The sequence below is a fragment of the Roseiflexus sp. genome, assembly GCF_057785375.1.
On the sequence record NZ_JBYNRX010000101.1, the window covers coordinates 56,593 to 114,263 of the forward strand.

Here is a 57,671-nt window from a genome sequence, read left to right on the forward strand (position 1 = left end):
GAACTTGTGGTCGGTCAGACGACATGTTCGTGCGTTCGTTGGGCAAGGCGCAGCGGTCAACGAGCATCGGCAGGCGTGTCGTGGACCGCAGCTGGTATGAGCAACCTCGGTCTGTCCGGCGGCTGAAGCTGCGGGCTGCGGTTGCGATGCGCGCCTGTGCGGGCTTGACCGGACGGCGCCGGATTGCGGTCTCAACCACTTAATGCGCGGTCATTCATGAATACTGCCGGGGCGTGCAGCGAGACGCCAGGGCGCTGCGGGCTAAAGCCCTCGCCGAGGACGCAGTTCGACCATGCTCACTGCAGGCGGTTCGACCGTGCGCACCGCACGTGAACGCCCCGCCGGGGCTGCTGATGCCAATGCGCAGTCATACGTCCATGACTGCCAACGCATGTTGTGGATCGTTACGCCTTGCGAACCGAGCGCTCGAATATCTTGTCTGACTGACCGCACGTTAGTATTACAAACTCTGGAGGTCGATTCCCAATTCGCGCAGTTTCACCCAGGCGGCTTCGCGTGCAGCCCTTTCAGCCTCCGCTTCGGTCGGCGCCATGCGTCCGTCAGGAAGCACGAGGCGCAGAAATGCCCCATCAGGCATAAGCCAGCATCCCAGTTCATTGCTCCAGATGCGTCCCTGACTATCAGCGTCGGCTTCGATTGCATCACCCTCAGTGCATCGCCAGACGCGCAGCCGCCCAAGCGCTGCGGGCCAATACGGCGGATCATTTGGATCGTAGGCGATGTATTCCTGCACGCCCAGTGCTGCATACCGTGCCGGTTTCTCCTCGATGTCCGTCTTCCATGTCTCCTCGGAACTGAACTCGAACACCACCTGCGGCGGTGGTCGGTTTGGCTCGTACAACCGCCAACTGCGGAATTCGCGTGCTGCGGGATTGGGAATGGTCACCCCTTTGAACACAGCAATATCCGGCGCCAGCGGATATTCGTAGCGGCGACGGCGCTGATAAAGGTTCAAATTGCTAACAATGAAGCAAGTCGTGTTACGGAACAGATAGGTGAGCACGCTTAACAGATAGTGAATCGGGGTGGATTGGGCTACGCTCTCACCCATCAAATCCTCTTTCGTAGGATGCAGATCGTAGTAATGGACGAATGGTTGTTTCACAGGCGAGCGTACAACCGTCACCAGTGGTTTCTTCACCCTCATCGAGCATCCCCCTGCGCCAGTGCACATCAATCGGGCGTGGCGCGATCACGGCGGCTACGCGGCGCTGAGGGGCGCTTCATCCGCCCGCGGACATAGCCGCCACGAAATGCCAGCGCCACCAGAAACGCCATCAGGATGAGAATGATCAGCGCCTCGCTCCAGCCGATGGTCATGATACCTGCTTTCTGGAGGTTACGAGAACCAGGAACATGTGAGGGAGTAGGGAGTGGGGACGCACTTGCCGCCTTTCACCTTCCTCCTTCGCACTGTTGCACGGTCAGTATGCAACCCTTTGCATGCTCCGCGCATCGCATTCAAGGTGCAACGGTTCCACCTGCAACATTCGCGCCTGCCATCTTCCGCCTTCTCACCTGCCCACCGTCGCCTTCCCACGTAGAACGTTCAACGTGGACCGTTCCATGTTCAACTTTCCCGCCTGAAACCTCGCGCCGTTGTGGCGGCGGCATACTCGTAGAGCCGGGCGCGCAGGTCCACGTTCAACCTTCCCGCCTGAAACCTCGCGCCTCTGGCCTCTCGCCTACGACGGACGCACCGCGTACTGTTCCATCAACTCGATCGACTCAGGTGCGCGCCAACAGGCGACGAAATGCCCGTCGCCGTAGTCCTGAAACGGAGGTTCTTCGACTTTGCAACGGTCAATGGCAATCGGGCAGCGTGTGTGAAAATGGCAACCCGGCAGTGGATTGAGCGGACTCGGCACATCGCCTTCCAGAATGATGCGCTGCCGCTTCCGCTCGACGGTCGGGTCGGGGATGGGAGCGGCGGACAGTAGCGCCTGGGTGTAGGGGTGCATTGGCATGGCGTACAGTTTCTTCCCCTCCGCCAGTTCGACGACCTTCCCCAGATACATCACCGCCACCCGGTCGCTGATGTGCTTCACCACTGCCAGACCGTGCGCAATGAACAGGTAGGTCAACCCCAGGCGATGCTGGAGGTCTTCGAGCAGATTGAGCACCTGCGCCTGGATCGACACATCGAGCGCCGACACCGGCTCGTCGCACACCACGAACTCTGGTTCGACCGCCAGCGCGCGCGCAATGCCAATGCGCTGCCGCTGTCCGCCGGAGAATTCGTGGGGGTAGCGGTTGATAAAGTAGGGGTTGAGACCGACAAGTTCGAGCAGTTCCTGGACACGCTCGCGGATGGCGGCCTTCCCCTGGCGCAGGTTGTGGACTGCGATCGGCTCACCGATGATGTCGCCGACCGTCATGCGCGGGTTGAGCGACGCATACGGGTCCTGAAAGATCATCTGCACCTTGCGCCGCATGCGCCGCAACTCTTCACCCCGGAGACGGGTCAGATCGGTTCCCTGGAAGAGCACTTCGCCGGCGGTTGGCTTGTAGAGTTGGAGAATGGCGCGCCCGGTCGTCGATTTGCCACATCCGCTCTCGCCGACAAGCCCCAGCGTCTCACCGCGCTTGATCGAGAATGTCACCCCATCGACTGCTTTGATGTGACCAACGGTGCGCTTGATCACCGCGCCCTTCATCACCGGAAAATGCATCTTCAGGTTGCGCACCTGAATCAGATCGGTCGAAGCATCACTCATCACTCTCTCCCCTGATGTCATCGCTGGAACTATGCTGGCACTTCGTCGCCGGTGGTGGGAAGCGGCGTTTCGAGGGTGATATCGAACAGGCAGGCCGCCTTGTGTCCGGGCGCAACCTCACGCAACGGCGGCACCTGCTGGTCGCACTTGCCGGGAATGAAATAATCGCAGCGTGGGCTGAACGGGCAGATCTGCGGCAAATTGATCAGGTCCGGCGGCAGACCGCGGATCGGTGTCAGTTTCCGCCCTTCTTCCTCGTCGAGGCGCGGGATCGAGCGCAGCAAACCGATGGTGTACGGCATGCGCGGGCGGGCAAAGATCTCTTCGGTGGGTCCCTCTTCCACAATCCGCCCGGCGTACATCACGATCACCCGATCGGCCATGCCGGCCACAACGCCCAGGTCGTGGGTGATGATGATAACCGCCGTGCCGAGTTCGTGTTGCAAGCGCTGAATGAGTTCCAGGATCTGCGCCTGGATCGTCACATCGAGCGCAGTCGTCGGCTCATCGGCAATCAGCAGTTCCGGGTTGCACGACAACGCCATTGCGATCATCACGCGCTGCCGCATCCCGCCGGAGAATTGGTGCGGATAATCATCGAGGCGGCGCGCGGCGCCGGGGATGCCGACCATCTCCAATAGTTCAATAGCGCGATTGCGCGCTTCCCTGGCGGTCAATTTCATGTGGAGTTCGAGCGACTCGGTGATCTGCCGTCCAATCGTGAGCACCGGATTGAGCGATGTCATTGGATCCTGGAAGATCATCGCAATCCGATTGCCGCGAATATGGCGCATCTCTTCTTCGGTATAGTCGAGTAGGTTCTCACCGTCGAAGATAATCTGCCCACCGACGATCTTTCCCGGCGGGTTAGGAATGAGACGCATAATCGACAGTGAGGTGACGCTCTTTCCCGATCCGCTCTCGCCGACGATGCCGAGAGTCTCGCCGCGATCAACGTGGAAAGAGACGTTGCTAACGGCTCTGACGATGCCATCCTGGGTCTTGAACTGAGTCTCAAGGTTCTTGACGACGAGCAGCGGTTGTGACATGGGCATTCTCCATCAGGGTGAAACTTCGTGGGCGAAATGGCAAGCCGACCAGTGACCAGGCATTTTTTCTTCAAATGCCGGTTCGACTTCGCGGCAGATCTCGCGCGCCATCCAGCAGCGCGGGTGGAAGCGGCATCCCTTCGGCGGATTGATCGGGCTGGGCACATCTCCCTGTAGAATAATCCGCTCGCGCCGGATGTTGGGATTGGGGATCGGGATGGCGGAAATCAACGCTTTGGTATACGGATGGAGCGGACGGCGGAAAAGTTCGGTGCGATCCGCCAGTTCAACCATCTTCCCCAGGTACATCACCCCCACGCGATTACTGATATGCTCGACGACGCTGAGGTTATGCGCGATGAACAGGTAGGTCAGCCCGAATTCCTGTTGCAGATTGCGCAGCAGGTTGAGCACCTGCGACTGGATCGACACATCGAGCGCCGAGACCGGCTCATCGCACACGATCAGTTTGGGGTTCATCACCAGGGCGCGTGCAATGCCGATGCGCTGCCGCTGCCCGCCGGAGAACTCGTGCGGGAAGCGTTCCATGTGGCTCGGATGCATACCGACTTTCGTCAGCACCTCGCGCACGCGCTCGATACGCTCGGCTTTGCTGCCGATGCCGTGGATGGTCAACCCTTCCGCCACGCTCTCGCCAATCGTCATACGCGGATCGAGCGAGGCATACGGGTCTTGAAAGACGATCTGCATATCACGGCGGAGCGCCTTCAACTGACTGCCGGAGGCGGCGAGCACGTCCTTCCCGTCGAAGATCACCTCGCCATCGGTTGCCCGTTCGAGGCGCAGGATAGTGCGCCCGGTCGTGGTTTTGCCACACCCGCTCTCACCGACCAGCCCGAGTGTTTCGCCGCGTTTGAGCGTGAAACTGACGCCGTCGACCGCCTTGACGACCGCGACGGTGCGGCGCAGAACCCCGCCTTTGATCGGAAAATGCTTGACCAGGTTATTGACTTCGAGCAGCGTATCGCTCGACACGCTGCGCTGCATGACACTTGCCATAGAACTGCTTCCGTTCAATCAGGAGGATTGGGCGTCAGGCGCATACAGCCAGCAGCGCACCTGCCGCCCGCCGTTCAGTGTGAACATCGGCGGCGGCTCATCGCAACGCGCAAACCGTTTGGCGCAGCGGTCGGCGAAGCGGCAACCGGTCGGCGGATTGATCAGGCTCGGCACCGTACCGGGAATAGTCGCCAGTTCATCGACGATTTCGCCGAGGACCGGAATCGACGCCAGCAACCCCTGGGTATACGGATGCTTCGGCTCGGCGAAGATGCTGCGCACGTCGGCATACTCGACAATCTGACCCGCGTACATCACCGCGACCGTATCGACCATTTCGGCGACCACTCCCATATCGTGGGTGATCAGGATGATCGACGTATTGATCTTCTCGCGCAATTCGCGCATGAGGTCGAGGATTTGCGCCTGAATCGTCACATCGAGCGCGGTTGTCGGCTCATCGGCAATCAGGAGTTCCGGGTTGCATGCCAGCGCCATGGCAATCATCACGCGCTGCGCCTGCCCGCCCGACAGTTCATGTGGATACTGATTGATGCGTCGTTCCGGGTCGGGCAGACCGACGAGCGAGAAGAGTTCGATGGCGCGTTTGCGCGCCTCACCGCCGCGCAACCCCTGGTGGATCTCGAGCGCCTCGATGATCTGATCGCCGACCTTGAACACCGGATTGAGGCACGTCGTCGGTTGCTGGAAGATCATCGAGACGCGGTTGCCGCGGATATGGCGCATCTCCTCATCGCTGAGCGAGCGAATATTCACGCCATCGAAGATAATCTCACCCTCGACGATCCTTCCCGGCGGGTCCTGGATCAGGCGCATGATCGACAGCGAGGTGACGCTTTTGCCGCAGCCGCTTTCGCCGACGATGCCGAGCGCCTCGCCGCGGCGCACTTTCAGGTCGATGCCATCGACTGCGCGCACCGTGCCAGCCTCAGTGTAAAAATAGGTCTTCAACCCTCGAACTTCGAGGAGCACATCGCCGTTGGCAGCCTTGTCTTGCGGAGCGACTGCCGGCGCTGGAACAGATGAAGTCGTCACGTCGCGTTACATTCTCTTACAGTTTCAATCGCGGATCGAGCGCATCGCGCAACCCGTCGCCAATAAAGTTGAACGCCAGCGAGCAGAGAAAGATCGGCAAGCCAGGGATGAGCGGCATCCACGGGTGATTGAACATATAACTGGTGGCAAAGCCCATCATATTGCCCCAGGTTGGCGTCGGGTCTTGCACGCCGAAGCCGAGGAAACTGATCGCCACCTCGCTTACCAGTGCGCCGTTGAGACCGAGGGTAAACGCCACGATCAGCGGCGGGAACGCATTCGGGAAGACGTGCTTGAGCAGGATCCAGGCATTCGAGCCGCCGAGGGCGCGCGCCGACTCGATATACTGCATTTCGCGCACCTGAAGCACCATACCGCGCATCAGGCGCGCCACGCCAACCCAGCCAAGCGACGAGAGCACCAGGATCAGCAGCGCCACCTGCGTCGCCTCGCGGTTGGGCACCGCCATAATCCAGGCGACCGGACCGATGATCCAGGTCGGCAGCACGATCAGGTCGGCATTCTGGATCATAATCGCGCTCAGGATCAGCAGGATCGGCAGGTCGGGAATCGTCGCCACGAACTCCATAATGCGGCTGATCGTATTATCGACCCAACCGCCGAAGAACCCCGCCAGCAAGCCCAGGATGGTGCCGATGATCGCCACCAGGGTCGTGACCGAAACCGCCACCATGAGCGACACGCGCGCTGCGTAGATCACGCGGGTGAAAAAGTCGCGTCCCAGGTGGTCGGTGCCGAGGATATGGAGTTGCCCCGTCACCGGGTCGGCGCTCATTGGCGGCAGGCGGGTGCGGTTCAGCCCAATGTCGTCGCGTGGGAAGGGCGCAATCCAGGGCGCCAGGATCGACGCTGTGAAGATGATGATCAGAATGGCGAGGCTTGCCATTGCCAGGCGGTGGCGGCGAAACCGGCGAAAGACAACTGCCCACTGCCCTTCGGAGCGCGATTGCAATCGCTCGATAGAGCCGGGCGCCGCCGGTGTCGATGTCGTGGTAGCCATGCGTTACGCTCCTCACGCGAGCCGGATGCGCGGATCGACAATCGTGTACAGAATGTCGGAGATGAGATACCCAATCAGCACCAGAACGGTACTGATGAACAGGATTGCCATCGCCACGGTATAATCGCTGCGTCCCAGCGCATCGACCAGCAACCGCCCCATGCCGGGCCAGTTGAACACCGATTCAGTAATTGCTGCGCCTGCCACCAGCGTCGGCAACACACCCGCAAGCAGGGTCACGAACGGAATCAGCGCATTGCGCAGCGCATGCTTGGTAATCACGGCGCGCTCCCGCACACCCTTGGCGCGTGCCGTGCGCACATAATCCTGCCGCAGCACCTCGAGCATACTGGAGCGGATGAAGCGGCTCCAGGCGGCGATATTGAAGAACGTCAACACGGCGCATGGCATAATAAAGCGCAGCGTGCGATCCAGCGCCGAGCCGGCCTGCACCGTGCCGATCCAGGGAATGTCATAGTTGCGGATGCCCTGTGCGCCGCCCGACGGCAGATATGGCAGCCCGGCGTCTTTTGCCAGCACCGAGAAGATCAGGATCGCCATCACGCCCATAAAGAGCGTCGGCAGCGACGAGCCAACGAAGGTAATGCCGGTCATGGCATAGTCGAAGCGCGAATACTGACGCACTGCCGAATAGATGCCGATCGGCACGCCGATCAGAATCGCCAGCAGCGTCGAAACGCCCATCAACTGGATCGTATAGGGCAGTCGGGTCATTAACAGGTCGCTGATCGGGCGGTCGCGCGCGATCTGCTGCGATAGCCCGAAGTCGCCGAACAGAATGCCGCGGCTGGTGCGACGTTCTGCAAGATCCGCCAGCGTCACGTCGCGCACGCACCCCTCTTCCCGAATTTCAACCGTGCCATCGGGGTAGCGCAGGCGCACCTGACCGGGGATAGCGCACCCCACGACTGTATCGGGCGAGATCAGGTCCACGCCGCTGACCTGGATCGGACCGGCGGGGAAACCAGCCAGCCAGCGGGTAAAGCGAATCGGCAGATAGAGATCAAGTTCATACCGCGCTTTCAAGCGCGCGATATCTTCTTCCGTCACCCGGCGCTGCCCGGTATTCTGCATCTGCTGCAAAAACAACAACGGTCCGCCCGGCGCCAGGTACAACAACGAATAGCCGAGCATCGCCGAAAGAATGGTGACAATCACCATCTGGATTAAACGTCGAACAAGATACGCCGTCATGCCATCGTTCCTGAATGTACATCGTATAGCAATTTAATGATATGACTTCACTACAAAAAGCTAACCACGAAGGTCACAAAGGGACACAAGCTTCATGTGTATTCACCTTCGTGCGCTTCGCGTCCTTTGTGGTTAAGTGCAGTGGACTCATTATATACGAAATGCGCGTGCAGGGTTGTCCCCGCACGCGCATTGTACCGCCAGACCGATTACCGGATAAACAGGTTCATATCCATGTGCTCCCAGGTCGGGCTAGCGTCGGTCTTGGCTTCGATCTTGCCTTCCGCCGCCGCCTTGAGCACCGTCTCCACCTCAGGACCGGCGCCGAGCGTCGCCTTCTCCAGAATGTCGACATCGCCGGTCAACAGCGCCGCCACAGCAGCGTTCGTGTCGGCGTAGAACTGGATGATGACATTCTTGACCTTCGGTGCGCCAAGGACGAAGTTCGGGTTCGCCTCGAACTTCATATTCTGGCCCTTGTTCCATTCCTTCAGAATGTAAGGACCGTAGCCAAGCGGCAGCTCAGCGACTTCCGGCAGCGTCGCCCACTCCTTGGCCGGCACTTCCGCCAGTTTCCGCCCGTCCGACAGCGTCACATGCGACGGGTAGCCGCCGTAGGGAGCGGTAAAGTAGATCGGCCACTGCACGCCGGGCAGGTACTTGATCGTGTAGCTGGTGTCGCTGTTGAACGTCACACCATTGGCATTGTCGTGCGACTCGCAGAAGGTGAGGCTCACGTTGCCCGACTCCGGATCGCACACGATCTTCACTGCAAGCTCCAGGTCCGCCTTCTTCAGCGGTTCGCCGTCCGACCACTTAATGCCCTTGATCAGGTCGTAGGTGACGGTGAGCTGGTTCATCTTGACCGTGCCGCTCTCATACTTGACCGTCTCGCCGTCGGAGTTGATGACCTCAACGCCCGGCTTGAGTTCAACGGCGGCGCCGGTGACATCCCAGACCTTGTCGCCTGCTTTGACTTCGATAACCTCATTCTTCGCCTTGCCGCTCTCGATCGTCGAGAGACCGTCCTGCAGCACCGGCTGGAAGTCGTAGCTATACTGGGTCGTCAGCACGCCCTCGACGAGTTGCGCCGCCTGGCGCTGCACGGCTGCGCTCTCGACCAGAGTGAACATCGAAGCCGGCTCCTGCGTGAAGCCCAGGATAATTGTATCGCCGTTGTCGGTGCGTCCCCACTCATAGGCATTGGCGGTGATGTACTCGGTCGGATCGGGCTTCAAGCCGGTCAGCGCCTTGTTCCAGGCATACGCCTCCAGGCGCTGGAACAGCGGCAGACTGACCATATCCTTGGTGAACTCGACCTGGAACGCCTTGTAGTTCTTGATGCGCTCCTCGCGGTTCAGCGTATTGTTGGCTGCGGTGATAGCCTTGCTGGCGGTCTCATTGCACCAGCCCATGTAGTTCTGCCCGTTCCAGTTATTGTCCGGCAGAGGGATCTGGTCGCAGGCATAGAGCGTGCGGCCGCCCGGATCCGCCTCGCCGACCCACGCGAACGCGCCGAGCTCGAAGTCGCGCCGGCGCAGACCGGAAGCGCCGCCGAACCACCAGGACGCCGGGGCATGCTTGCGGATGATCTGGATGCCGCAGTTGGTCAACAACTGCTTCTCCAGCACCGTTGCCCAGGTAATGCGGAACTGCGCGTTGGTCGTGGTGAATTCGAGCGACAGCGGCACGCCATCCTTGGTGCGCACTGAAGCGCCCTCCGCCAGTTTCCACCCTGCCTCATCGAGAAGCGCCTTGCCCTTCTCGGCGTCGAACGGATAGGTCACAATGCCGTCTGCCTTGCTGGCTGCCGCCCAGTGGGTCTTCGGCAGGTTGGTGTCCATCAGCAGCGCTTCCTGCTGCTCCGGCGTCAGGTAGCTGTACACCGACTGGATCAGTTCCGGTCGGTTGGTGCAGTAGGCAATCGCCTGGCGCACGCGCACATCGCTAAGGATCGGGTGTGGCGTGGTAAACGCACCGCTAGGGGCTGCGGTCGGCGCTTCTGCCACGACCGTCTCGCGCACCACCACAGTCTCGCGGATCGGTTCAGCAGTGACGACGACCGTTTCGCGCACCGGCGCCTGAGCAGCGCCGCCGCCACAGGCTGCCAGAACTGGCACGACGAGCGCGAGCAGCATCGCAAGCGCGATTTTCTTGTCGAGAATCTTCATGGAAAAAATGCTCCTTTCTGTGGTCTTCCACGAACAGCGGAGTCGGGAGTCGGGAATCTGTGAGCAATCTGTCAAAAGCGGTTTAATTCGATAGACCACCTCCTTTACTGGCGACGGATCATTCCCGAAGAGAACGTCGGATCATCGACAGAGACGGTGCGCCTCGAGGCAGGAGCGCAGGTCTGCGGGCATGCTTCTTGCGAAAGCCCCCGCATAAATGGTCACAACTCGCCGCACCTGGAGAACTGCTAAATGTGCGCCATCGCCGCACCTGCCCGGATGCGCCAGAGAGTTTTCCCGGTTCATGAACATAATGATTGCGCGGAATGGTAACACGCTGCTACGTTGATGTCAAGCCAAAAATCGCATGAAACGATTGACAATGCGCTTCAAAGCGCTACAATACAGGGGCAAAGGCATAACGATGTACGCGCTTACCCGCACAACTGCTGCTCTGCCCCTCGTTCTGAACGCTTCACGTCTGTTGGCTGGCGATCAGGCATTGACCGTGCGCCTGATCGGGTTGTTCGACGTGTTGCGTCAGGCGATCGCATTTCACGACGGTCGCATGACGTGGTGGCGACGCGAGCCGATTGCCGTGGCAACCGGCGAACAGTGGTATGCGTCCAACGGTTGGAGCGTTCCCTGGAGCGATGACATTCTGCGCGACGTTATTGAGCGTGGCGCACCGTGCCACAATACTGCGCGCGACGCGATTACCCATTATGGTGCGCCGATTGTCTGGAACGGCCGGTTGTGGGGCGTGCTCGAACTGCGCGGCAGTGATCAGATGATCATCGGCGATGAGGAGCAGGCGCTGATCGATGCACTGGCGCCGCTGCTGGCAGTCGCAATCGCTTCAGATCGCGGGAGCGGCGAAACGCTGGCGCTAACGGCGCGTCAGCAGCGTGTGATCGAGGCATTGCGCGCCGATCTCGAAGCGCCGCTCGACCTGAGCCATCTGCTCCAGTTCTTGCTGCGCTGGGCGCTCGATGCGACCGGCGCCGAAGCCGGCGCTATCGTCCTGGTCGACCGCGAGCGCGGGGAACTGGTGCTTCAGGTCTACGAAGGGTATGGCGGTGACCCGCTCAGCCGCGACGCTTTTGGTGAAGCGCGGCGGCGCTGGAGTTGGGAAATTGGCGTCGCCGGCAAGGTGGCGCGCACTGGTCGCGCCACGCTGCTGCGTGATGTGTCGCGCGACCCGGATTACCGCGCGTTCGCTCCGGAGGTGCGCGCCGAATTGGCTGTGCCGATCGGCGCCGATCCGCCGCTTGCCGTACTCCTCCTCGATAGCCCGCGCTCGGCAGCCTTTGGCGACAGTGAGGTGGCGTTCGTCGATGCACTGTGCGATCTGGCGGTCAATCCGCTGCGTCGCGCGCTCCATTACCAGCAGTTGCTCGAAACCAGCGCGCATCTGGGGCAGGTCTTCGCCAGTATGCCGAATGGACTGGTCTTGATGGACCCGCAGGGGCGTGTGTTGCGCCACAACCCGGCGTGGCTGACCATCTGGGGACTCCCGCCTGACTCAATGCGTGATCCCTTTTATATCCCTCTCGACCTTGTGCCGCTGTTGCTGCCCCGCCTGCGCGATCCGCTGGCGCTGACCGAACTGTGCGCCGAGGGGCAACGTTCGCCGGCGGAGGTTCAGTCGCTGCTGGTGCGGCTGAACAATCCACACCAGGAGTTGATGCTCCTCTCGGCGCCAACGCGCGATAGTTTCGGGTCGCTGACCGGCAGGCTCTGGATTGTCAGCGATGTGACGCGCGAACGCGAGGCGGATCGCCTGAAGAGTGAGTTCCTGTCGATTGTGTCGCACGAGCTGCGCACGCCGCTGACCTCAATCATGGGGTACACCGAACTGCTCCTGGCGCGCGAATTCTCTCCTGACGAACGGAGCGAATTCATCAAAACAGTGTACAATGAGGCGAATCATCTCTATCAGATCGTCGAAGACCTGTTGGGCGTCACGCGCCTGGAAGCCGGAAATGTGCGTCTCGACCGGTGGGCGGTGTCGCTGCGCCAGATCATCAGCGACCTGGTGGCGCATCTCAACAATCAGATTGGCGGCAAACACACGATGCTGATTGACATCCCGCCTCGCCTGCCGCCGATCTACGCCGACCGCGACAAGGTCCGGCAGGTGCTGGTCAATCTGATTACGAATGCGGTGAAATACTCGCCAAACGGCGGCGAAATCCGGCTGACGGTCGTCGAGGGCGCTGATCTTCCGCCCGACCATCCAAAGGGTCAGTTTGTGCGGATTGCGATCAGCGACCAGGGGATCGGGATTGCGCCGGAGGACCTGCCGCGCATCTGGGAGCGTTTCTACCGCGTTGATAACGGCAACACCCGTCGCATCGGCGGCACAGGTCTTGGTCTCTCCATTGCCAAAGCGCTCGTCGAACTGCATGGCGGGCGTATCTGGGCGGAGAGTAAACTCAACAAGGGGAGCACCTTCTTCTTTACCCTTCCAGTGGCGACCGACCTGGTGCGAAGATAGGGGGGTAAGGGTTAGGGGTGAGAAGGTGGTCGTTGCACGTTGAACGTGGGCGCGTCGGTGGCGCGCCCGGCGGTAGGAGCAGGTCTGAGACCTGCTCCTACTTCTGCAACGAATATTGACGACTGATTCGGTTTTATCACCATCGTATCGTAGGGAGGAGAAATATCGTGAGCGACGAAACTGCGACAAACGGCAATGGAACATGCCCGGTGACCGGTCATGCCGCGCGCCGAACGACTCGGGACTGGTGGCCGAATCTGCTGAACCTGAGGATCCTGCATCAGAATCCGCCTGCGGGCAACCCTCTGGGGCAGGATTTCGACTATGCCGAGGCGTTCTCGACCCTCGACCTGGCGGCTGTGAAGAAGGATATCGAGCGGGTGCTGACGACCTCTCAGGACTGGTGACCAGCCGACTATGGCCACTACGGACCGCTCATCATCCGCATGGCCTGGCACAGTGCCGGCACCTACCGCGTGAGCGACGGCCGGGGCGGCGCTTCCGATGGCGCTCAGCGCTTTGCACCGCTCGATAGCTGGCCCGACAATGTGAACCTGGACAAAGCCTGCCGTATTCTCTGGCCCGTGAAGAAGAAATACGGCCGCAAACTCTCCTGGGCTGACCTGATGATCCTGGCCGGCAACGTGGCGCTGGAGTCGATGGGTTTCGAGACCTTTGGCTTTGCCGGTGGCCGCGAGGACGTCTGGGAGCCGGATGAATCCGTTGACTGGGGTCCTGAAGGCGAGTGGCTTGGCGATGAACGGCACGATGAAGCCGGCATTCTGCGGGAAGACCTGGCGGCTGACCATATGGGGCTGATCTATGTGAACCCGGAAGGTCCAGGCGGACGACCAGACCCGAAGGAGTCTGCCCGCTACATTCGTCAGTCGTTTGCCCGCATGGCGATGAATGATGAGGAGACGGTCGCACTGATCGTTGGCGGGCACACCTTCGGCAAAGCCCATGGCGCTGCTCCTTCCAGCTACCTGGGACCAGACCCGGAGGCAGCGCCGGTCGAAGCGCAGGGACTCGGCTGGCATAGCCGCTACGGAACCGGGAAAGGGAGCGACACGATCACCAGCGGTCTGGAAGGCGCCTGGACTGCCACGCCGACAATGTGGGACAACAGCTTCCTGGACAATCTGTTCAACTATGAATGGGAACTGGTGAAGAGTCCAGCCGGCGCCTGGCAGTGGCGACCCAAAGACCCGTCCGCCTGGGAGAGTGTGCCGGACGCTCACGACCCATCCCGGCGCCATCCGCCCATGATGCTCACGACAGACCTTGCGCTGAAGGAGGACCCGATCTACCGCGAGATTGCCAAACGCTTCCACGAAAACCCGGAAGATCTCAAGAACGCCTTTGCCAGGGCATGGTACAAACTGACCCATCGTGATATGGGACCGCGCGCCCGGTGCCTGGGACCGGAAGTGCCGGATGAAGAACTGCTGTGGCAGGACCCTGTCCCGGCAGTGAACCATAAGCTAATCGGTCCTGCTGAGATTGCTGAACTGAAGCAGCGTCTGCTGGCTTCCGGTCTGACGATCCCGCAGTTGGTGCGTACTGCGTGGGCTTCGGCATCGACCTACCGCCACAGCGACAAGCGCGGCGGCGCCAACGGCGCCCGCATTCGCCTGGCCCCTCAGAAAGACTGGCCTGTCAACAACCCCGCTGAACTGGCACACGTCCTTGGCGTCTTGGAACAGATTCAGCAGGACTTCAATCGCTCACGCGTGGACGACATCCGGGTTTCGCTGGCCGACCTGATCGTGCTGGGCGGGTGCGCCGCCGTGGAAAAGGCGGCGCAGGACGCTGGCTACAAGGTCGTTGTTCCTTTTGAGCCGGGGCGCACCGACGCTTCCCAGGAACAGACCGATGTAGAGTCGTTTCAGTGGCTCGAGCCAAAGGCGGATGGCTTCCGCAACTATGTCGGCGGGAAGGCGCATCGTTCGGCTGAAGAACTGCTGGTAGACAAGGCGCAACTCCTGACCCTCACGGTGCCTGAGATGACGGTGCTGGTCGGCGGCATGCGCGCCCTGGGCGCCAACTACGACGGATCCGATCTGGGTGTTCTGACCGCTCGCCCCGGACTGTTGACCAATGACTTCTTCGTGAACCTGCTCGATGTGGGGACGGAGTGGAAGGCGCTCTCTGAGGATAACCAGGTGTTCGAGGGGCGGGATCGCGCTACGGGTGAGCGCAAATGGACTGCGAGCCGCGTCGATCTCGTCTTTGGCGCCAACGCGCAACTCCGGGCTATTGCCGAGGTCTATGCCTGCGACGATGCCGGGGAGCAGTTTGTCCGCGACTTCGTGGCCGCCTGGCACAAGGTGATGAGCCTGGATCGCTTCGACCTGGCCCGACAGCGTCTGGAAGCGAAGCTGCGGTCGCGCACCGTCCAGCCGCAGACTGCGTGAGTGGTGTTGCTTCAGAAACGTCTCGATACTCGTGCATTGCCGTTTCATGGCGGACGCCATGGGACGGCAATTTGATTTCTGATACCCAGGCGCGGGCTAGAGCGGATGTCTTTCTCGATGTTCATCAGCCCACAGCGTCATCGCACACCGGATGTCATCCGGCGCCTTTGCGCCTTTGTGTGAGTTTTCGACGAATGCGCAGTCATTTGGACTGGCATCCGACATGACGACGCCAGCAGGCGACGCGCGCGACCCCGTTTGAAAAAAATGGTCTTACCCCGCTATAATGTTTCTGGCTCACAATTGGGAACCCAGCCAGATTGACGAGGCGGCATGCGCCGACACTGAGCCGTTGACGCGGGCGCCAATGTCAAAGGAAGATGGGAAATGACGTACCTCGAAGCTGCCTATACCATTCTCAAGGCTGCCGGTCAGCCGCTTCACTACGAAGAGATCACCCGGCGTGCGCTTGAACAGCAACTGATTACGCCTCAGGGCCAGACACCGGCTGCAACCATGGGTTCCCGCCTCTACACCGATACGCTGCAGGAAGGCTCGCGCTTTGTGCGCGTCGGCAAAGGGAACTTCCTTCAACGTTCAACCACCACCACCCCCAGATCAATCGGTCCCGCATCGTTGATCGGCGTCATGGTTGCGGCGTCGTACATGCCCGTCAGCAGGCGGTAGGCGCCCGGCGCAACGGTTTCGGGAACGAAGAGGTCCTGATCATCGCGCACCAGGTCGCCGGGCGTCCACCGGCTGGTGGGACGGCGGCCTTCGAGCGGCGGCACGTCGCGCTGCGCGACTTTGTTGCCCGCTTCATCGACCAGGTGCACATACACGGTATAATCCAGCGGCAGCGGGCGTGTCGCCTGCCAGAAGAGCGCCAGCGGCAACACGCCGCCTGCCTGCACGCGCCCCGGATGGCGGTACCCCTCCAGCACGATCGCGCCTGCGCCAAGGGTTGCGCCCGACGGCATGCGCGGTTCGGCGACGGCATCCAGTGCGCCGGTGTCGAAGATCGCCAGGTCGGGTCCATGCTGCTCACCCGCCCGCAGAAACCGTGCTGCCGGCTCACCGAAGGTCGCCGACGCCGCCGCGCCCGTCTCACGGTCGAGATGCACCACCACAAAGCGAATGCTCTGCTCACGGTACCAGGCAAGGTCGTGACGCACCGCCGGTTCGCCGCCAATCGCGCGCAAACGCGGTGAAAGGATGAGTGTGTTATCCTCCAGCCAGACGCGCTCACCATCCAGCGCGCGCGCCTCCAGCCACTCCCCCGCCAGAATGCGCGTCGTCGGGCGGGAACGCAGCAGTTCGTCGTGGACCGCCTGCGCCAGCGGTTCTGCCGTCAGCACAACCGTCGCCGCCAGCAGCAGCGCCGTGCGGTTGCCCGCCAGCCGTCGCATGAACGCAACAGACGACTGCCCGCCCGCCCGTCGATCCGCCGCGTCTCCAAATCGCGCAGTCACCCATTCAACTGCGGCGACGACCAGCGCCGCCGCCAGAATGCAGAGAAACGGCAGCAGCGGCATGGCATTGCGAAAGAACACCACCTTCACGCCGGTCAGTTGCAGCATCGCAGGAATCACGACGGCGAGAACGTGCAGATCGGCGGGTTTGCGCCGCAAGAATGCCAGCGCCACGCCACCCAGGCATGCCCATGCCAGCAGCGTCCCTTCACGGGTCAACGCCCACCAATAGAACAGCGCCGGCTGATCCGACTCCGCGCCGGGATGTCCCTCGAAGCGGTAATGCGCAACAATCCCGGCAAGATCGGTCAGAATGCGCGGCAGATCGCGCAACCAGAATGGCACGCCAAGGGTGAAACCCAATAGAATGCCGAGAAGAGCGGCAGGGATGAGGTGAAAGGTTGAAGGTCCCTTAGAGAGACGTTGCAATGCAACGTCTGCCGCAGGTTGTGCTGCAACGTCGTCGTCCAGAGCAACAGCATGTCCATCGCGCGTTGAACGTCGCGCCGCAAAAACGATAGCAACCAGCAGGGCAATGACGAGCGAACCGGCATTCCATTTGGTCGCCGTCGCCAGACCGACGCCGACGCCTGCCAGGAACGCCAGCGCGGGGATGTTCCAGGGAACGGCAGCGGAGGGCGCCTCCCTCAACGTCGCGCGATCTGGCGCAATGTCACCGAGTCGGGCAATGGCAAGGAACGCCAGCAACGTAACAAACATCGCTGGCGTATCGGTCGTCACATAGTGCGAATCGCCGGTGACTGCGGGCATCACAGCGATCAGGGCGGCTGCCAGCAGACCGGCGGCGTTGCCGTAGAGCATCCGCCCCGCCAGGAACGTCAACGCCACAGCGCCCACGCCGAGCATCGCCGTCAGCGCGCGTGCCCAGACATAGAACTGTACCGGGTCGATGTCGGCGGGAGTGCGGTAGAGACCGACGCCTGCACCCCACATGAAGTGCACGGCAGCCACACCGACCTGCATGTAGGTATAGAGCGTCGGGTACGTATACGAAAAGGGGGTATAGTCGCCGGTGCGCAGCATACGCAACGCGTCCTCGGCGACCGCCCATTCATCGGGGTGCTCGAAGTACGGCAACCCGAAGCGCAATCCCCAGACGCGCAGAAGCAGCGCGACGGTCAGGATGCCCGCCAGTGCCGCAGCGGTTTGCGTGACGCGCATACGCGCCAGCACCCCCGGCTGCGCAATGATCGACGCCAGCAACGCCAGCGCCAGCGCACTCTGCAACGGCGCCGCAGCCGCACCGAGCACGCCGCGTCCCAGCGTCAGCGCCAGAAACAACGCCAGCGCCAGCGCCCCTGGCGCGAGCCGCAGCCCGTGTGTCCTCATTCGCCGCGGTTGAGCGGCAGCGCGCGGTTCGACCGGAACATTCGCCATGCCCGGCATTATACCATTGTGCAGTCGTGGATCTGCACCAGCGCCATGATGCACCGCCTGGACAAAGGCGATGATCGCATGATAGCCGCGCCGCGCAGGGTGAGAGCGGCGCGCCTTGGGGTGCAGAGGACGGTCACGTGGCGGCGCATGACCATCAACCCCGCGCCCGCGTAGGGGCGCCTCTGGTGGGCGTCCCGTATGGTTGCCCGGAAGGGACCGTGGGCGCCCGGATGTGACGTCACCTGGGCAGCGCGGCGAGGTCGGGCGCAACCGCCAGGAGCGCCGGATCAGGCGCGGCGGTCAAACGCATGCACACCGCCGGAGTCGCCAGGGCATGCGGGTCGAAGAGGAAGAGCGTCAACGGGTGATCCATTGCACATCTCCTGAATGAGTGTGGGAAGCGGCGGACAGGCGCTGCAAGCAGACAACGGGGGGAACCGTGGACGTGGAGCGCTGGCGCGCGACGCCTCCTCACGCAGGCGCGCACAGCGCCAGCCGCAGCAGTTGCGGGCTGTGAGCCTGCGGGAGGGTCGTTCATCAGCGGGACGCGGTCCACCCGCAGCATGGCGGAACCCCGCTTTCCTGGGCAGACCGGAGAGCGGAAATATGCCCTCGTGATCGAGCACAGGGCGTACAGGCGGGTCGTTGCTGCGACAAAATGACAAATAACATAACACTCCGTGCAGCGTCTGTCAAGATGTGGATTTCCACATCTTGACTCCCAATCCTGGTGCTGATAGACTCGAAATAACCTACCGACGCTCACAACGCTTTTGCGGCATAAGGCGGGTTATGTGCACGAAAGATGAGTAAGAGATGAGAATGTGCAATTAATTGCGATATTGCCCGCATTATCCAGAAAAGCCCCGTAATCGCAGCACTTTCCGTGCATCGCCTCTGCATTAATTCAGTGAGAGGAAGGCGATCAAGATGGAAATCATTATCGCCGGATGCCAGACTGTATTGAGCATCGTACTGCTATATGCTGCATACACGAAGACGCGCTGGCCCGCTGCTTTGGTTGCAGCGCTACGCGGCAGCAGTTTGCCTGCAGCAGTGATTCCTCCGCTGACGATCCTGCTTCCGGCGCTGGAGACCGGGCTGGCGCTGGCGCTACTGACGAGTCCGCCTGCGCTGCTGCCGTGGACTATGGGGAGCGTTACTGGCATGCTGCTGCTCTGTACAGCCCGGGTCGCGCGGGTGTATGCCCGACGATTGCCACTCGCATGCGGCTGTTTTGGCGCTGTTGAACCCAGGGTAAGCGGCATCACCCTGCTGCGCAACGTCGGACTGTTGTTGTTGAGCGGCGCGGGAACAATGCTGACCATGCGGACGCCTGGGCTATCGCTGGGATTACCAATATGGGGGACGGCGCTGGTCTCCGCAGGCGGCGCTGCACTCACGGCGCTGGCTGTGCGCCGTGCAATGGCGCAGCCGTCATTCTCTGGTCCTCCCACTCCGCCCCATACAGCACTCGTCCAGCGTCCGCGATCGCCTGTGCGACGACGACTCCTCTCTTTCCTCGGCGCCGCGAGCAGTGCGCTGACATTATCGCCGCTTCGCAACCACGCACTCGTCTCGGCTGCGGAGGGGACGGATCCTTCACCGCAACCCACACCTGCGCCTGCACCCGATCAGGTGCGCACACCTGAGAGTTGCACCTCTCAGCAGTCGGAAGATGGCACGACGTATGTTCACTGCTCGATACAGGTCTGTTATTGTATGTCGTGCTTTGAAGTCTATGAGAGTATAGCCAAGTCATGGACCTCAATCGCTACGTTTGCATGCTATGATTCCTGTGATGGAACACTGTGCTCAACCCCCACCTGGTCATATGTCGGACGCGTGTGTCGTCAGCTCGGTTGCCCATAATTGGGCGCAGCAATCAAGGAGGTTGCTATGTACATTCCTCTGCTCTCACACTTTCCGTATCGGGATATCCCGGGGACCATCATTGCTGAACTGCGCGAAGTGCCGCCTCACATGCGCGGTCACGGTTTCAGTCTGGCAACGCTACGTGCGTGGCTTGGCGGTGATGAAGGGTATATCACGGATCCATACCGTGGCGAACGCCACCTGGTGTCGCTCAAGCCATGGCTGCAGACCAACCCGGATGTTGAACTGGTCCTGTTCTTCGATTTCATCTTCGATGAGGAGTATGTTCGTCAGCACCCGGAACAGTTTCCGCCGCCCCCCGCACGCGCGCCAGCATTCATCAGAGACACGCGCCGCAAGGAAGACGACTTCCCAGATCTGCGGCATTACGAGTGACGCAGGCCGCATGTGATGCCCAAACCACGCCCCTCCATCTGGGTGTGCACCGCCTCCTGACCTCACGCCCCCTCCGTTGCCGTACCGTCGGTCCCGGATAGCCACGGGCGCAGCAGCCACCAGCGCGCCAGATCGACCCGCGTGCGCGCTCCGGTCTTGCGGCAGAGCCGCTGCACGTACGCTTCGACGCTGCGCGCGGTCAGCCCCAGCGTTGCGGCAATCGTCGCGTTGGCGTGCCCGGCGGCGATCAGCGCCGCCACCTGCGCTTCGCGGTCGGTGAGGTGCGGACACCCGAACAGCCGCGCGCGCAACTGAGACGCGGTTGGCGCGCAGCACGCCGCACCGCCGCGCTGCGCCACTCGCAGCACCGTCAGCAGATCGGGCAGCGGCGCCACCACGTCCACATACCCGCCAGCGCCTGCGGTGAGCGCCGCGACCAGGCGCAGCGGATGCGACTGCGCGCTCCAGATCACCGGCGCGGGGCGTGGCCAGCGCGCGCGCAGGGCGGACGCAAGCGCCAGCGGCGCGCCGTCGCGCCAGTCGGTGAGCACGAGGAACGCATGGGCAGGCGGCTCGACGGTGTGTGGCAGCGCGGCGAGGTCGGGCGCAACTGCCAGGAGTGCGAGATCCGGCGCAGTGGTCAAGCGCGCGCGCACCGCCGGAGTCGCCAGGGCATGCGGGTCGAAAAGGAAGAGCGTCAACGGGTGATCCATTGCACACCTCCTGAATGAGTGCGGGAAGAAGCACGCTTCCCTGTGCCAATCGGGAAGCGGAAACGCGCCCGGAGGTTATTGCGATATCAATAACGGGCGCGCAGGCGAGACGTTGCTGCGACAAAGTGACAAATAACATAACACACCGCGCAGCGTCCGTCAAGATGTGGAAATCCACATCTTGACGCCCAAACCTGGCGCTGATAGACTCGAAATAACCCTACCGACGCTCACAGCGCTTCTGCAGCATAAGGCGGGTTATACGCGCGAAAGATGAGAAATGATATTGCCCGCATTATCCAGAAAAGCGTCGTAATTGCAGCATATGCACCTTATGGCAAGAGGCGTCGCTATGAATATCAGAGATGTGCAACCATCCCCCACGAATCGACTGCTTTGGATGCTGATGGTCGTCGTGCTTCTGCTCTTACTCGTCACGATTGGGTTATTCTGGCGAATGAATCAGGTGCAGCGCGAGGTGACGGACGCGCTCGCGCCCCTGCGCCGTCCGACGCCCCTGGCTACGGGCGCGCCTGCGCCCGATTTTCGCCTCTCGACCGCCGAAGGGCGCACCTATACGCTGCAGGACAGCGCCGGGCGGCAGTTGCTGCTCGTCTTCTCTTCCGTCACCTGCCCGCCCTGTCAGCAAATGTATCCGGCGCTCGCGCAGCTGCACGCGCGCCATCCCGATGTGACCGTCCTGCTGATCTCGCATGGCTCAGCCGAAGAAAACCGTCACCTGGCGGCGACCCAGGGCTTCGCTTTTCCGGTGGTGCAATGGCAGGACCAGACGGCGCGCGACTACCATGTGCCCGGCACGCCCTTCTTTTATCTGATCGACGCGCGTGGCGTCATTGTCGGCAGCAGCTTCCTGATCAGCGATGTGGATCGGTGGATGCAGACCAGGACCTCGCAGTAGCGTCGCACCGACCCCCGGAAGCCGCAACTGCGGCGCGCAAGACACAGGAGGTGATCGTATGGTCATCGAAGACATTGTCCGTTCGTGGGCATCGCGAATGCTGGCGGTCATGCTGGCGGCGGCGCTGGCGCTCGTCCTGGCAGTCTTCCTCCTCCCCGCACCGGCCGTTTCCGCTCAGAGCCGTCGCTCGCCCGGCGCCGCTGAGGTGTCGCCGCAACCCAATGGGTGCTGGTGGTTTGAAGAATGCACGGCTGACTGTGGATCTTGCGGCGGCTGTGCGCCAAACTGGAAGATATGCGTGATTCGATGTCGACCAGTAGACCCGTGTGGAGGATATGTAGGTGATTGGACTAATCGCAGACTTTATTGTGAATTCTGCGGGGGCAGCGTAACGTCCAATGGACACTAAGAGCCTATCCGAAAAATCGCTGACTGAAGTGCGACCGGGTAGGCGAAGGCATTGCCTTCACCTCCCCAACGATCTTTTCCGGATAGGCTCTAAGTGCTCATCAGACGCGTTTTCCGCGCCTGTCCAGGGTTGCGGGTCGGAAGGTTTGTGACCGTGTGACCATGTTCCATCGTCATTCGGACAGGCGCAGCCTCCAGAGGTGACGTGTATGTTCGGGAAACCCACGCTGACGCACCGGTTCGTGCTTCTGGTTATTGGGCTGGCAGTCGTCCACGCGGCGGTCTACCTCCTCGGCGCAACAACGCTGACCACAGCGGTCACCGCCGATCAGGACCTCAGCCGCTACTGGCGCACCACCTACGACATTCTGGTGCGCCCGCCCGCCTCTCGCTCCCCGATCGAGACGGCGTTCGGACTGGTGCAGGCTAATCACCTCTCCGGGCTCTCCGGCGGGATCACCTTTGAGCAGTACGCGATGATCAAAGCGCTGCCCGGTGTGGAGATCGCCGCGCCAATTGCGATGCTGGGCTTCATCCCGCCTGAGCGGATGGTGTTCGCCGAGTTCGATCGGCTCACGACCCCTGGCGCCTACAAAATCGTTGTCTCACTGCTCATCGATGACGGTGTGCAGGTTCGCCCGCAGGAGTACAGATTTCAATACTACTATGTGGGAGAGGATGCTGCATCTGAAGGATCGGCGGCATACGGACCCATTCTTCCTATCGCTCCTTCGTTTCCATTCCCACCGCTCGGCGAGGTGGAGATCCCGCTCCTGCTGGCAGCCATTGACCCGCCCCAGGAGCGTGCGCTTGTCGGATTAGACCAGGCGCTTATCCGAGGGCGGCTGCCGGGCAGCGGTCCGGTCCGTACCTATACCGTCGATTTTCCGGAAGGGAATGAGGACGTGGCCGCTCTTCCGGTGCTGATCAACGCCACGCCGTATGTCCGGCTGCGCCTGCGCGCCGAACTCACGCGCCTCATCCTACCGCCCGACACGACGACCTATGATGCAATCACTGCGCGCGGCGGCGTAGCGTATCTGGATACCCTCCCAGCAGAGACCATCGCCGTTGTCGAACAGGACAGCGGTGCAGCCTATCAGCGCCTGCTCGACGAACTGGCGCCTGTGGATGCACGGGAGCAATTGCGCAACATCACCTATCGCAACCGCACCGGCGTGCTGGGTCCGATCACGTATCGGGAAACGACCGCGCCATTCCCGCACGCCCGGGTCGTGCTGGAGGCGGCGCCGCTGCCGCAGGCGTCTCATGTGGCAGACCCCGCCTATCGCCGCGCGATCCATCCCAATTCCCCAGAGGCGCCCAGAACCAGGATGCACTTTATGATCCAGGGCACAGGCGTCTTCGACATCGAGCGTCTGCCGGGGGTCGCCGACGTCAACCGCGTCCCGCTGGAGACCTACTATCCGCCGCGCGCCGTCCTGCGCTACGATGATGCGGGCCAGCCGGTCGCTCCGCGCCCCCTCTTCCCGACCCTCGCCCTCAGCGGGTATCTCCAGCCCCCGCCGCTGCTGCTCACGACGCTCGAAGCGGCGCGCACCCTGCGCGGCGATGCCTGCATCAGCGCCATCCGCGTGCGTGTGGCTGGCATCGACCGCCTCGATGCCGCCGCGCAGGCGAAGATCGAAGCAATCGCCTCGGAAATCCAGCGCCGCACCGGTCTGGAGGTGGATATTATGGTTGGCTCGTCGCCCCAGCGCATTCTGGTGCGCCTGCCGGGTCTTGGCTATGTGGAGGAGTACTGGGTGCGGAAGAACATCAATACCGCAATTGGCGTGACGATCAATCGCTTCGCGGCGGCGCTGCTGACCGTCGTCGGCGTGGTTGGGGTCCTCTTCACGCTCAACACGACGCTGATCACCGCTCTGGGGCGGCAGCGCGACCTCGGGCTGCTCCAGGCGCTCGGCTGGCGACAACGCACGATATGCTGGGGTCTGCTGCGCGACGTGCTGCTGGCAGGCGCGCTCGGCGGCGGTGGAGGCATTGGACTGGCACTGGTCATCGCCGCCGCTGTCCAGCTGCCTGTTTCCTGGTCTATCGCGTTCCTCACGCTGGCGGTCGGGCTGAGCCTTGCGCTGCTGGGTGGGGCGTTGCCCGCCTGGCGCACGGCGCGCCGTCCGCCGCTCGCCGCACTGCACCTGGGGCAGGTGCGCGCCGTCGGCATCGGGAGCGCGCGCCGGACGGGCGGCTATGCGCTTCACAGCCTGCTGCGCCGTCCGGCGCGCACCGTGATGGTGCTGCTGACCCAGGGGCTGAGCAGCGGGCTGACGACGCTCATCCTGCTGGCGGTGGTCGAAACGCAGGGCTACCTGACAGGCACGCTCACCCTGCTGGGGGAGTACATCCTGCACCGCATCGAAGGGCATCACGTGCTGATCGCCGCGCTGAGCGTCGCACTGAGCGCGGCGATGCTCGGCGATCAGGTCGCGCTGGCGCTGCGCGAGCAGGCGTGGGAGGTTGGCATGCTCAAAGCGCTGGGATGGCGAACGGCGGACGTGGCGTGGGCGTTTGTACGCCAGGCGGTCTGGCTCGGCGCGCTCGGCGGCGGCGCTGGAGTGCTGCTGGCGGCTTCCGTCTTTGGCGCACTCAATGCGCGCCTGCCGCTGACGCTCATCTGGATTGCGCCGCTAGGGATCGGACTGAGCGTGGCGGTCAGCCTGCTGGCGGCGGCGGCGCCCGCGTGGCGAGCGGCGCGCCAGCCGCCGCTGGCGCTGCTGCAGTCGGTGGAGCGCGAACGATGATTGCGGTCGAGAACCTGGTGCGGGTCTACGGTGGGCGCGCGCCGGTGCAGGCGCTGCGCGGCGTGACGCTCCAGGTGCATGCGGGCGAATTCGTGGCGATCCAGGGACCGTCGGGGTCGGGCAAATCGACGCTGCTGCACCTGATCGGCGCGCTCGACCGCCCGACGGCGGGGCGGGTGACGGTGGACGGGGTGGATCTCAACCGCCTGAACGGGGACGCGCTGGCGGATTTCCGGCGCGAGACGATCGGCTTTGTGTTCCAGGTGTTCCATCTGCTGCCAGCGCTCACCGCGCTGGAGAATGTGATGCTGCCGTTGTGGCCCTATCGCCGCCAGTTGGCGTTCGACCTGAGAGCGCGGGCGCAGGAGATGCTGGCGACGGTCGGATTGGGCGCGCGCGTTGATCACCTGCCGGGAGAGTTGTCGGGCGGGGAGCAGCAGCGGGTGGCGATAGCGCGCGCATTGGTGAACCATCCGAAGTATCTGCTGGCAGACGAGCCGACCGGCAACCTGGACGTCGCCACGGCGCACGAGATCGTGGGCTTGCTTGAACAGGTGCGGTGCGACCACGGCGTGACAATCGTGCTGGTGACGCACGACGCGACAGTGGCGGCGCACGCCGACCGGGTGGTGCGCCTGCGCGACGGGTGCATCGTGGCGGACGCGGTGCAGGCGGCGTCGTGACGCTATGCATGCCATGAGTCCACTGCAAAAAGGCTTAACCACTAAGGATACGAAGCGCACGAAGGTAAATAAACCATGAAGTGCATGTCCTTTGTGTCCCTTCGTGACCTTCGTGGTTGCTTTTTGCAGTGAAGTCTTATATTGAATATGAGTACTTTCAACGCGAAGGCATTCCGCCATACCCAAGCCCGTATCTCGCAATCGACAGCATTGATAGGAAGTGGATCGATATGAATGATCCCAATCGATCCCACTATGAACGTTACTATCGTGCGCGCGAAGCCGAACCGCACGAAGGCATCGAGTGGAGCCAGGTAGGAACAGGTTCTGAGGGTGTCATAGAAGAGTGTCAGCGCTACGAAGAGAAAATCGACCGTGCCAGGCAAGCCATAACCACCTTAACATACAACGAATGGCTTGAGCGCTTTACTCACTTGAGTCGCTCATTTCTCGGCAATGCTATTTCGCCTGCTGCAATCGGGGGATATGAATATAAAGGCATCCAGAACGATGACATGTGGGGTGAAATCCATTTCTTCGAACGATCCAGCACATTATCCGCCAGTGATCGCTATCCTGATTTTCCGACTGTTGAAACGCTGAAATTCGATCGCGCTCTTGGCGGAACTATTGAATGGCGGCGCACCGTGATCGACGGAGATACATCGGTTGTCCATGCCATGTCCCGGATGGTGAAATGGGAAGTGCTCGATGGCTCAGCAGTCCCTGCAGATATATTCTCACCTCAACCATGACCGCCGATTCGCCTCCTCGCCTGATACCCGCCGGTCCTGCGCGCATGGAGCTGCGCGTGGTCAATTCGCGCTTCATCGGTTCCGCCGCTCCCGCCGCGACCGTCGAAGACGCAAAGGCGTTCATTGCCGCGGTGCGCGCCGAGATGCCGGACGCCACGCACCATGTCTATGCGTATGTCATCGGTCACGGTTCGACCACCATCGAAGGAATGAGCGACGACGGCGAACCGGCCGGAACTGCCGGGCGTCCGGTGTTGAGCGTCGTGCGCGGCAGCGGGTTGGGGGATATTGTGGTGGTGGTGACGCGCTATTTTGGCGGGACGCTCCTGGGAACCGGCGGACTGGTGCGCGCCTATGGCGATGCGGCGAAAGCCGTGCTTGCGGCGTTGCCGCGCACGGAAAAGATCGCCCGCCGCCGGTTCCTGGTCACTATTCCCTATTCCGCATATGAGCAGACGCGACGACTGATTGCTGCACATCACGGCACAGTTGAGCACGAAGCGTTTGCAGCGGACGTGACGCTGGAAATCATCCTCCCGGAAGCGCATATCGCGGCGTTGTCCGAGGCGTTGCGGCAGTTGACGGCAGGCAGGGCATCCCTGAGGTGACGGTCATCGGTTGTGCCCCAGCAACGCCGCCACGCCTTCCTGCATGGTGGCAAACAGGCGCACGCCGTTCAGGTGCATGCGTTCGTGGACGATGCTCTCGGCGATGTCGGGGCGCACGCCGCACAGCGCCAGCTGCGCCCCCATCAGGCGCGCGCCGTCCGCCGCCTGCCGCAGCGCCGCCGCCAGCGATTGGTCAAACCCGGTGACCCCGGTCAGATCGAGCAGGACGGCGCGTGCGCCGCGTGCTTCGATCTGGTCCAGCAGCCGCGCAAGCAGCGTCGCGCAGCGCGCGCCGTCGAAGGCGCCGATCAGCGGCATCGCCAGCACCCCCTCGCTCAACGGGATCAACGGCAGCGTCAGACGGGTGATCAGCGCGTCCCGTTGCCGAATCGCCTCGAGGGAGCGCTCCAGTTCTGCAGTGCGCGCTTCGAGCGCGGCGCGCGAGGCGGCTAGCGCCGCCTGCTGCCGTTCCGCAGTGGTCATATCGCGCAGGATCAGCACGCTGGCTGCGTCACGATCCCCGTCGATGGGGGTCTCGGCAACGACCAGCGTGACGGCGACCTCGCCAGTGCGCTGAAAGCGCCGTAGACCGACCAGCCGATCATCAGGGGTCGTCTGTTCGTCAAAACCGGCGCGCGCGAGCGCTTCTTCAAACGGCATCTCGCCGACGCCTGGGCGCAACATCTGCTGCGCGGCGCGATTGGCGAAGCGTATCTGTCGTTGCGCATCGAGCACGACCGCTCCATCGGGCAAATGCTCGATAGCCGTGCGCAACGCGACGCTCGAGGGACGGAACACCTGGTAGCGCAACGTCACCCAGCCGAATGCCAGATAGAGGGGGAGCATACTGGCATAGTTCAGCGCCAGAAGTGCGCGTTCGCCAAACAATGCGCCTGCTCCAAACGATAACGCAATGCCCCCCGATAACCACATTGCTGGTTGGACCACAGCGCGATTGTGTCTGGCAACAACCAGAAGCATGGCGATAGGAACCAATAAGCCGCTCAAAACGTAGAGCGTCATAACCAGTGGAAAGAGCGGGCTTATGGCGAAGATCCGCATCCCGTCCTTTGTGAATGTGTCCGAGCGCCTGATCAGGTCGAAACCGCCATACCAGTCCAGTATCAGCCACAGGGCCATCATCAGGTATGGCGCAGCCAGGGTCCAGCGCAGCGACTTCTGGGCGTATCGGTGCGGAATGAAGATTGCCAGGATAAGCCATACCAGCAACCAGGAGCTGATGGCAAGCAAGGGACTCGTTAAGCCATGAACAAACCAGATTTCCTCTTTGCTCTTTCCTGTCAGGCGCAGAACGCCGACAATCATCAGGGTAATGGCATTGAGCGCAAAGAGGGCAAAAAGGCGATTCGTAGTCGCACGCCAATCCTGCACCAGGACATACACGCCGGTCGCCGTTAGAAGGACCATCGTCAAGAGAATAAGCAGCAAGTTCATAGCGCTGCCTCCTAACGAGAGAGAGGTTACAGCGACTCGCGCTGAGTCGCAGTTGCATATAATGGATTATAATGACCAGTAACACGCCTTTGCAACTATACGATAGTCACTTCGCCGCGTGGGACTATGGCTGTGTCATTGGAGCCACGCCAGCGTTTCGTTGCGAGGATGGCAGGCATCACCCCGACTCCAGGCGAAGCACAGAGGGTTGTTCTAACAGGAAGCCATTTTCGTCGTTGGGGCCGGTCTCAGACCTGCCCCAACCGGTATAGCGCAAGGGTGGGTGTCCGGGCGGACGCCTGGCGCAGGGCAGGTCTCAGACCTGCCCCAACCGGTTTGGCACGAGGTCTGGCGCCCGACGGACGCCTGGCGAAACGCAGGTCTGATAGGGCGATCAACCAGATGTTACACTATAATTGCCAGTGTTGACCGTCTTGCGGCTGACGTTGGCTTCGACAGGCACAGCCAACGTCAGCCGCTCCACGTCTGATCGCTCTGTGAGACCTGCCCCAACCGGTTTGGCACGAGGTCTGCGCCCCGACGGACGCCTGGCGCAAGGCAGGTCTGCGACCTGCCCCGACGAGTTCGGAAAAAGGACCATGTCGCTCGAATTCATTCTCCTGATCACAGCGACGCTTCTAATCATCAGCATTATCGCCGGCAAGACGTCGCTGCGATTTGGGTTGCCGGCGCCGTTGCTCTTTCTGCTGATCGGAATGCTTGCCGGGTCGGACGGTCCTGGTGGGATTGCCTTCGATGACGCCCGGCTGGCGCAATCGATCGGCGTGCTGGCGCTGGTACTGATCCTGTTTTCCGGCGGGTTGAGCACCGACTGGCAGATGATCCGTCCGGTGCTCTGGACCGGACTGATCCTGGCGAATCTCGGCGTGTTGATCAGCGCGCTGCTGGTGGCGGTTGCTGCACATTTCCTGTTGCAATTTTCATTGCTGGAAGGGTTCTTGCTCGGCGCCATCATTTCTTCGACCGATGCGGCAGCGGTGTTTGCCGTCATGCGCACCCGCGACGTCAACCTGCGCGACAATCTGGAAGGATTGATCGAACTCGAATCGGGGAGCAATGATCCGATCGCGGTGTTCCTGACGATTGGATTGACGATGGTGCTCGCCGATCCATCGCGCTCGCTTGCAAGCCTGGCGCCGCTCTTTCTGTTGCAGATGACGATTGGCGGCGTTGCAGGGTATGCATTGGGGCGGGTGATGGCGATTGCGATCAATCGCGCCCGCTTGCAACTCGAGGGGTTGTACCCAGCGCTGATGTTGGGGCTGGTGCTGCTCACCTACGGCGGAACGGCGCTCATCAATGGCAGCGGCTTCCTTGCAGTGTATCTGGCGGGCATTGTGCTCGGCAACTGTGACTTTGCCCATAAGCGTAGTTTGCTTCGTTTCTACGACGGTCTGGCGTGGCTGATGCAGATCGCCATGTTTTTGGTGCTTGGCTTGCTGGTCTTCCCTTCCCAACTGATCCCGGTGATTGGCGAAGGTCTGCTGATGTCGGCATTTCTCGTCTTCGTCGCGCGACCGGTGGCAGTGTTCGCGTCACTGGCGTTCACCCGCTACGACTGGCGCGCCAAAGTGATGGTCGCCTGGGCGGGGTTGCGCGGCGCGGCGCCGATTGTGCTGGCGACCTTCCCGCTTTTGGCGGGGCTGGATCGCGCCGGTATGATGTTCAATCTGGTCTTCTTTATTGTTCTGACTTCGGTGCTGATCCAGGGGACGACTATTGCGCGCGCGGCGCGCTGGCTCGGCGTGCAGCAACGGCAACGCCCCGCGACATTCCGTTATCCGCAGGAGTTCGTTCCGAAGGTGAGCGCCAGCAGTCAACTGGTCGAATTGACGGTTGCACCGGGATCACCGGCATGCGGACGCGCGATCATGGAACTGGGGCTGCCGCGTGGCGCGCTGGTCGTGCTTATCAACCGCGACAACGATAGCCTCGTGCCTGGCGGCACGACGATCCTGGAGCCGGGCGATCGGGTGTTGCTTGTAACCGAACGCAGCGCACTCGATGAGGTGAAGCGCGTGTTGGTTGAACATTGAACGTGTTGTCTTACACAAAGGCGCAGAGGCGCAAAGGGTTCTCATACTCATGGCGTGGTCATTCGTACAATACTGCTGGTGCGCGCTGCGGGACGCCGGGACACTGCGGGCGAAAGCCCTCGCTGAGGATATGCAAGCCCCCTTGGGGCTGCTGCCAGGGCGCAGTCTGCGTCCACGACCGCCAACGCACATTGGGGGTTGTTACGCCTTGTGAACCGGGCGCTCGAACATCTTGTCCGACGGACCGCAAGATAGTATCGGTTCTCGGTTCTCAGTTCTCAGTTCTCAGTTCTCAGTTCTCAGTTCTCGGTTCTCAGTTCTCGGTTCTCGACGCCCAATGAATGCCAACCCTTCACCCCAGAAGCGCAAGATGGACGCATACCTCTGGCCCCTGACGACACTCGTTGATGAACGTGGGCGCCTGATGATTGGCGGCTGTGACGTGGCGGACCTGGCGCGCCAGTATGGAACGCCGCTCTACCTGTTCGATGAGGCGACCATTCGGAACGCCTGCCGCGCCTGGCGAACGGCGCTTGCAGCCCATTATCAGGGGGAAACGGCAGTGCATTACGCCAGCAAGGCGTTGCTCAACATAGCGCTGGCGCGCCTGATTGCCGATGAAGGGCTGGGTCTGGATGTGGTATCAGGCGGTGAGTTGTACGTCGCGCTGCGCGCCGGTTTCCCGCCGCAGCGGATTCACATGCATGGCAACGCCAAGACGCGCACCGAACTGGAGCAGGCGCTGGCAGCGGGGATCGGTCAGATTATCGTTGATAACCTCGATGAATTGGAGTTGCTGGCGAACCTGACTGCGCATCGTTCATCGCCACAGGCGGTTGCCTTGCGCGTTGCGCCAGATATCGCCACCGACACCCATGCCCATATTCAGACCGGTCACGCGACATCGAAGTTCGGTCTGCCGCTCGATGCGCTCGATGCCGCCGCCGAACGATTACGGATCGCGCCTGGTCTGCGTCTGGTCGGGTTGCACGCGCATCTGGGGTCGCAACTCTTCGACGTAAACCCGTATACCGCTGAGATTGATGTGCTGCTCGACAGCGCTATGCGCCTGCGCGAGCGCCACGGTCTGATGATTCAGGAAATCAATGCCGGTGGAGGAATGGGCATCCCCTACACTGCCGACCAGCACCCTCTTGATTTCCATACTTGCGCCGCGCGGTTGGGAGAGGCGCTCACCGATGGATGTCGTCGGCGCGGGTTCCCGTTGCTGCGCCTGGTGATTGAACCGGGACGATCAATCATCGCGCGCGCAGGGGTCGCACTTTACACGATTGTCGCCACAAAGGTTCTTCCGCATACGCGCTTCCTGCATATCGACGGCGGCATGGGCGACAATATTCGTCCGGCACTCTACGGCGCGCGGTATACCGCTGTGCTGGCGGAACGGGCGAATGCGCCGGTTGAGGAGATCGTGGAGATTGCCGGTCGTTACTGCGAGTCCGGTGATATGTTGATCCGCGCCATCCCTCTGCCGCGTGCCAGAGTCGGCGACGTTCTGGCTGTTCCGGTGGCAGGGGCGTACACGCTGAGCATGGCCAGCACCTACAACCTGACCCCGCGACCGGCGGTGGTGATGGTGAACGGCGGATCGGCACGCCTCATTCAGCGCCGCGAAACATATGAGGATATGGTTGCCAGGGATGTGGCGTCGTAGTCGTTAGGGGCAGGTCTGAGACCTGCCCCTAACGACGCCCCCCGACGCCCCCGATGCCCTCACGGTCCCGTGAATTTACCACCCATCGCCCATATCGAAATCGCCGCCGAGATCGGCGCTCAGGTCGCCGCCAAAATCCTCGAAACCGGTTGACATCTCATCCATTCCCAGATCGCCGATCATCTCATCGGCGGCGAATCCGTCCAGGATCGCCTGCGCCGCCATGCTGCCGATCACGCCGCCGATTAGGGCGCCGAGGAACGTCCCGGCAAGCGCGCCGCCAAATCCCATGCCGCCGGTTGCAGGCATTGCCTGTTGCGCCACTGGCGCTGGCGCGTCATTGCGATTGAACAGCCGCTCGACCGTGCCCGGCTCGCGCAGTTCCGCGCGCGTCGCCAGGTGCGCCAGGGTCTGCGGGTCGTCCTGCTGCGGCAGAGATGCGCGCTCGTGCGGCGGCAAGACGTTTGTCAATTCGTGTAGCGCATACGCGCGCTGCTCTGGCGTCAACTGCGCGAAAGCGTCGGCGTATGCCTGTTCGATCGTATCAGGCGGGGCAGTGCGCAGAAAGTAGCGATAACGCTCAAGCGCCTGCTCATCGCTGCTCAGGCGCGTGGTTGGTCCGGTCGCAGGGCGTGGGTGCTGGTTGGGCCGGTCACGCCCGAACAAAAAGTCAAAGATACCCATGGCAAGACTCCTTTCACTCGTCATTCAGTATAGCGACCGATGCGTGCCGTGATGAGAGCATTTTCCCCTGTATTTGCAAGGAAGTACATCCTTCTATTGACACAATATTTCAACGATTGATGCCCTCCTGCATTGTGGTACCTGTGGTATCATTGCGCTGGATGCACGCTGTCGCGACTGTTTGAACACGGGGAGGACGTATGACCGCCATCGATGTCGCTGATCGCATACAGAGCGATCTGGCGCACCTGTTGCACCCGCTGTATCACCCCAGCGGGCATCAGTCGCCGAAGATCTGGGTGAAAGGGTGCGGCGCGATGGTGACCGACATCGAGGGCCGCGAGTATATCGATGGATTGAGCGGGTTGTGGAATGTCCATATTGGGCATGGACGGCGCGAACTGGCGGAAGCGGCGGCGGAACAGATGGCGACGCTGGCGTACTGCTCCGCCTATACCGGCTCGTCGAACCTGCCTGCCATCAATCTGGCGGAACGCCTGAGCCAGTTGATGTACCCATCGATCAACACCTTCTTCTTCACCAGCGGCGGCGCCGAGGCGACCGAAACCTCGTTCAAGACGGCGCGCTACTACTGGAAACTGCTTGGCAAGCCGGACAAGGTCAAGTTCATCTCGCGCGTGCGCGGCTACCACGGTGTGACGATCGCGGCAATGAGCGCCACCGGTCTGCCGGTCTACTGGCCCATGTTCGAACCGCGTATGCCAGGCATTGTGCACATTGAGTCGCCCTACCCGTATCGCTTCGTCAATCCGACCCCGGACATCAGCGATGGGATTGCTGCCGCCAACCTGCTCGAAGAAGCCATTCTGCGCGAAGGTCCCGATACAGTGGCGGCGTTCATCGCCGAACCAGTGCAGGGCGCCGGCGGGGTGATTGTGCCGCAGGACGACTACTTTGGGCGTATCCGCGAGATCTGCGACACATACGATGTGCTGCTGATCGCCGATGAGGTCATCACCGGGTTTGGCCGCACCGGGCGCTGGTTTGCCCTCGAACATTACGGGATCGAACCGGATATTGTGCAGTTCGCCAAGGGCATTACCAGCGGTTACATACCGCTTGGCGGCATCGGCATCTCCGACCGCATTCGCGAAGCCATTCACAGCGCTCCGCCCGACAAACGCTACATGCATGCCTACACCTATTCTGGGCATCCGACCTGTTGTGCCGTGGCGCTGCGCAACCTTCAGATCATCGAAGAGGAAGGGCTGGTCGCGCGGGCAGCCGTGCTTGGCGAGCGACTGCTCAATGGCTTGAAGACGCTCTACACGCTCAATGGCGTCGGCGATGTGCGCGGCAAAGGGATGATGGCGGCCGTCGAACTGGTGGCGGACAAGGCGACGAAACAGCCGTACCCGACCGAGGCGAATGTCGGAGGGCGCGTGTACCAGGAGATGATGAAACGCGGATTGTTCACCCGCGTCCTTGGTGATATGATCCTGCTGGCGCCGCCGCTGGTCTCGACTGAGGAGCAGATCGACCGGATTGTGACGATCATTGGTGAGTCGGTGCAAGCGGTGGTCAGGGGTTAGAAAACCTCTGGGCGTGACCGTCATCTCGGGCATCCTGGTGATGGTCACACATACCAGTGCCACCATATTGTGGCATAGGCGAGTGCATTCAACATGAGCAATGCAATCACCAGTGCAGCGGCGCCGACCGAGCGTCGCTGCGCTGGCCACCACGCCAGCCATCCGGCAGCGAGAACCAGCGCCAGCGGTCCGATTGCGGGAAAGCCGTAGCGCGGGAAGGGAGCGGGTTGCGCAACCAGCGCCGGGAGAATCCGCAGTGCTGCATTTGCCCAGAGAAGCGCGCCAATAATCAGAATGACTGCGGTTGCAATATGTCTTGGCGAGAGGCTGCCGCGTCTGACGATGACCGTGTGGGCGAAGCCAACCAGAAGCGCCAGCACGACGAGCGGCAACACCGTGCGCCAGATTCGATCCGACGGTTCCACCTCGCCCCATCCGAATGTCATCAGTGAGCGAAACGTCAGATCGGGCGCAACGCGAAGCAGAATGATCGGTCCTGTGCGCTCCAGGTCGATCAGTGAAGTCACGATTCGAGAGGGAGAACGCCGAACCAGCGGCCATGCCGCACTGTCAATCATCGGGCGAAGATACAACCAGCCATGTTCTGCCGATCCATTACGCACCAGGTTCGTAATGAATTGTCCGTTCCAGCGACCGGCGGTTGCCGTATTGTTCAATTGTGGCGGCGGATGAGCAGGATGGATGCCCTTGACGACAACCAGACCATCAAAGAAGAATGTGAGCGGCGGTGCGTCAGACGTTGGAGCAGGAGCGGGCATCAACACCTGCATTGTTCTCAGAACTGGCGGCGCCTCGAACGTCCATGTGATAAATCGAGGTTGAGTATCAACGTCTATGGGTAAGGTGGTAATCGTCTTCAAGTCGGGGTCGAGATCATTGTAGAGGATAACAGGTCCGGCGACGGTTGCTGCGCGCGACGCCCACCCCCACGCGCCAATCGTGACCGGACCACCGGCGATTGCAGGGAGATCTTCAGTCATTACAGGTGCAGAAAGACCAGAGAGTTCATACGGCGAGAAACCGGCGGTGAGACGAAAGGCATGCCGTCCATGCGGTGCATCGGAAAGCGCGACTCGCGCTGCTCCATGTTCCGAAACGGCGCCGTAGCGATACCATGCAGCGGGGTCGCCCCAGGTCAAACCAAAGCCTGCAACGACAATCCCAACGCCGGCAAGCGCAGCAATAATTCGTCTCCAGCGCCATTTCCGCCTGATCCCAACCGCGATCAACAGAACGACGAATGCGAACGGCACAGCAACCAGCGCCACATTCTTCATTGCTGCTGCAATCAGCGCTGCGCTAACGACCCACGCTGCGCGCCTGGCGCTCCATCCTTGTACAAGAATGTGGACGACACTCCATAGAAAGAGGGAAAATGCCAGAATAGCTCCAACATCATTATTCACAGCGGTCATGATGTCGGCAAACGGCGGAACCAGCGCAGCAACCAGTGGCAGTAGCCAGCGCATCGGATGACCGGCGTCAAAGAGCGTGCGTGCAATGCCGCCGAGTATTGCAATGGTTGCGATGAACATCGTAAGCGACACGGTGCGCGCCAGGTAGAGTTGATCGATGATGCTCCATCCGCCGGCGGCGCGGAGAGGAATGCTGACCAGCAGATGGTATGTGGGCATGTGCGACAACGCGCGACCTTCGCCGCCAATCCAGGCAATCGCCGGGTTTACTGTTCCGGGCGCGGGCCAGGAGGGATGGAACGCGAACAACCAGGCAAACTCGAAGTGCGCCGGTTCATCGTAGTGTTGCCAGGGAGGAACCAGCACAAGAAACACCAGCCCCTGAATCGTGGCGACGACCAGAACGACGGCGAGCCGCGCTGCATCCGACGCCAGGATGCGTTGCAGAAATGCCAGCATCGGCGTCAGGTGCGGTTGCGCGCCGAAAAAGATGGCCACGCCGATCGCGGTTCCAACCGGAATAAGCCAGAGATCGGGCAGGAACGCCACAGTATCGACTGGACGAGCCGCAGCAATAGCTGTGAGAACGGCTGTCCCGCCAACAACGATCCACGGCGCAACGCGGCTTTCTGTGCGCAACGTGGCAGCAAACAGCGCAATCGGCGCCAGCAGCAGCACAAGGGTGCGCACGACGCCGAGGGTCGCAATGGCGCCGCTCTGCGGCGGAAGATCATCAGCGGGGTAGACCGCCACGCGGGTCACAGCCGCGCCAAGGTCGCGTTTGTCACTCTCCTTCGCAGGTCGGAAGGTGCGGATATCGAGGCGAAGGTCGGGGGCGCCAGGGCGCGGCGGCAACAATACCCGGTAACGACGCCAGTCGCCCCCGACGACAAACGTGTTGCTGCGCCAGGAACCCAGGGCGAGACGTGTTTCGGCAGGCGCGGCATCCGGCGGGCGCGGCGAGGTCATACGCAGATCGACGATCAACCGGCGCCGGGTCAGACCAAACAGGCGCAACGCAGCGTCGCGCTCCGCCCAGCGGTACTGCTCACGCTCATTTGCCTCGGCAGCGCTGAAGCCAACCACATGCCGCTCCGCCGCCGGATTCGCTGCGTCGAAATGCAGTCCAGCAGGAGCGAACGCCAGTCCAATCCCAAACGCAATGATTGCCAGAATGCCTGCCAGACCCCACTGCCGCCACGCCATGACGTTACGGGATGTCACAGCGCTCGAATGTGCAACATCTATCGTCGATACAGGATAGATTTTCATATGGTCTAACCTACCCCCTACCCCTACTGCCCCTTCATCCGCAGCACCACATGCACCGTTCGCGCCAGAATGAGCAGGTCGAACCAGAAAGACTGATGTTTCAAATAGTAGAGATCGTATTGAAGTTTTGCCAGCGCCGCTTCGATGCTATCGCCATACTCGTAGTTGATCTGCGCCCATCCGGTCAACCCGGGCTTGACCGCCAGACGCACGCGATAGAACGGTATCTCCAGTTGCAATCGTTCGACGAATTCGGGCCGTTCCGGGCGCGGACCGACCAGGCTCATCTCGCCGCGCAGCACATTGAGCGCCTGCGGCCACTCATCGAGGCGCATCCGGCGCAACAGACGACCGACGCGCGTCACGCGAGGGTCATCCTTCACTGCCCATTGCGCCTCGCCATCCGGCTCGGCGTCCTGCACCATCGAGCGGAACTTGAGCACGGTAAATGGCTTGCCGCGCCAGCCGACGCGCTGCTGCCGGTAAAACACGGGTCCGGGCGAATCGATCCAAATGGCAAGCGCAAGAAACGGGAGCAGGATCAGGAGCGCCACTGCCAGAGCCAGACCGCCGACAAGATCGAGCAGACGTTTGATCACCGCCTCGGCTGTGCGCGTCGGGCGTGATTGCAGCGGCAGCGCCACATACCACTGACTGCCGACGTGCTCCACGGCGATCTTCCCCGTCAGACGTTCGTAGAGCAGCGGCATCGGCGTGATGGTCACGCCGTTTTCGTAGCAATCCATCAACACTTGCAGCGCCTCACCGCTGACCTCGCTGCTGGCAATGACAATCTCATCAATGCGACGTTCCCACACCACATCGCCAAGACGGTCGATACTGCCGATCACCGGAATGTTGCCGATCTGATCGCGGTGCACCTGCAGCCCGTCATCGACAAATCCGACGATCTCGTAGTATGGACTATGCCCTTTGAGGATGACGTGCGATAGCGTCGAACCCGCCTGACCTGCGCCGACAATCAGCAGGCGACGGCGGGTGTGCGGCGCTCCCAGCACACGAATGTATGCCAGACGCCAGATGACCATGAGCGTAACCAGCGCCACAATCGCAAGCGCTGGAGCAAAACGCAGCGGCGGCGCGCCGGTCTCAATCGCAGCGAGCATGCCCGTCACGGGGGCGCGGGAGAGCACAAAGAACAGGATCAGGTAGCCAAACAGCAGCGCCAGACCGCCAAGGAGAATGCGGCGCATGCTGGGACCGATCCGCGCAACCAGACGCAGGTTGTACATATCTGCCAGCATCAGCCAGAAGGGCCACCCGATGCCGATCAGCGCCACCCAACCAACCTGCTCCTGGATCAATCCGATGTCCAGTGAACGGTTTGCCAGGCGCGCCCACACCCATAGCGCTCCAAAGACTGCAATCGCGGTTAACGCCAGATCGCCGATGCGCAACAACAACCGGCGCTCGGAGATCTCCAGACGCAGGTGGAATGGCATCTGGTGCGTTCGTGATGCCGGATTGACTACAGCCCGTCGACTCATGGTATCGGCACGACCTGTTCAGGCGCCCGGCGTTTTATGAGCAAAGAACAGGCGCTCCAGAGAAAGCCGCTGCCCCAACTGAGATGCATCGCCGCCATTGCCAGCGGCAATCCCGCAACCAGACCCGGATCACGCCGCTGTGCAGCGGCATGTATGCCCGCAGCGCCAAGAGCGCCTCCATACAGGGCAATCGCTGCCGCCAGCGCCGGCCGCGCGGGCGCCGCAAACGGCGCGCTGACCGACAATCCCAGCAAGCCTGTCACAAAGAGCGGGGGAAGAGCCTGGCGCCAGCGCAACGTTGCCGGATACTGCGCGAGCATGCGCGCTTTCCAGAAGCCGTACCGCCAGTACTGCCGCGCCAGGGCGCGCAATGTCGGACGCGCAATATACACGGAACGGATCGCCGGATCGAGCCAGATCACGCCGCCGTGCTGTCGGATCCGGGCATTGAATTCATAATCCTCATTGATCGGCAATTGTTCATTGAAAAGTCCAATACGATCAAACAGTTCACGCCGAAACGCGCCAAACGGAACAGTATCTACGGCGCGTGCAGATGCAGGTGCACGCCGGTACTGCGCATCGCCGACGGCGAGGGGGTGCGCAGCCGCAACCGCAATCGCGCGCGCAATCCATCCGTTCGCGCCGGGGCGAATCTCCCACACGCCGCCGACGTTATCGCCAAGACCCTGTTCGAGCGCTGCCACACAGCGCGCCACATAATCATGCGCAGGAATGGAATGTGCATCGAGGCGGATCAGAATCTCGCCACGCGCCGCAGCAATTGCGCGATTCAGCGCCGCCGGCGTGATACGCTGCGGGTTCGATACGACCCTTATCATCAGGTCAGGATGGCTGGATTGGAACTCCCGGATGACTTCGAGTGTGGCGTCGGTCGAACCGCCGTCAGCAATCACGACCTCCATCGCGGCGCGCGGATACGATTGGCGATAGACGCCTTCGAGCAGCAGGCCTATGGTCTTGTGTTCGTTGTAGCATGGCGTAATGATCGACACGCATGGAAATAACTGCGCCGCTCGTTGCGCAGCGGCGTCCGGTACTGGCATCTCCGGCGCTCCGTCGTCGCCAATGGCGATGTATGAAGGGTGTGCATCCATCCGAACCTCGCTGCATTGCTTTCGTCGCGTCGCACAGACGCCTGGTGCGCCTGCGGTCAGCGCTGTACGTCCAGCACCGTCACCCAGGCGTACCGTCGCAGCGCAGGGACCAGACGAAACATCCGCTGATCAACGGCATTGAGCAGGCGCAGAGTGTGCTGAAACAGCGTGCGACTCTTGAACGGCACGAAGATGAATGCTCCGAGCGCCAGAAGATAGAACTCGCGATGCGAACTGCGGGTAAACGGTTCCGCAAAAAAACGCAGGTCTGCCAGGCTCAACGGTTTTTCGGTTGGCGTGCGTCGCCACGGCGTCAGATAACGAAACAGGTTGAGCGCCGGGTTGTGGTCGAGCGGCTCAAGGAACACGGCGCGTCCGCCTGGCTTGAGCACACGCTGCACTTCCCGCCGGGTCACTGCCAGATCGGTGTGGTGCAGCACAGAATGACCAAATATATAGTCGAATGTGGCATCGGCAAATCCGAGCGACTCGGCGCTCATCTGCTGAACTGTAACGCGATCGCCAACCCCTGCGTGGATCGCGCGCGATTGCGTCATGGCAACCATGCCGCCTGACAGATCGACCGCCACAACACGGGCGCCGGATTGCGCAAAGCGCACCGCATGGATGCCACGCCCACATCCAAGGTCGAGAATCATACTGCCAGCCGGATAGTCGATCAGCGAGCAGGCATAGGCATCGGCGGCATCGAGTGCGCCCCAGGCATAAAAGTCGCGTCGTTCGCGGGCGGCGATACGGTCGTGATGCGTCCGCTCGACCTGCTGGCGTGCAGTCAGTGTTGCTGGCACGGTTGGCTCCTTCACCTCTTGTCCAGGCGGAGCGATTATATCACAATGACCGGTCGTACTATCGATCGGTCGTCACGAAAGTGTAACGATCAATCCGGGTTTCGTTCCGCTGGATACAGTATGATCAGGTAGCGTTCGGATCGTGGACATGGTCGAAAATTGACAGAACGACGCAGTGGCGCCTGCGCGCACGTGAACTCCTCGTGTCGGGACCCCTGGATCGCCTGGAGATGCGGGTGTCTCGTCCAGAGGTTACGGCGCCGGATGCGCACGCTCCACAAGATTCTGCACACGCTCAAGCATCGGCAACAGGTTCGTATGCGACCGATTGTTCTCATCCTCATGACCCTGATGCTGCTCACAGCGTCGCCTTCCCCCGCAGTCGGATTGGCAGAAACGACATTTACCGCTTATTTGCCGCTGATCAGCGTTCCCGATACGCGCGTGTTGCTGGGGTATGATCTCCGGGTGTCTCAGGGAACGCGCGCCGAGGCGCTCTTGCCAGCGCTTCCTGCGACCTGGGCGCGTGCCGGCGACCTGGTGTGGGATGCGATCGAACCGCAGCGAGGTGCGTATTCGTGGGAAGCGGCAGCGGTGCTGGAGGCGAACATCCGCCGCCTGCGCGCCGCTGGCATTGAGCCGGTCGTGCTGGTGCAGATCGCTCCCGAGTGGGCGCGTCGTCTTCCGGGGCGCACATGCAGCCCGGTGGCGCCCGAAGCCTACGCGGACCTGGCGCGTTTTGCGGCAGCAGCGGCGGCGCGCTACCGGAGCGGCGATCTCGCAGTACGATACTGGCAGTTCTGGAATGAACCCGATTTCACCCCTGCCATCTCCGACAGTAAAGGCATCGGATGCTGGAACACCGGCGTTGCGCCGTGGTATGGCGGCGACGCCTATGGCGCGGCGCTGCGCGTCTTCGCAAACGCCGTTCGCTCGGTCAACCCTGGCGCGCAGATCATCGGCGGCAATTTTGCGCATTTCTGGCCCGACGACCGGCCGACGCTCGGTTTTTTGCGCGGCATGATCGAAGGCGGCGGGCTGGCGTGCGATATCATCGGGTTCTCTGGCTATGCCCGCTGGGGCAGCGCCGAGCGTATGACATTGAAAGCGCAGAACCTGCGCCGGACTCTGGCGATATATGGTCTCGAACAAACGCCCATTGCCGCTCTGGAGGTCGCTGAAGTGTGTCCCGAAGGGCAACCCTGCCCATCCGATTATCAACAGATACAGGCGAACTATGCCGCCCGGATTTACGCTCTGGCGATCGCGATGAATCTGCGCGGCATTCTCTGGTATACCCTCCTGGAGCAGGGAACGGGATTTCAGCACAGTCACCTGGCAGATGTTGGCATCAACGGTGTGACGCCACGACCGGCGTTCTATGCGTACCGCAACGCGGCGTTTCTCCTTCAGGGCGCAGCGTATGCCGGTCCGCCGCTGACCGATGTACGTTTCGATCAGGACGGCATGGTGCAGACGCTGCGTTTTACCACGCGCGATGGTGCGCCGTTATACGTCTTCTGGCGCCCTGGCGCTCAGGCGGAAACGGGATGGGGGTTGGTGGCGCTGCCTGGCGCACGGGCGACGTGCATCACCCATCTGGAGCGCCCAACGCCGCCTGCCGTCGATTGTTCCGATCTGGACAGGGATGGATTGATCCGTTTCAACGTCAGCGACAGGCCGATCTACATTCGCCTGGGGTCATAGGACTCAGCCAGATTGCGGCGACCGTACCGCGCCGAGCATAACCCACGAAACAGCCACCAGTCCGGCGGCAATGCCGAGCACCAGCGTTTCGGATACACCCGCTCCGAGGAGCAGCGCGCCCAGCAGCGGCGCCAGCATGCCACGAACACCGATCGTCGCCGCCTGAAGCGCTGTGTACTCCATCACGCGCCCGCGCTCTGCAAGATCAATGACTCCGGTTGTAATTCCCAATTCAAAGCCGCCCTGCATCAACCCCTGGCAGATGAAAGCAGGCAACAGCATCCAGGCGTCGCCAGCCCAAACATACGTCAACGGCACGAAGGCAGCCAGCAGAATGCTGAGTCGCAGCACCCACAGCGGTCCGTAGCGATCAAGCAGCCGCCCCCACACAAAGAAACCCGCCAGCCAGAAGATCGATTGCACCAGACCCAGGTAGCCAATGGTCGTATACGACAGTTGCAGCCGGCTCACCTGCACGATCGGGTAGAGCGGCAGCGCCATAACAGCGCCGAACCCATAGACCGTCAGAACCAGCAGATACAGCGCAAATCGTCGATCACGGCGCACAATCGGGAGCAGCGCCCGAAGCGCCGGTTGATTCGCCGGCTCCGCTGCGCCGTCCACCGGACGAACGCGCGAGAAGACCAGGCTCGAAACCACGCCAAAGATCGCGGCCAGCGCGAAGAGCGGCTGGTGCCCGACCTGATCGAGCGTCCACCCCGCAATCGGTGTTGCAATCAGAACGACGATGGAGACCCCGATCCGCACGGCGGACATCGCCCGCCCCCGGTAGCGCGGCGGGTAGATCTGCTGCATGATGCGCGCATATGCTGGTGATGGCAGCGCCTCGGCGATCCAGAACAGGGCGGCGAGCGCCAGCAGCCAGGGCGCTTCGGTGAGCAGCGCACCACACAGGAGCAAACCGCGCCCGAACGACCAGGCAATGATCGAAAAGCGCAATGGCGACGTGCGGTGGAGGAGCGCCAGGCTCAGAGGCGACAGGGTCTGGCCGATGTAACTGAAAATGACATACAGAGCGAGTTCGAAGGAAGTGGCGCCCAGACGACGCAGAATGACCGGAAAAAACGTCAGGCTGGCGGCAAAGAAGAGACCATACCAGAAGGAGGCGAACAGTTCGATGCGGGCATTGGCGCGAACAGGCTCCGGGTACGAACCGATCAGCAAACGTTCGAGGCGCCGCAGGATGAGGAGAGGGAACGATTGCACAACGGCTCCGACGGGTTTCAGGCGAGCGGCGCTATCGTAGCGCGACTGGCATCTCCCGTCAAGCCTGGAAGGCGCGCTAACCGTTCACGGTTGGGGGAGATGATGCCGCCGGTCGCCCACAAAAGGGGTTCGGGGGCAGCCCCCGAAAAGGAGAAGCGGCGGCGGAATAGTCTCAGCAAGCGCCAACGCACGGCGCCCCGCCGCCCCGGGGCGCCGCACATCACGCCTGCGCTTCCAGGAAGAGCGTAAACAGGTGTAGGATGGGCAAAGAGAAGCGGGCGAAAGCGTCACTTCCGCCCGCGCGCGTCGGCAACCATACCCCCGATTCTGTTGTTTGCCGCCATCTCTCTCCGCGCGTAGCGCGGGCCGCTCCTGGCCTGGCGGGTGTTACCCGCCCTCACCGTCGCGGCTGCGATGTGAGCGAACGCGGTGGTGCTGGCGCGGCATACGCCGCTCCCACACGATGAGCCCGCCCCACACACCTTGCTCCCCATCGTCGGCGCAGTCGCCTGGCCGCCGACATTGCTGCCGACGCCGGTGCGCTCTTACCGCACCCTTTCACCCCTTACCTGCGCCCCAAAAGGGGCCATCGGCGGGTCTGCTCTCTGTTGCCGTCTTGCGTCGCGTGGGCGTTGCCATCCACGCGCCCCCGCTTGCTGTTTCGCGGGGCGACGTTCCGCCTTGCGGCGGGCGAGGAGTCGGGAAGTTCCTCTGGAGGGTCGCTCCAGCGGCGGCGCGTTGCCGACATATGTTCTGCATATATTGTAACACGCCGCGCAAGCGTAGGGAAAACCGATCAGCCTGCGGGCGCGCTTATTGACAGTTGCCGGCGATTGGAATCGCCCTTCATAGTGGCGACCAAACGTCCGCCTGCGTAGACGAAGGGTGGAGAGGTCCACGCAGGTGGACGCCCGGCGGAACGACCGTCCGGTGTGACTTCAGTCGCCAGCCCAGGCGTATTGCTGCAAGGATGCGCTTTCCTTCCGCAAGGCGCATTGCGCCCGCACCCGTCGGATTGCCTGCGTTGAGCATCGAAATGCCCGAACGCCCCCTTCTCCCACCAGGGGAGAAGGGGGTTGGCGGTTCGACAGGCTCACCGCAAGGGATGAGGGGAGAAAACGGTCAGCACGCCGAAACCGCGCCTCGCAGCTCAAAACGCTGCACTTGAAAGATGAGCGGGTTGTGAACCTGCTCTCAAGCGTCTCTCTGCGTCATTTCGTGTGCTTTGTGGATCGCACCCGACGCTGTGCAGAAGATGAGGGGTTCTCTACCGTCAGGAGTTCTTCGAGGTCCGCACCATCTTCATATGGACCGATGACCGCCATGTGCAGATGCTCGTCGCGCAAGACCTGTTGTGCGACCCGAAGCACCTCCTCGAGCGATACGGCCTCAACCTCGGCGACCACCTGTTCAATCGGGATAACGCGGCCATAGCGCAACTGATGGGACCCGTTGCGTGATGCAATCGCCCACGTATCTTCGAGCGAAAGGAGAATGCCGCCTTTCACCTGTTCCTTGACCTGCGCGAGTTCATCGGCGGTGATCCCCTCAGTGCGCACGCGCCGCAGTTCCGCCATGACGGTCGCCAGGCACTCCCGCAGGTTCGGCGGCTCGACGCTGCCGAAGACGACCCACTTTCCGGCGTCGTGATGTTCGCGGCTATAACTGCCAATGTTGTATGCCAGTCCTCGTTCTTCGCGGATCTCCTGGAAGAGGCGCGACGACGGACCACTGCCAATCACCGTGTCGAACGCCAGCAATGCGCGACGATCCGGATCGTTATAGGCAATGCCGCGAAAGCCAATGCAGAAGTTCCCCTGTTCATTGTCGTCGCGGCGCAACGTCAACGCCGGACCTGGCAAAGGCGGCTTACTGGGCAGGCAGATGCCCGGTGTTCCCTCTGGAAGCGCATCAAAAGCAGCGGCGACTGCGTCGAGCGCCCGTTGCGCGTCAACATGGCCCGCAATCGAAATGACCATGTTCCGCTTTGTGTAGTGCGTACGCCAGAAGGCAACGATCTGTTCGGCGGTGAATGCCGCTATCGTCTCTTCACTGCCAGCAATGTCCCGTCCCAGCGGTTGATCGCCCCACATCGCTGCGTCGAGCAACAGATGCACCAGTTCCGAAGGCATGTCTTCGGTCTGATGCAGTTCTTCGGCGATGACGCGACGCTCCTTTTCGACATCGAGCGGATCGAAGCGCGGCGCGATCAGCATATCGGAGAGCGCGTCAATTGCCCGGTCGAAATAGATATCGGCGACTTTGGCGTAATAGACGGTCGACTCAAAACTGGTGTAGGCATCCAGAATCCCGCCGATCCCTTCGATGGCATCGACGATCATTTTGGGCGATGGCCGGCGTTGGGTGCCTTTGAACAGCATATGCTCGATAAAATGCGCTATGCCGCTCTCGTGCCGCGCTTCGTGACCGGCGCCGACTCCGACGAAGCAACCGACCGATACCGAACGCGCATATGGCAACGGCTCAATTAGCACACACAGCCCGCCCGGCAACATGTGGCGTTGTGGAGATGATGGATAGGTGTTCATGCCACCAATTATACCCTGAAACGTTGTCTTAACAAACATTCACGTGGCAGACAAGACACTGCAAAGAGGCGGTCATCCTGAATTGCTACTATGGTGAAGCCATGTAGCATTTTGGACCAGCAGTTCACAGGTCGACGCCCATGCTCTACGCCCACGAACCGACGAAAGTGCTGAATCCCGCCGCCGAGCGCAGCGATGATCTTCCCCTTCTCATTGCACATATGCGTAGAATTGATATTCCTCAGACGCTGGATCGTCACATTCCCACACGCGCCTACTGGGGCAATCTCAGCGCCGGATGGACGGCTGTAGTCTGGTTGACGCATCTGTTGTCGTGCAGTAATCACAAACCGAAAGCCATCCAGCAGTGGGTGCTGGCTCATGCGGAGACGTTACGCTGGTGCACCGGCAACGATGTCACGTCCGCCGACGTCGACATCGACCGTCTTTACGATGTCCTGATCGGATTGAGCGACGACAGACGCTGGCGAGCCATTGAGACCGATCTGAACCGACATATGTTGCGCGCCTGGACCCTGACGGTGGAACAGGTGCACCTGCGTTTCTATGAAGGGCGCTCGTGGCATATCTCGCCCAATGGTTCGTTTCAGATCAGCAAAGCGCATCCCTGGCGCGCCAGAACACTGCGCCCGTCGATTCTGCTGGCAACCCTCGATCCATGGAATGTGCCACTGATGACGTGGTCTTTTCCCGATACCCGCATTCCCGTTGCGTCATTCACCGACATGCTGGAACAGATAGCGCAAACTCTTCTGCAACCGCAGTATCGATTCGTCGGTGACGCTCTGACGTCCATCGAACTCCGGGGCGCAATTCATATGCGCAACGACGAGTACCTCTGCCTGTTTCCTGATGCACTGTCTGATCACGCGCTTCCTTTCGTTGATCGTTTCCCTGCCGACGTCTCCTCGTTCTTTTCGGAGCACAATGGGCATCACTTCTCGATTGCAAGCGGCATCGAGTGGACGGCGCCGGCAAGTGCGGATATTGACGGCACGACAATTGCCTGGAACGAGCGGCGAATTGCTGTGCGCTCACCCGTTCAGGCGCGGCTGTTGGAAAAAGCGCTCCGCACTCGACTGGCGCGCGCGGAAGCGGCGTTGCTGGCGCTTGTCCAGCGCAAACGCGGGAAACGCCGTCCGCGCTCGCTCGACGATCTGCGCGAAGCCGCACATGCCATCCTCGACAGTTACCAGGTGCACGGTCTGTTGCACCTCGATTTCGTCGAGCAGATCGAGGAGCGGGTAGTGCGCCGGTACCGTGGACGTCCGACGGGGGTGCGCATCGAGCGTGATGTGCATCTGACCGTTTCGACCGATATCGACGCGCTTGCGCAGGCGATCCAGCGCCTGGGGTGGCAGATGCTCGGTTTGAACATTCCCCCCTCCGATCTACCTGCAGATCGGGCGCTTGCGATTGCCACTCTCCCGGTTTCGGGCTTCGAGCGCTTGCACGGCTGGCCGTTGTCACTGACGCCACACGAGGTGTATACTTCGGAATTAGAGGTCGGGCTGGTGCGTCTGCTTGCTCTGGGACTGCGCACCCTCGCGCTGCTGGAAGCAATTGCACGCCTCCAGCTGGTCAAGGAAGGGTTGTTGCCTTCCATGGACGATGAACGCACTGCATCGCGCACCACCAGCGAGCGTTTGCTCGACGCCTTCTGCGATATTCTGCTCTTCCCCGGAGTGAACCGTCGCTCTCACGGCGTCACGCCGCTCTCACCGCTGCAACAACGGGTTCTGCACCTGCTGGCATTGTCGCCGGAGATCTATCAGGCGACGGGGTGAGGGTCTGAGCATAACGTTTCAGAAGCTATTCGAGAGATTGCTGCGTGACGTGCGACTCGGGGAGGCGAAGGCATTGCCGTCGCCTCCCCAATTGCCTTTCTCATACGGAATCGCGGTCAGTCAGACAAGATGTTCGAGCGCCGGTTCGCAAGGCGTAACGGTCAACGCGCACCGGCAGTATTGTCCAAATGATCGCGCATTAGCGTCAGATAGGCTCTTACAGAGCGATCACCAAAACCTGGACTATCAAGGACGTGGAGCGGCGGACGTTGGCTGAGCCTGTCGAAGCCAACGTCCGCCACAGGACGGTAACATGGGCAATGGTTGTGCACCATGTGGTCGATCACTCTATTAGAGCTGCACTCATCGCGCTACTCGCCGCTGATCCGGCGAGGGATGGCGCGCAGGACCCTGCCGTAACCTTCCCCTGGTGCGCCCGTATGCCCGATCCGACTGCCGCTGCGGGGACCGGCCAGTTCAGCGTGAGCCTTCACGTTCGCATACGCGGAATCTGGCCGGGATCGGCAGCATGGCGTTTCCGGTCAATCCATACCTGCATCAATTCAGTCGGCGCTGCGTGATCCGTCAAATGGAAGTATGGTACCATATGCTCTGGAAGAGTTCTGACAACAACCTGAGGCATCGCCAATGAACACTTTTGACCGCATATGGACTGTGCTTGCCGTTCTGCTGATGGTCCTGCCGTTTGTCGCCCTGGGGTACGAACTGACGAAAAACGAGTCGCCGCTTACGATTGCCGTGTTCACAATCATGGGTGTGCTCCTTTTTGGCACACTCATCGTTGGCATGCGCGTCAAGCCGGAGTCGCCTGGCGATACGCAGGACGCTGAAGCGGAGTCGGCGAAGACGCACCCGCCGGTCGAGACACGCCGGTAGTCTACCATCGTCCACAACCAGGCAGCAGCATATCCGCCACGACCAGAGATTCGGTGCATTGGTCTTGTGGCAGCGCCTTCCTGATCGGAAGATCATCGAGAACCCGGACGTTCTGAAGCCCTTGTTCAGGTCGGGCAAGCCCCTCTTACCGTGCGTGCAGTGAGGGCTTGAGGCCGCAGCAGTCGGTTGCAGCGGCTGATGCACGGATGCACACGACACAACCAGAATGATAGGACGCGATTGATGTCTGGTATGTGCTGGCTGGTCTATGTGATGGAACGCCAGCAGAGCCTTTCGTGAAAGGGGTTCTATGGCAGCCTGCGCGCTCGTCCTGAGTCGTCGCACAGCACCGGTCGTACCGGTTGTCCTCTTTCTTCTGGCGCTGATCGCGCGCTTTCCTAACGGCATCTTTCTGACGGTTGATGAAGCATACCATTGGATTTCGCTCTCCAAGCGGTTCGCTACGGCGCTCGCTACCGGTAACTTTGCAGATACCTTCTACTTCGGGCATCCGGCTGTTACGACTCTCTGGCTTGGCGTGGCCGGGCGCCGGATGTATGAAACCCTGGATGCAGCCGGGATCATCCAGGAGTACAGGCATACGTTCTACCCTCTTATGCGTCTTCCGGCGGCGACGCTGACCGCGCTCGCGCTTGCACTTTCGTATCCGCTGCTCAAACGCTTATTTGGCTTCCATGTCGCGCTCCTTGCGGCGCTTCTCTGGGTGGGTGAGCCGTTTCTGGTCGCTCACTCGCAGTTGTTTCACATGGACGCCACGCTCACCTCGTTGATGACGCTGAGTCTGCTGCTGATGCTGATTGCGCTCGAAGATGGCGAGCGCCCTCTGAGCCGGTCGTCCTGGTGGATCGGCAGCGGTGTGGCGTTCGGTCTGGGGCTGCTCACAAAGTCGCCTGCGCTCTTGCTCATACCGATGGCGGGGCTGATTGCACTGATTCGGCAGCGGGAAGCCATCCACAACATTCGCTCATTTGTGAAATCGCTCATCGGTTGCATTGCGCCGCTGTGCGTATGGGGCGGGGTGGCGGCGGTCGTCTGGGTGGCGCTCTGGCCCGCCATGTGGGTCAGACCGGTTGCCACGATATGGGGGGTAATGAGCGAAATCCTCTTTGATGGCGGTGCACCGCATCCGTGGGGCAACTTTTTCCTGGGACGCGCCGTTGATGATCCGGGACCGCTCTTCTATCCGGTGGCCATCGCGTTTCGCCTGGCGCCCTGGACGCTGATTGGCGTTCTGCTGTGGATCGGCTTGACCGCAGCGGATGGCAGGCGCGCCTGGAGCGGACCGAACCGCTGGTTGCTGCTGCTGGCGCTCTTTGTCGTGCTCTTCGTTGCAGCCGTTACTGTGATGGCAAAGAAGTTCGACCGTTATGCGCTGCCGGTTTTCCCGGCGCTGACCATCCTGGCATCAGCCGGGATCTGCCGCAGCGCCGGTCTTCTCTGGCACAGGTTCAGGAATGTGGCAGTCATTCCACAGAAGCGGGTCATTGTCGCCAGTTATGCACTTGCCATCATCGTGCTGGCCGCCAATCTGTACGGGTATTACCCGTACTATCTGGCGTACTACAGTCCATTGCTTGGCGGGGGACCGGCAGCAGAGCGCGTCTTGCCTATTGGTTGGGGTGAAGGTCTTGAACTGGCTGCCTCGTTCATCGCTGCGCAACCCGATGGCAGGGATCGTCCAATTGCGGTGTTTTATCAACCGGTGCTACGCCCATTTGCGCCAGCCGGAGTTGCGCCGCTTCAGGCGATCCAGGCGCTGCACCGGGTCGATTACGCGGTTACGTACATCGACCAATTGCAGCGCAATACCAACCCCGACGCTCACCAGCCGTTTCGTCAGATCCGACCGTTGCACACCGTGCGAATCCACGGCATCAACTATGCGTATGTCTACCAGGTTCCACCGCCTGTTGTGCAATCGCTGGAGGCGGATTTCGGCGATGTCATTCACCTGCGCGGTTATGACCTGGATGCTTCTACCGTGCAATCGAGCCATGTATTGACTGTCACCCTGGAGTGGCAGGCGTTGGCAGCGGTCAATGCTGACTATTGGATTTTCATTCACGTATTGAACGACAGGGCTGAGCGGATGGCGCAAATCGACGTGCCGCTCGGCACAGATCGCTGGCCCTTGCGAATGTGGTATGCAGGACGGTATGTTTCAACCCGGCACCGCGTTCCGCTCCCATCCGATCTCCCGGCTGGCGTATATCGCCTGGCAATGGGCATATACGATCCGCACACCTTTGCCAGATTGCCGCTGCGTACCGGAGAGGAACGCGCCGGAGACGCCGGCGACCACGCGCTGTTGTTGGCGCGCGTGACCATCCCTTGAAGGGCAGTGGAAGAGGTTCACGCGCTGGCGGTTGGCGCTCCTGAAACCGACCGATGGCGCGATAGCCGACATAGCGGCGCTGGAGCAGTTCTTTCATGCGCGGTCATTTGGACCATCCTGCCGGTGCTCGTGGCGGGACGCTGCGGCGCTACGGGCGAACGCCCTCGCTGCGGACGCGGTTCGACGGTGCTCACCGCACGTGCAAGCCCCGCTGACGCGGGGCTGCCATGCCCCAACGCCCCCTTCTCCCCGTGTGGGAGAAGGGGGACGGGGGGAAGAGGGGCAAGGGGCGCCGTGCACGCGGTTCGACCGGGCTCACCGCAAGTGAAAGCCCCGTTGGGGCTGCTGATGCCAGAGCGCAGTCAGCGTCTACAACTACCGGCGCGCGTTGTGGATCATTACGCCTTGCGAGCCAGGAGGTCGAATATCCTGTCCGACCGACCGCAAGTCAGTCGGGTAGGCGAAGGCATTGCCTTCGCCTACCCGACTGACAAGATGTTGGCGCGTTCGTTGGGCAAGGCGCAACGGTCAACGCGCAGCGGCAGGCGTGTCGCGGACGCACAACCGCGTATCGGCATAAGTCCGTTCGGCGGCTAGAGCCGCAGGCTACTGTTGCAAAGCCTGCGCAGGTGGGCTTAACCGGGCAATACCGGATTATGTTCTCAACAACCATTAGAGTCCAAATGACCGCGCATCAGTGTCACGTGTGATGTGGGGATTGCCCGACTCCCGATCCGCGCCGAAACAGGTCTTTCATGCCGCGCCCCCGGATTCTTTGTGAGCATAACCACGTGCTGATAGCACCGCTCCTACATTTTACACTCCGACAGAGAGATATGCAGGTTTCTCAACATCGGTATGGCATGGATCGCTTGCATCTTGTGCAAAATTGTCATATGATAGCCGCAACACAGGAAACGAGCCTGCTCCTTCCTGTCTGGCGCTGATCGAAAGGACCGGAACGTTCGATGTCGCAAGAGATTCTCATCGTATTGCTGTTCGGAGCAATCCTGATCGTTGCCATAGCGTTCATTCTGGCGCGGCGGCGACGCGCTGCGCGCCAGAATGAACTGCCGCTGCCCGATATTGGCGGGATCAGCGAAACGATCGACTATACATCACTCCCTGTAGAGGAGCCGCGCACTCTGGGCGAGCGATTCCGCGCTGCATCGCCGGCGGTCAAGGCGCTGATCGTCCTGGCGCCCATCGTCCTCATCGGCGTGATCGTCGTTCTGGTGTTGACCTTCGCTCCAGGCGACTCTGGCACGCCGTCAACGCCTCCGCCCCCACCGCCGCGTCTTGCGGTTGAACGCGCTGAGGTCGTCGGCAGGGGCAAAATCGTTGTGGTGGTCAGAACGGAAAATCTGCCGTCTGATGCAACCGTGACGGCGATTGTGCGCGAAGGTGATCAGGAGTTCCCCTGGTTCAACCCGGAAACGGCGCTTGCGCAACCCGACCCGCTGAGCGGTGAGGCGCAAGTGGTGCTTGATCGTCGTTCGGACGCGCCAACCCCGCGTCAGGATGAGACGTACACCGTAGTCGCCATCGCTCGCGGAGCAGGCGGCGAGATTGCACGCTCCGATCCTGTTCCGCTCAATGTTTTGCAGCCGTTCTTCGACGATTTTTATGCGCTGGTTGCCGAACCAACGCTGGCGCCGGCAGTGACGCCAACTGCAGCCCTTTCGCCGGCAACGCCGGAACCGTCGCCGACGGTCGCGGCAACCGAGGAATTGACCGGCACGGCGACGATTGCCGGCAACATCCGGCGTGCGCCCAATCGCGAAGCCGAAGTGGTGGGGCGACTGTCGCTCGGCGAAGTCGTCACCCTCTCGGAACGCAGCGTTGATGGCGAATGGTACCGTATCTCCACATCGGCAGGTCTCAGTGGGTGGGTCAGCCGCACGCTGCTAGTCGTCGATCAGGACCTGGCGGCGCAACTGCCGGTCGCCACTCCCGACAATCTGACGAAAGCCGCAGTGTTCAATGGCGGGAATGTGCGTACCAGTCCAAACCTGCGTGGTCTGGTCATTGATCAGATCAATGCGGGTGAAAGTGTGACGCTGCTGGCGCGTAACGCCGACAGCACATGGGTGAAGATTGTCAACGAGCGCCAGATTATGGGATGGGTCAGCCGCACGCTGCTAACTATTTCGACCAATGACCTGCGCAATCTGCCGGTCTCGAACGAAACCGTGCCGACGCCGCTGCCGGCAACCGTGGCGGCGTTGCCGCCGCCGCCGACTCCGAATGCGACTGTACCGCCGGTAACTGGATTGACGGCTATCGTGTTCAATGGCGGAAATGTGCGCGCAGCGCCCAATCTCCAGGCGCAGGTGCTCGATCAGGTCAATGCGCGCGAAACCGTGCAACTGCTTTCCAAGACTCCCGATGGCAACTGGTATCGGATCACCAACGTCCGTGGCGTGACCGGCTGGGTCAACCGCACGCTGCTGACCGTCGATCCCGATGTGGCGCGTCGAGTTCCGGTAGGTCAGTGACGCGCGGCGCTCACATCATTTTCCCAAGCTCAGCAGAACGCCGGTACGCCGCCCAGATCGCATCCGAGAGAACGGTTCGCAATCCGCCGCGCTCGAGTTCGTAGAGCGCGGCGGCAGTCGTGCCGCCCGGCGACGTCACCCCGTTCCGCAGTTCTGCGGGATGACGGCGGCTCTGCATGGCGTAATGCACCGAGCCGAGCATGGTTTGCAGCACGAGTTCTTCTGCCATATAGCGCGGCAATCCCAGATGAACGCCTGCGTCGATCATGGCTTCGAGCACCATAAAAATATACGCCGGTCCGGTGCCGTTGATCGCAGTCGCCATATCGAGATACGTCTCATCATCGACGAACATCTGCCGCCCGAAGGAACCCAGAATAGTGCGCGCCCAACCGCGCTGTTGCTCGTTCACATCGGGCGATGCCGTCCAGACCGTCATGCCTTCGCCGATCTGCGCCGGGGTGTTGGGCATGGCGCGCACCACCGCGCTATGCCCAAGCCCCTGGACATAGGTGCGGATCGGGACGCCGGCGGCGATGGAAATGACCAGTTCCCCATTGCGCAATGCGCCACGCAGTTCGGGCATGAGTTTTGGCACCGTCTGCGGCTTGACGGCAAAGAGCGCCACCTGCGCCCAGTGTGCGGCTTCGACGTTGTCGTCGGTGACGCGCACGCCATACCGCTGTTCGATCTCTTCACGCCGCTCGGCGCGTGGCTCGGTGGCGACAATCTGATCGGCAGGGATCAGGTTCTGTTTAAGCAAGCCGCTGATCATAGCTTCGCCCATGATCCCGGCGCCAATGATTGCAATCCGGATATCTTGCAGCATAGATGCTCCCGTTGTTTCTGATTGCCCTGTGATTCTGGAGACCGGCATACGCTGCTGTCCGCGTCTTCAGCCCGTCGATGGGTGCGTGCCATCGGCAGAGCCGGATACCCGATCCTTATCAAGCGGCAGGTTCAAGCCCGGGTACCGGGAAACGTTTGCAGAGCGTGAACACCTCTTCGCGCACCCGATTGATAACATGATCGTCGTTGATATGCGTGATGACATCGTCGATCAGCGCAGCAATCTGTTCCATCTCTGGTTCCTTCATGCCGCGCGTGGTCAGCGCTGGCGTTCCCAGCCGGATGCCGCTGGTGATCAACGGTGATTTGTCATCGTTCGGAACAGCATTCTTATTCGTCGTTATTGCCGCGCGGTCGAGTGCTTCTTGCGCCGCTTTGCCGCTGACACCCTTATTGCGCAGGTCGATCAACATCAGATGATTGTCGGTGCCGCCAGAGAGGATGTGGTATCCACGCGCCATCAGGGCGCCTGCCAGCGCCTGCGCGTTGCGGATGATCTGGCGGGCATACGTCTCAAATTCCGGTTGCAGATTTTCGCCGAACCCTACCGCCTTGGCGGCGACGACGTGCATCAACGGTCCGCCCTGCACACCGGGAATAACCATTTTGTCGAGCAGTTCCGACATCATCAGGGTTCGACCGCTCTTTGCCGCTTTCAGGCCGAAGGGGTTCTCAAAGTCCTTCCCCATCAGAATAATGCCGCCGCGCGGTCCGCGCAGCGTCTTGTGGGTGGTCGAAGTGACGACATGGGCATAGGGGATGGGGCTAGGCAGCAATCCTTTGGCGATCAACCCGGCGGGATGCGCAATGTCGGCGAAGAGGAACGCGCCGACATCATTGGCGATCTGGCGGAAGATGGCAAAATCGATGGCGCGCGAATAGGCGCTGGCGCCGACCGTGATCATTTTGGGGCGCTCGCGGCGCGCAATCTCGGCAACCTGATTATAATCGATGCGTTCGGTCTTCGGGTCGATGCCATACGCCACGAAGTCGTAGAGCTGGCCTGAGAAGTTGACCGTCGAGCCGTGGGTCAGGTGTCCGCCGTGCGCCAGGTTCATGCCGAGCACTTTGTCGCCGGGGCGCAGAAATGTAAAGTAGACCGCCATGTTCGCCTGCGATCCAGAGTGCGGCTGTACATTGGCGTATGCTGCGCCGAACAACTCCTTAACCCGCGCGCGCGCCAGGTCTTCCACCTGATCGACCCATTCGCACCCGCCATAGTAGCGTGCGCCTGGATACCCCTCGGCATATTTGTTCGTGAGCGCCGAACCCTGTGCTTCCATCACAGCGCGACTGGCGTAATTCTCACTGGCGATCAGTTCCAGTCCGTCGCGCTGACGGCGCATTTCGCCATCGATCATGCGCGCAACAGCAGGATCGCTGCGCCAGAGGGTCTGAAGCATGGACATGGATGGGTCTCCTTCTGGGATACGTGCTGGCTGCCACACAGCCAGCATCATGAACGGAATGTCCACTTAATAACTTTCACATTATACTGTATCGGCAGCGGTATGAGATGAAAGAACAGCAATGAGCGATCTTTACAACAAGACGGTGCTCATCACCGGGGCTTCCTATGGTATCGGTGCGGCAACGGCGCGGGCATTCGGCCGCCGGCGAGCGCATGTGATCCTGCTGGCGCGCACACAGCCGGCGCTCGAGCAGGTGGCGCGCGATATTCGCGTGTCAGGAGGCGTGGCGTCGGTCTATCCGGTCGATCTGACCGACGAACGCGCTGTGGCGGACGTTGCCGGGCAAGTGCTTGCCGCAACCGGTCCGCCCGATATTCTTCTGAGCAATGCAGGTGCGGGGCGCTGGTTGTTCATCAACGAGACGACGCCGGAGGAAGCGGTTGCGATGATGGCCATGCCGTATTTTGCCGCGTTCTACATTACACGCGCCTTCCTGCCTGCTATGCGGGCGCGGGGAAGCGGTCATCTCGCGTATGTCAATTCACCGGCGTCGCTCGTGGTATGGCCCGGTGCAGCGGCATACACTGCTGCGCGTTGGGCGCTGCGCGGGTTCGTCGAGTCCGTGCGCGCCGAACTGCACGGCACGCGCCTGCGGGTCACGACGATCATTCCAGGGTTGGTCGCAACGACGTATTTCGATCACAACCCTGGTGTGCTGGAGCGTGTGCCGGGGCTGGCGCGCCGCCTGCTGCCCGTCCTGACGGCGGATCAGGCGGCGGCAGCGATTGTGCGCGGCATCGAACGCGGCAGGCGCGAGATCGTGCTGCCGGGCATGCTGCGCCTGCTCTACGCGCTGCACGCCATCGCTCCGGGAGCGGTGCAGTATCTGACGATCCTGACCGGCGCTCGCCAGGGTGGATGACCGTCACCTGTCGATCATGATGTATACTAGCAATCGGATGTGCGCCCGACATGCCTGCGCACCCACGTATGAGAGACAGAAAGGGGAGTACGTATGGCTCGAATCGCAATTCATGGGTTCGGTCGCATTGGTCGTTCACTCTTGAGGGTCGCTCTTAAAGAGAATCTCTGGACTCCCATCTCCATCTCCGACATCCGCGATGTGCCGACGTTTGCCGCCCTGTTCGAAGTGGACTCGAACTATGGTCGCTGGCACGAAGAGGTTGTTGCCGGTGACAACAAGTTCATCATTGGCGGGCGCGAGATTCCGTACTTCAACTCGCTGAACGAACTGCCCGATTGGGCGGCGCTGGGGGTTGATCTCGTCGTTGATTGCACCGGTCGTGCGACGGTGCGCAATGTAGCACAGCAGCACCTGGATCGCGGCGCGAAGCGCGTGCTTATCAGCGCGCCAAGCAAATCGTTGCAGGACTGTGACGCCGTGTTGCTGGCAGGCATCAATCTCGACACCTTCGACCCCGAGAAGCACAAGATCGTAAGCATGGCAAGCTGCACCACCAATGCGCTGGCGCCGGTTGTTAAAGTAGTGCTCGAGAACTTTGGCATCCATCACGGTTTGTTCTCGACCGTCCATGCCTATACCAACACCCAGTCGCTCACCGATCAGCCGATGAAGGATCGCCGCGACTCATGGGCGGCGACAG

Annotated in this window: 42 protein-coding genes and 1 pseudogene (1 of these 43 running past the window's edge); 21 read left to right on the top strand and 22 right to left on the bottom strand. The window is 61.5% G+C overall.

Annotation, left to right across the window (positions count from 1 at the left end; translation table 11 throughout):
• Positions 1–460: 460 nt before the first annotated feature.
• The 9 genes from AC3EA7_RS20445 to AC3EA7_RS20485 all read right to left on the bottom strand — a co-directional run bounded on the left by AC3EA7_RS20445 (position 461) and on the right by AC3EA7_RS20485 (position 10,270).
• A complete protein-coding gene (locus AC3EA7_RS20445; RefSeq protein WP_488615922.1) occupies positions 461–1,147 on the bottom strand; it encodes a Uma2 family endonuclease in 687 nt (228 codons plus the stop codon).
• Between the two features lie 47 nt (positions 1,148–1,194).
• Complete coding sequence (locus AC3EA7_RS20450) at positions 1,195–1,341, bottom strand: hypothetical protein (RefSeq protein WP_488615923.1); 147 nt, start codon at positions 1,339–1,341, stop codon at positions 1,195–1,197.
• Positions 1,342–1,706: 365 nt separating this feature from the next.
• Positions 1,707–2,738: an ABC transporter ATP-binding protein gene (locus tag AC3EA7_RS20455; RefSeq protein ID WP_488615924.1), complete on the bottom strand. Its 1,032-nt coding sequence runs from the start codon at positions 2,736–2,738 to the stop codon at positions 1,707–1,709.
• Positions 2,739–2,767: 29 nt separating this feature from the next.
• Positions 2,768–3,787 (bottom strand): ABC transporter ATP-binding protein, encoded by a 1,020-nt coding sequence (locus AC3EA7_RS20460; RefSeq protein ID WP_488615925.1) that lies wholly within the window; start codon positions 3,785–3,787, stop codon positions 2,768–2,770.
• Positions 3,788–3,799: 12 nt separating this feature from the next.
• Positions 3,800–4,807 carry an ABC transporter ATP-binding protein gene (locus AC3EA7_RS20465; RefSeq protein WP_488615926.1) on the bottom strand — a complete coding sequence of 336 codons (1,008 nt, stop codon included), beginning with the start codon at positions 4,805–4,807 and terminating at the stop codon, positions 3,800–3,802.
• An 18-nt stretch (positions 4,808–4,825) separates the two neighbouring features.
• Positions 4,826–5,863 carry an ABC transporter ATP-binding protein gene (locus AC3EA7_RS20470; RefSeq protein ID WP_488615927.1) on the bottom strand — a complete coding sequence of 346 codons (1,038 nt, stop codon included), beginning with the start codon at positions 5,861–5,863 and terminating at the stop codon, positions 4,826–4,828.
• A 16-nt stretch (positions 5,864–5,879) separates the two neighbouring features.
• Positions 5,880–6,884 (bottom strand): ABC transporter permease, encoded by a 1,005-nt coding sequence (locus AC3EA7_RS20475; RefSeq protein ID WP_488615928.1) that lies wholly within the window; start codon positions 6,882–6,884, stop codon positions 5,880–5,882.
• A 12-nt stretch (positions 6,885–6,896) separates the two neighbouring features.
• Positions 6,897–8,099: an ABC transporter permease gene (locus tag AC3EA7_RS20480; RefSeq protein ID WP_488615929.1), complete on the bottom strand. Its 1,203-nt coding sequence runs from the start codon at positions 8,097–8,099 to the stop codon at positions 6,897–6,899.
• A gap of 209 nt (positions 8,100–8,308) precedes the next feature.
• Positions 8,309–10,270 (bottom strand): ABC transporter substrate-binding protein, encoded by a 1,962-nt coding sequence (locus tag AC3EA7_RS20485; RefSeq protein ID WP_488615930.1) that lies wholly within the window; start codon positions 10,268–10,270, stop codon positions 8,309–8,311.
• A gap of 424 nt (positions 10,271–10,694) precedes the next feature.
• On the opposite strand from AC3EA7_RS20485, the gene AC3EA7_RS20490 reads away from it, so the two are divergent.
• From AC3EA7_RS20490 to AC3EA7_RS20505, 4 genes and pseudogenes are all read left to right on the top strand, one after another.
• On the top strand, positions 10,695–12,770 hold the full coding sequence (locus tag AC3EA7_RS20490) for an ATP-binding protein (protein ID WP_488615931.1): 2,076 nt from the start codon (positions 10,695–10,697) through the stop codon (positions 12,768–12,770).
• Positions 12,771–12,937: 167 nt separating this feature from the next.
• Complete coding sequence (locus AC3EA7_RS20495; protein WP_488615932.1) at positions 12,938–13,177, top strand: hypothetical protein; 240 nt, start codon at positions 12,938–12,940, stop codon at positions 13,175–13,177.
• Positions 13,178–13,189: 12 nt separating this feature from the next.
• Positions 13,190–15,187 (top strand): annotated as a pseudogene (gene katG, locus AC3EA7_RS20500) (catalase/peroxidase HPI); the annotation flags it as partial.
• Positions 15,188–15,574: 387 nt separating this feature from the next.
• The gene (locus AC3EA7_RS20505) at positions 15,575–15,874 is read left to right on the top strand and encodes a winged helix-turn-helix domain-containing protein (RefSeq protein WP_488615933.1); all 300 of its coding nucleotides are present in this window, start codon (positions 15,575–15,577) and stop codon (positions 15,872–15,874) included.
• Here the strand turns inward: AC3EA7_RS20505 and AC3EA7_RS20510 are convergent.
• A complete protein-coding gene (locus tag AC3EA7_RS20510; protein ID WP_488615934.1) occupies positions 15,778–18,057 on the bottom strand; it encodes an ArnT family glycosyltransferase in 2,280 nt (759 codons plus the stop codon). The genes AC3EA7_RS20505 and AC3EA7_RS20510 overlap by 97 nt on opposite strands.
• Before the next feature lie 238 nt (positions 18,058–18,295).
• On the bottom strand, positions 18,296–18,430 hold the full coding sequence (locus tag AC3EA7_RS20515) for a hypothetical protein (RefSeq protein ID WP_488615935.1): 135 nt from the start codon (positions 18,428–18,430) through the stop codon (positions 18,296–18,298).
• 557 nt (positions 18,431–18,987) lie between these two features.
• On the opposite strand from AC3EA7_RS20515, the gene AC3EA7_RS20520 reads away from it, so the two are divergent.
• Together AC3EA7_RS20520 and AC3EA7_RS20525 are read left to right on the top strand one after the other, a co-directional pair.
• Positions 18,988–19,929: a MauE/DoxX family redox-associated membrane protein gene (locus AC3EA7_RS20520; protein ID WP_488615936.1), complete on the top strand. Its 942-nt coding sequence runs from the start codon at positions 18,988–18,990 to the stop codon at positions 19,927–19,929.
• Between the two features lie 27 nt (positions 19,930–19,956).
• Positions 19,957–20,328 (top strand): hypothetical protein, encoded by a 372-nt coding sequence (locus AC3EA7_RS20525; protein WP_488615937.1) that lies wholly within the window; start codon positions 19,957–19,959, stop codon positions 20,326–20,328.
• Positions 20,329–20,390: 62 nt separating this feature from the next.
• On the opposite strand, the gene AC3EA7_RS20530 is transcribed toward AC3EA7_RS20525, so the two are convergent.
• Complete coding sequence (locus AC3EA7_RS20530; protein ID WP_488615938.1) at positions 20,391–21,041, bottom strand: LuxR C-terminal-related transcriptional regulator; 651 nt, start codon at positions 21,039–21,041, stop codon at positions 20,391–20,393.
• Positions 21,042–21,393: 352 nt separating this feature from the next.
• Between AC3EA7_RS20530 and AC3EA7_RS20535 the strand changes: the two genes are divergently transcribed.
• The 5 genes from AC3EA7_RS20535 to AC3EA7_RS20555 all read left to right on the top strand — a co-directional run bounded on the left by AC3EA7_RS20535 (position 21,394) and on the right by AC3EA7_RS20555 (position 27,176).
• Positions 21,394–21,960, top strand: coding sequence for a TlpA family protein disulfide reductase (locus AC3EA7_RS20535; RefSeq protein ID WP_488615939.1), 567 nt, complete (start codon positions 21,394–21,396; stop codon positions 21,958–21,960).
• A gap of 617 nt (positions 21,961–22,577) precedes the next feature.
• Complete coding sequence (locus AC3EA7_RS20540; protein ID WP_488615940.1) at positions 22,578–25,130, top strand: FtsX-like permease family protein; 2,553 nt, start codon at positions 22,578–22,580, stop codon at positions 25,128–25,130.
• Entirely contained in the window at positions 25,127–25,813 is a 687-nt protein-coding gene (locus AC3EA7_RS20545; RefSeq protein ID WP_488615941.1) for an ABC transporter ATP-binding protein, read from the top strand. Before AC3EA7_RS20540 ends, AC3EA7_RS20545 begins: the two co-directional genes overlap by 4 nt.
• Before the next feature lie 128 nt (positions 25,814–25,941).
• Positions 25,942–26,568 carry a hypothetical protein gene (locus tag AC3EA7_RS20550; RefSeq protein ID WP_488615942.1) on the top strand — a complete coding sequence of 209 codons (627 nt, stop codon included), beginning with the start codon at positions 25,942–25,944 and terminating at the stop codon, positions 26,566–26,568.
• Positions 26,565–27,176 (top strand): YigZ family protein, encoded by a 612-nt coding sequence (locus tag AC3EA7_RS20555; protein WP_488615943.1) that lies wholly within the window; start codon positions 26,565–26,567, stop codon positions 27,174–27,176. The genes AC3EA7_RS20550 and AC3EA7_RS20555 overlap by 4 nt, the downstream gene beginning before the upstream one ends.
• 3 nt (positions 27,177–27,179) lie before the next feature.
• On the opposite strand, the gene AC3EA7_RS20560 is transcribed toward AC3EA7_RS20555, so the two are convergent.
• Positions 27,180–28,631, bottom strand: a complete 1,452-nt coding sequence (locus tag AC3EA7_RS20560) for an STAS domain-containing protein (RefSeq protein WP_488615944.1) — start codon at positions 28,629–28,631, stop codon at positions 27,180–27,182.
• A 599-nt stretch (positions 28,632–29,230) separates the two neighbouring features.
• Between AC3EA7_RS20560 and AC3EA7_RS20565 the strand changes: the two genes are divergently transcribed.
• Together AC3EA7_RS20565 and lysA are read left to right on the top strand one after the other, a co-directional pair.
• On the top strand, positions 29,231–30,688 hold the full coding sequence (locus tag AC3EA7_RS20565; RefSeq protein WP_488615945.1) for a potassium/proton antiporter: 1,458 nt from the start codon (positions 29,231–29,233) through the stop codon (positions 30,686–30,688).
• Between the two features lie 370 nt (positions 30,689–31,058).
• Positions 31,059–32,363 carry a diaminopimelate decarboxylase gene (gene lysA, locus AC3EA7_RS20570; RefSeq protein ID WP_488615946.1) on the top strand — a complete coding sequence of 435 codons (1,305 nt, stop codon included), beginning with the start codon at positions 31,059–31,061 and terminating at the stop codon, positions 32,361–32,363.
• A gap of 75 nt (positions 32,364–32,438) precedes the next feature.
• Here lysA and AC3EA7_RS20575 read toward each other — a convergent pair whose 3' ends face one another.
• On the bottom strand, positions 32,439–33,047 hold the full coding sequence (locus tag AC3EA7_RS20575; protein WP_488615947.1) for a hypothetical protein: 609 nt from the start codon (positions 33,045–33,047) through the stop codon (positions 32,439–32,441).
• Positions 33,048–33,247: 200 nt separating this feature from the next.
• On the opposite strand from AC3EA7_RS20575, the gene AC3EA7_RS20580 reads away from it, so the two are divergent.
• Complete coding sequence (locus AC3EA7_RS20580) at positions 33,248–34,600, top strand: aminotransferase family protein (RefSeq protein WP_488615948.1); 1,353 nt, start codon at positions 33,248–33,250, stop codon at positions 34,598–34,600.
• 44 nt (positions 34,601–34,644) lie between these two features.
• Here AC3EA7_RS20580 and AC3EA7_RS20585 read toward each other — a convergent pair whose 3' ends face one another.
• From AC3EA7_RS20585 to AC3EA7_RS20600, 4 genes are read right to left on the bottom strand one after another with little or no spacing between them, the layout of a single operon-like run.
• Positions 34,645–37,308, bottom strand: a complete 2,664-nt coding sequence (locus AC3EA7_RS20585) for a hypothetical protein (protein WP_488615949.1) — start codon at positions 37,306–37,308, stop codon at positions 34,645–34,647.
• Positions 37,309–37,331: 23 nt separating this feature from the next.
• Entirely contained in the window at positions 37,332–38,771 is a 1,440-nt protein-coding gene (locus AC3EA7_RS20590) for a sugar transferase (RefSeq protein ID WP_488615950.1), read from the bottom strand.
• A gap of 41 nt (positions 38,772–38,812) precedes the next feature.
• Positions 38,813–39,934, bottom strand: a complete 1,122-nt coding sequence (locus tag AC3EA7_RS20595) for a glycosyltransferase family 2 protein (protein ID WP_488615951.1) — start codon at positions 39,932–39,934, stop codon at positions 38,813–38,815.
• Between the two features lie 56 nt (positions 39,935–39,990).
• Complete coding sequence (locus tag AC3EA7_RS20600) at positions 39,991–40,743, bottom strand: class I SAM-dependent methyltransferase (protein ID WP_488615952.1); 753 nt, start codon at positions 40,741–40,743, stop codon at positions 39,991–39,993.
• A gap of 318 nt (positions 40,744–41,061) precedes the next feature.
• Between AC3EA7_RS20600 and AC3EA7_RS20605 the strand changes: the two genes are divergently transcribed.
• Complete coding sequence (locus AC3EA7_RS20605) at positions 41,062–42,450, top strand: hypothetical protein (protein WP_488615953.1); 1,389 nt, start codon at positions 41,062–41,064, stop codon at positions 42,448–42,450.
• Positions 42,451–42,453: 3 nt separating this feature from the next.
• On the opposite strand, the gene AC3EA7_RS20610 is transcribed toward AC3EA7_RS20605, so the two are convergent.
• Both AC3EA7_RS20610 and AC3EA7_RS20615 read right to left on the bottom strand, forming a co-directional pair.
• Entirely contained in the window at positions 42,454–43,677 is a 1,224-nt protein-coding gene (locus AC3EA7_RS20610; protein WP_488615954.1) for an MFS transporter, read from the bottom strand.
• A 1,211-nt stretch (positions 43,678–44,888) separates the two neighbouring features.
• A complete protein-coding gene (locus AC3EA7_RS20615) occupies positions 44,889–46,226 on the bottom strand; it encodes a M16 family metallopeptidase (RefSeq protein WP_488615955.1) in 1,338 nt (445 codons plus the stop codon).
• A gap of 140 nt (positions 46,227–46,366) precedes the next feature.
• Between AC3EA7_RS20615 and AC3EA7_RS20620 the strand changes: the two genes are divergently transcribed.
• The 4 genes from AC3EA7_RS20620 to AC3EA7_RS20635 all read left to right on the top strand — a co-directional run bounded on the left by AC3EA7_RS20620 (position 46,367) and on the right by AC3EA7_RS20635 (position 53,785).
• Positions 46,367–48,034, top strand: coding sequence for a hypothetical protein (locus tag AC3EA7_RS20620; protein ID WP_488615956.1), 1,668 nt, complete (start codon positions 46,367–46,369; stop codon positions 48,032–48,034).
• A 648-nt stretch (positions 48,035–48,682) separates the two neighbouring features.
• Positions 48,683–48,931 (top strand): hypothetical protein, encoded by a 249-nt coding sequence (locus AC3EA7_RS20625; protein WP_488615957.1) that lies wholly within the window; start codon positions 48,683–48,685, stop codon positions 48,929–48,931.
• 310 nt (positions 48,932–49,241) lie between these two features.
• Positions 49,242–51,287 carry a glycosyltransferase family 39 protein gene (locus AC3EA7_RS20630; RefSeq protein WP_488615958.1) on the top strand — a complete coding sequence of 682 codons (2,046 nt, stop codon included), beginning with the start codon at positions 49,242–49,244 and terminating at the stop codon, positions 51,285–51,287.
• A 968-nt stretch (positions 51,288–52,255) separates the two neighbouring features.
• Entirely contained in the window at positions 52,256–53,785 is a 1,530-nt protein-coding gene (locus tag AC3EA7_RS20635) for an SH3 domain-containing protein (protein WP_488615959.1), read from the top strand.
• Positions 53,786–53,795: 10 nt separating this feature from the next.
• Here AC3EA7_RS20635 and proC read toward each other — a convergent pair whose 3' ends face one another.
• A complete protein-coding gene (proC, locus tag AC3EA7_RS20640; RefSeq protein WP_488615960.1) occupies positions 53,796–54,614 on the bottom strand; it encodes a pyrroline-5-carboxylate reductase in 819 nt (272 codons plus the stop codon).
• A 118-nt stretch (positions 54,615–54,732) separates the two neighbouring features.
• Entirely contained in the window at positions 54,733–56,037 is a 1,305-nt protein-coding gene (locus tag AC3EA7_RS20645; protein WP_488615965.1) for a serine hydroxymethyltransferase, read from the bottom strand.
• A gap of 127 nt (positions 56,038–56,164) precedes the next feature.
• Here AC3EA7_RS20645 and AC3EA7_RS20650 point away from each other — a divergent pair, with 127 nt between their 5' ends.
• Together AC3EA7_RS20650 and AC3EA7_RS20655 are read left to right on the top strand one after the other, a co-directional pair.
• The gene (locus AC3EA7_RS20650; RefSeq protein ID WP_488615961.1) at positions 56,165–56,968 is read left to right on the top strand and encodes an SDR family NAD(P)-dependent oxidoreductase; all 804 of its coding nucleotides are present in this window, start codon (positions 56,165–56,167) and stop codon (positions 56,966–56,968) included.
• Between the two features lie 93 nt (positions 56,969–57,061).
• On the top strand, positions 57,062–57,671 hold the 5' portion of the coding sequence (locus AC3EA7_RS20655) for a type I glyceraldehyde-3-phosphate dehydrogenase (RefSeq protein WP_488615962.1). Its footprint extends 389 nt past the window's final position; only the first 610 of its 999 coding nucleotides appear in the window; its start codon is at positions 57,062–57,064; its stop codon lies beyond the right edge, outside the window.

Excerpts from the sequence above, each read along its gene's own strand:
- AC3EA7_RS20595 (WP_488615951.1), bottom strand. The coding sequence starts at position 39,934 with ATGGATGCACACCCTTCATACATCGCCATTGGCGACGACGGAGCGCCG.
- AC3EA7_RS20615 (WP_488615955.1), bottom strand. The coding sequence starts at position 46,226 with ATGAACACCTATCCATCATCTCCACAACGCCACATGTTGCCGGGCGGG.
- AC3EA7_RS20565 (WP_488615945.1), top strand. The coding sequence starts at position 29,231 with ATGTCGCTCGAATTCATTCTCCTGATCACAGCGACGCTTCTAATCATC.
- proC (WP_488615960.1), bottom strand. The coding sequence starts at position 54,614 with ATGCTGCAAGATATCCGGATTGCAATCATTGGCGCCGGGATCATGGGC.
- AC3EA7_RS20575 (WP_488615947.1), bottom strand. The coding sequence starts at position 33,047 with ATGGGTATCTTTGACTTTTTGTTCGGGCGTGACCGGCCCAACCAGCAC.
- AC3EA7_RS20605 (WP_488615953.1), top strand. The coding sequence starts at position 41,062 with ATGCGACCGATTGTTCTCATCCTCATGACCCTGATGCTGCTCACAGCG.
- AC3EA7_RS20620 (WP_488615956.1), top strand. The coding sequence starts at position 46,367 with ATGCTCTACGCCCACGAACCGACGAAAGTGCTGAATCCCGCCGCCGAG.
- lysA (WP_488615946.1), top strand. The coding sequence starts at position 31,059 with ATGGACGCATACCTCTGGCCCCTGACGACACTCGTTGATGAACGTGGG.
- AC3EA7_RS20490 (WP_488615931.1), top strand. The coding sequence starts at position 10,695 with ATGTACGCGCTTACCCGCACAACTGCTGCTCTGCCCCTCGTTCTGAAC.
- AC3EA7_RS20645 (WP_488615965.1), bottom strand. The coding sequence starts at position 56,037 with ATGCTTCAGACCCTCTGGCGCAGCGATCCTGCTGTTGCGCGCATGATC.
- AC3EA7_RS20560 (WP_488615944.1), bottom strand. The coding sequence starts at position 28,631 with ATGAACTTGCTGCTTATTCTCTTGACGATGGTCCTTCTAACGGCGACC.
- AC3EA7_RS20580 (WP_488615948.1), top strand. The coding sequence starts at position 33,248 with ATGACCGCCATCGATGTCGCTGATCGCATACAGAGCGATCTGGCGCAC.
- AC3EA7_RS20480 (WP_488615929.1), bottom strand. The coding sequence starts at position 8,099 with ATGACGGCGTATCTTGTTCGACGTTTAATCCAGATGGTGATTGTCACC.
- AC3EA7_RS20475 (WP_488615928.1), bottom strand. The coding sequence starts at position 6,884 with ATGGCTACCACGACATCGACACCGGCGGCGCCCGGCTCTATCGAGCGA.
- AC3EA7_RS20625 (WP_488615957.1), top strand. The coding sequence starts at position 48,683 with ATGAACACTTTTGACCGCATATGGACTGTGCTTGCCGTTCTGCTGATG.
- AC3EA7_RS20650 (WP_488615961.1), top strand. The coding sequence starts at position 56,165 with ATGAGCGATCTTTACAACAAGACGGTGCTCATCACCGGGGCTTCCTAT.
- AC3EA7_RS20455 (WP_488615924.1), bottom strand. The coding sequence starts at position 2,738 with ATGAGTGATGCTTCGACCGATCTGATTCAGGTGCGCAACCTGAAGATG.
- AC3EA7_RS20485 (WP_488615930.1), bottom strand. The coding sequence starts at position 10,270 with ATGAAGATTCTCGACAAGAAAATCGCGCTTGCGATGCTGCTCGCGCTC.
- AC3EA7_RS20505 (WP_488615933.1), top strand. The coding sequence starts at position 15,575 with ATGACGTACCTCGAAGCTGCCTATACCATTCTCAAGGCTGCCGGTCAG.
- AC3EA7_RS20555 (WP_488615943.1), top strand. The coding sequence starts at position 26,565 with ATGACCGCCGATTCGCCTCCTCGCCTGATACCCGCCGGTCCTGCGCGC.
- AC3EA7_RS20545 (WP_488615941.1), top strand. The coding sequence starts at position 25,127 with ATGATTGCGGTCGAGAACCTGGTGCGGGTCTACGGTGGGCGCGCGCCG.
- AC3EA7_RS20630 (WP_488615958.1), top strand. The coding sequence starts at position 49,242 with ATGGCAGCCTGCGCGCTCGTCCTGAGTCGTCGCACAGCACCGGTCGTA.
- AC3EA7_RS20530 (WP_488615938.1), bottom strand. The coding sequence starts at position 21,041 with ATGGATCACCCGTTGACGCTCTTCCTTTTCGACCCGCATGCCCTGGCG.
- AC3EA7_RS20585 (WP_488615949.1), bottom strand. The coding sequence starts at position 37,308 with ATGAAAATCTATCCTGTATCGACGATAGATGTTGCACATTCGAGCGCT.
- AC3EA7_RS20635 (WP_488615959.1), top strand. The coding sequence starts at position 52,256 with ATGTCGCAAGAGATTCTCATCGTATTGCTGTTCGGAGCAATCCTGATC.
- AC3EA7_RS20465 (WP_488615926.1), bottom strand. The coding sequence starts at position 4,807 with ATGGCAAGTGTCATGCAGCGCAGCGTGTCGAGCGATACGCTGCTCGAA.
- AC3EA7_RS20510 (WP_488615934.1), bottom strand. The coding sequence starts at position 18,057 with ATGGCGAATGTTCCGGTCGAACCGCGCGCTGCCGCTCAACCGCGGCGA.
- AC3EA7_RS20590 (WP_488615950.1), bottom strand. The coding sequence starts at position 38,771 with ATGCCATTCCACCTGCGTCTGGAGATCTCCGAGCGCCGGTTGTTGTTG.
- AC3EA7_RS20515 (WP_488615935.1), bottom strand. The coding sequence starts at position 18,430 with ATGGATCACCCGTTGACGCTCTTCCTCTTCGACCCGCATGCCCTGGCG.
- AC3EA7_RS20520 (WP_488615936.1), top strand. The coding sequence starts at position 18,988 with ATGGAAATCATTATCGCCGGATGCCAGACTGTATTGAGCATCGTACTG.
- AC3EA7_RS20540 (WP_488615940.1), top strand. The coding sequence starts at position 22,578 with ATGTTCGGGAAACCCACGCTGACGCACCGGTTCGTGCTTCTGGTTATT.
- AC3EA7_RS20460 (WP_488615925.1), bottom strand. The coding sequence starts at position 3,787 with ATGTCACAACCGCTGCTCGTCGTCAAGAACCTTGAGACTCAGTTCAAG.
- AC3EA7_RS20450 (WP_488615923.1), bottom strand. The coding sequence starts at position 1,341 with ATGACCATCGGCTGGAGCGAGGCGCTGATCATTCTCATCCTGATGGCG.
- AC3EA7_RS20535 (WP_488615939.1), top strand. The coding sequence starts at position 21,394 with ATGAATATCAGAGATGTGCAACCATCCCCCACGAATCGACTGCTTTGG.
- AC3EA7_RS20525 (WP_488615937.1), top strand. The coding sequence starts at position 19,957 with ATGTACATTCCTCTGCTCTCACACTTTCCGTATCGGGATATCCCGGGG.